Annotated in this window: 49 protein-coding genes and 6 pseudogenes (2 of these 55 only partly in view); 28 read left to right on the top strand and 27 right to left on the bottom strand. The window is 46.2% G+C overall.

What is annotated here, in order from left to right:
• The 14 genes from WMW72_RS13360 to WMW72_RS13295 form a co-directional block, all read left to right on the top strand.
• Nucleotides 1–758 carry the 3' portion of an NAD(P)/FAD-dependent oxidoreductase gene (locus tag WMW72_RS13360; RefSeq protein ID WP_341415974.1) on the top strand. The gene continues 148 nt to the left of window position 1, outside the view, so 758 of the gene's 906 nt are visible here — the last part of the coding sequence; its start codon lies off the left edge, out of view; it ends in the stop codon at nt 756–758.
• Nucleotides 759–860: 102 nt separating this feature from the next.
• Nucleotides 861–1,436 carry a TetR/AcrR family transcriptional regulator gene (locus tag WMW72_RS13355; protein WP_341415973.1) on the top strand — a complete coding sequence of 192 codons (576 nt, stop codon included), beginning with the start codon at nt 861–863 and terminating at the stop codon, nt 1,434–1,436.
• Nucleotides 1,437–1,785: 349 nt separating this feature from the next.
• Nucleotides 1,786–2,607, top strand: coding sequence for an enoyl-CoA hydratase/isomerase family protein (locus WMW72_RS13350; protein WP_341415972.1), 822 nt, complete (start codon nt 1,786–1,788; stop codon nt 2,605–2,607).
• Nucleotides 2,608–2,724: 117 nt separating this feature from the next.
• Nucleotides 2,725–3,537 (top strand): helix-turn-helix domain-containing protein, encoded by an 813-nt coding sequence (locus tag WMW72_RS13345; protein WP_341415971.1) that lies wholly within the window; start codon nt 2,725–2,727, stop codon nt 3,535–3,537.
• A gap of 162 nt (nt 3,538–3,699) precedes the next feature.
• Nucleotides 3,700–5,013, top strand: a complete 1,314-nt coding sequence (locus tag WMW72_RS13340; RefSeq protein ID WP_341415970.1) for an NtaA/DmoA family FMN-dependent monooxygenase — start codon at nt 3,700–3,702, stop codon at nt 5,011–5,013.
• A gap of 54 nt (nt 5,014–5,067) precedes the next feature.
• A complete protein-coding gene (locus WMW72_RS13335) occupies nt 5,068–6,099 on the top strand; it encodes an ABC transporter substrate-binding protein (RefSeq protein WP_341415969.1) in 1,032 nt (343 codons plus the stop codon).
• A 15-nt stretch (nt 6,100–6,114) separates the two neighbouring features.
• Nucleotides 6,115–7,119, top strand: coding sequence for a FecCD family ABC transporter permease (locus WMW72_RS13330; protein ID WP_341415968.1), 1,005 nt, complete (start codon nt 6,115–6,117; stop codon nt 7,117–7,119).
• Nucleotides 7,116–8,156 (top strand): FecCD family ABC transporter permease, encoded by a 1,041-nt coding sequence (locus WMW72_RS13325; RefSeq protein ID WP_341415967.1) that lies wholly within the window; start codon nt 7,116–7,118, stop codon nt 8,154–8,156. Before WMW72_RS13330 ends, WMW72_RS13325 begins: the two co-directional genes overlap by 4 nt.
• A 20-nt stretch (nt 8,157–8,176) precedes the next feature.
• Nucleotides 8,177–9,208, top strand: a complete 1,032-nt coding sequence (locus WMW72_RS13320; protein ID WP_341415966.1) for an NAD(P)/FAD-dependent oxidoreductase — start codon at nt 8,177–8,179, stop codon at nt 9,206–9,208.
• A gap of 117 nt (nt 9,209–9,325) precedes the next feature.
• Entirely contained in the window at nt 9,326–10,060 is a 735-nt protein-coding gene (locus WMW72_RS13315; protein WP_341415965.1) for a winged helix-turn-helix domain-containing protein, read from the top strand.
• 146 nt (nt 10,061–10,206) lie between these two features.
• The gene (locus tag WMW72_RS13310; protein WP_341415964.1) at nt 10,207–11,151 is read left to right on the top strand and encodes an NADP-dependent oxidoreductase; all 945 of its coding nucleotides are present in this window, start codon (nt 10,207–10,209) and stop codon (nt 11,149–11,151) included.
• Between the two features lie 141 nt (nt 11,152–11,292).
• The gene (locus tag WMW72_RS13305; protein WP_341415963.1) at nt 11,293–11,604 is read left to right on the top strand and encodes a hypothetical protein; all 312 of its coding nucleotides are present in this window, start codon (nt 11,293–11,295) and stop codon (nt 11,602–11,604) included.
• A gap of 158 nt (nt 11,605–11,762) precedes the next feature.
• The gene (locus tag WMW72_RS13300; protein ID WP_341415962.1) at nt 11,763–12,143 is read left to right on the top strand and encodes a MerR family transcriptional regulator; all 381 of its coding nucleotides are present in this window, start codon (nt 11,763–11,765) and stop codon (nt 12,141–12,143) included.
• 30 nt (nt 12,144–12,173) lie between these two features.
• The gene (locus tag WMW72_RS13295) at nt 12,174–12,935 is read left to right on the top strand and encodes an SDR family oxidoreductase (protein WP_341415961.1); all 762 of its coding nucleotides are present in this window, start codon (nt 12,174–12,176) and stop codon (nt 12,933–12,935) included.
• Nucleotides 12,936–13,099: 164 nt separating this feature from the next.
• Here WMW72_RS13295 and WMW72_RS13290 read toward each other — a convergent pair whose 3' ends face one another.
• Nucleotides 13,100–14,050 (bottom strand): AraC family transcriptional regulator, encoded by a 951-nt coding sequence (locus WMW72_RS13290; RefSeq protein ID WP_341415960.1) that lies wholly within the window; start codon nt 14,048–14,050, stop codon nt 13,100–13,102.
• Nucleotides 14,051–14,237: 187 nt separating this feature from the next.
• Here WMW72_RS13290 and WMW72_RS13285 point away from each other — a divergent pair, with 187 nt between their 5' ends.
• The 9 genes from WMW72_RS13285 (at nt 14,238) to WMW72_RS13245 (ending at nt 23,030) form a co-directional block, all read left to right on the top strand.
• Entirely contained in the window at nt 14,238–15,068 is an 831-nt protein-coding gene (locus WMW72_RS13285) for an SDR family NAD(P)-dependent oxidoreductase (protein ID WP_341415959.1), read from the top strand.
• 209 nt (nt 15,069–15,277) lie between these two features.
• Nucleotides 15,278–15,691 (top strand): NUDIX hydrolase, encoded by a 414-nt coding sequence (locus tag WMW72_RS13280; RefSeq protein ID WP_341415958.1) that lies wholly within the window; start codon nt 15,278–15,280, stop codon nt 15,689–15,691.
• 28 nt (nt 15,692–15,719) lie between these two features.
• Nucleotides 15,720–16,676 carry a LacI family DNA-binding transcriptional regulator gene (locus WMW72_RS13275; RefSeq protein ID WP_341415957.1) on the top strand — a complete coding sequence of 319 codons (957 nt, stop codon included), beginning with the start codon at nt 15,720–15,722 and terminating at the stop codon, nt 16,674–16,676.
• 526 nt (nt 16,677–17,202) lie between these two features.
• Nucleotides 17,203–18,060: a glycerophosphodiester phosphodiesterase gene (locus WMW72_RS13270; protein ID WP_341415956.1), complete on the top strand. Its 858-nt coding sequence runs from the start codon at nt 17,203–17,205 to the stop codon at nt 18,058–18,060.
• Between the two features lie 5 nt (nt 18,061–18,065).
• On the top strand, nt 18,066–18,812 hold the full coding sequence (locus WMW72_RS13265) for a glycerophosphodiester phosphodiesterase (protein ID WP_341415955.1): 747 nt from the start codon (nt 18,066–18,068) through the stop codon (nt 18,810–18,812).
• A 59-nt stretch (nt 18,813–18,871) separates the two neighbouring features.
• Nucleotides 18,872–19,966 (top strand): ABC transporter ATP-binding protein, encoded by a 1,095-nt coding sequence (locus WMW72_RS13260; protein ID WP_341415954.1) that lies wholly within the window; start codon nt 18,872–18,874, stop codon nt 19,964–19,966.
• Between the two features lie 35 nt (nt 19,967–20,001).
• Nucleotides 20,002–20,841, top strand: a complete 840-nt coding sequence (locus WMW72_RS13255; RefSeq protein WP_341415953.1) for a carbohydrate ABC transporter permease — start codon at nt 20,002–20,004, stop codon at nt 20,839–20,841.
• A gap of 106 nt (nt 20,842–20,947) precedes the next feature.
• Nucleotides 20,948–21,685 carry a carbohydrate ABC transporter permease gene (locus WMW72_RS13250; RefSeq protein WP_341415952.1) on the top strand — a complete coding sequence of 246 codons (738 nt, stop codon included), beginning with the start codon at nt 20,948–20,950 and terminating at the stop codon, nt 21,683–21,685.
• A gap of 19 nt (nt 21,686–21,704) precedes the next feature.
• The gene (locus WMW72_RS13245; protein ID WP_341415951.1) at nt 21,705–23,030 is read left to right on the top strand and encodes an extracellular solute-binding protein; all 1,326 of its coding nucleotides are present in this window, start codon (nt 21,705–21,707) and stop codon (nt 23,028–23,030) included.
• A gap of 302 nt (nt 23,031–23,332) precedes the next feature.
• On the opposite strand, the gene WMW72_RS13240 is transcribed toward WMW72_RS13245, so the two are convergent.
• Entirely contained in the window at nt 23,333–24,085 is a 753-nt protein-coding gene (locus tag WMW72_RS13240; protein WP_341415950.1) for an SDR family NAD(P)-dependent oxidoreductase, read from the bottom strand.
• A 166-nt stretch (nt 24,086–24,251) separates the two neighbouring features.
• On the bottom strand, nt 24,252–25,004 hold the full coding sequence (locus WMW72_RS13235; RefSeq protein ID WP_341415949.1) for an SDR family NAD(P)-dependent oxidoreductase: 753 nt from the start codon (nt 25,002–25,004) through the stop codon (nt 24,252–24,254).
• Between the two features lie 313 nt (nt 25,005–25,317).
• On the opposite strand from WMW72_RS13235, the gene WMW72_RS13230 reads away from it, so the two are divergent.
• Nucleotides 25,318–25,767 (top strand): MarR family winged helix-turn-helix transcriptional regulator, encoded by a 450-nt coding sequence (locus WMW72_RS13230; RefSeq protein ID WP_341415948.1) that lies wholly within the window; start codon nt 25,318–25,320, stop codon nt 25,765–25,767.
• A gap of 211 nt (nt 25,768–25,978) precedes the next feature.
• On the opposite strand, the gene WMW72_RS13225 is transcribed toward WMW72_RS13230, so the two are convergent.
• The 5 genes and pseudogenes from WMW72_RS13225 to WMW72_RS13205 form a co-directional block, all read right to left on the bottom strand.
• Complete coding sequence (locus WMW72_RS13225; RefSeq protein ID WP_341416027.1) at nt 25,979–26,206, bottom strand: helix-turn-helix transcriptional regulator; 228 nt, start codon at nt 26,204–26,206, stop codon at nt 25,979–25,981.
• A 180-nt stretch (nt 26,207–26,386) separates the two neighbouring features.
• Nucleotides 26,387–26,724, bottom strand: a pseudogene (locus WMW72_RS13220) (AraC family transcriptional regulator); the annotation flags it as partial.
• A gap of 869 nt (nt 26,725–27,593) precedes the next feature.
• The gene (locus WMW72_RS13215) at nt 27,594–28,049 is read right to left on the bottom strand and encodes a restriction endonuclease (RefSeq protein ID WP_341415947.1); all 456 of its coding nucleotides are present in this window, start codon (nt 28,047–28,049) and stop codon (nt 27,594–27,596) included.
• A pseudogene (locus WMW72_RS13210) lies at nt 28,046–28,840 on the bottom strand (MFS transporter); the annotation flags it as partial. The pseudogene WMW72_RS13210 and the gene WMW72_RS13215, both read right to left, overlap by 4 nt.
• A gap of 305 nt (nt 28,841–29,145) precedes the next feature.
• Nucleotides 29,146–29,736, bottom strand: a complete 591-nt coding sequence (locus tag WMW72_RS13205) for a TetR/AcrR family transcriptional regulator (protein ID WP_341415946.1) — start codon at nt 29,734–29,736, stop codon at nt 29,146–29,148.
• Between the two features lie 189 nt (nt 29,737–29,925).
• Between WMW72_RS13205 and WMW72_RS13200 the strand changes: the two are divergent.
• Nucleotides 29,926–30,118: pseudogene (locus WMW72_RS13200) on the top strand (nitroreductase family protein); the annotation flags it as partial.
• Between the two features lie 39 nt (nt 30,119–30,157).
• A complete protein-coding gene (locus tag WMW72_RS13195) occupies nt 30,158–31,330 on the top strand; it encodes an MFS transporter (protein WP_341415945.1) in 1,173 nt (390 codons plus the stop codon).
• A 659-nt stretch (nt 31,331–31,989) separates the two neighbouring features.
• Here the strand turns inward: WMW72_RS13195 and WMW72_RS13190 are convergent.
• The 6 genes from WMW72_RS13190 to WMW72_RS13165 all read right to left on the bottom strand — a co-directional run bounded on the left by WMW72_RS13190 (nt 31,990) and on the right by WMW72_RS13165 (nt 40,161).
• The gene (locus tag WMW72_RS13190) at nt 31,990–33,525 is read right to left on the bottom strand and encodes a response regulator transcription factor (protein WP_341415944.1); all 1,536 of its coding nucleotides are present in this window, start codon (nt 33,523–33,525) and stop codon (nt 31,990–31,992) included.
• Nucleotides 33,522–35,252 carry a cache domain-containing sensor histidine kinase gene (locus WMW72_RS13185; RefSeq protein ID WP_341415943.1) on the bottom strand — a complete coding sequence of 577 codons (1,731 nt, stop codon included), beginning with the start codon at nt 35,250–35,252 and terminating at the stop codon, nt 33,522–33,524. Before WMW72_RS13185 ends, WMW72_RS13190 begins: the two co-directional genes overlap by 4 nt.
• 161 nt (nt 35,253–35,413) lie before the next feature.
• On the bottom strand, nt 35,414–36,529 hold the full coding sequence (locus WMW72_RS13180) for a glycoside hydrolase family 88/105 protein (protein WP_341415942.1): 1,116 nt from the start codon (nt 36,527–36,529) through the stop codon (nt 35,414–35,416).
• A 101-nt stretch (nt 36,530–36,630) separates the two neighbouring features.
• On the bottom strand, nt 36,631–38,271 hold the full coding sequence (locus WMW72_RS13175; protein ID WP_341415941.1) for an extracellular solute-binding protein: 1,641 nt from the start codon (nt 38,269–38,271) through the stop codon (nt 36,631–36,633).
• 41 nt (nt 38,272–38,312) lie between these two features.
• On the bottom strand, nt 38,313–39,185 hold the full coding sequence (locus tag WMW72_RS13170) for a carbohydrate ABC transporter permease (RefSeq protein ID WP_341415940.1): 873 nt from the start codon (nt 39,183–39,185) through the stop codon (nt 38,313–38,315).
• A 19-nt stretch (nt 39,186–39,204) separates the two neighbouring features.
• Nucleotides 39,205–40,161: an ABC transporter permease gene (locus WMW72_RS13165; RefSeq protein ID WP_341415939.1), complete on the bottom strand. Its 957-nt coding sequence runs from the start codon at nt 40,159–40,161 to the stop codon at nt 39,205–39,207.
• Nucleotides 40,162–40,544: 383 nt separating this feature from the next.
• Between WMW72_RS13165 and WMW72_RS13160 the strand changes: the two genes are divergently transcribed.
• Nucleotides 40,545–41,665 (top strand): IS3 family transposase gene (locus WMW72_RS13160; protein WP_341415938.1). Its coding sequence is split into 2 segments (ribosomal slippage): nt 40,545–40,791 and nt 40,791–41,665, totalling 1,122 coding nucleotides; the frame shifts between segments, so codons are not numbered across the junction.
• 251 nt (nt 41,666–41,916) lie between these two features.
• Here the strand turns inward: WMW72_RS13160 and WMW72_RS13155 are convergent.
• From WMW72_RS13155 to WMW72_RS13135, 5 genes and pseudogenes are all read right to left on the bottom strand, one after another.
• Nucleotides 41,917–42,918 carry a VanZ family protein gene (locus WMW72_RS13155; protein ID WP_341415937.1) on the bottom strand — a complete coding sequence of 334 codons (1,002 nt, stop codon included), beginning with the start codon at nt 42,916–42,918 and terminating at the stop codon, nt 41,917–41,919.
• Nucleotides 42,919–43,091: 173 nt separating this feature from the next.
• Nucleotides 43,092–43,220: a response regulator transcription factor gene (locus tag WMW72_RS13150; RefSeq protein WP_341415936.1), complete on the bottom strand. Its 129-nt coding sequence runs from the start codon at nt 43,218–43,220 to the stop codon at nt 43,092–43,094.
• A gap of 34 nt (nt 43,221–43,254) precedes the next feature.
• Nucleotides 43,255–43,401 (bottom strand): annotated as a pseudogene (locus tag WMW72_RS13145) (PrgI family mobile element protein); the annotation flags it as partial.
• A 14-nt stretch (nt 43,402–43,415) separates the two neighbouring features.
• Nucleotides 43,416–44,502, bottom strand: a pseudogene (locus tag WMW72_RS13140) (MFS transporter).
• Nucleotides 44,503–44,749: 247 nt separating this feature from the next.
• Nucleotides 44,750–45,322, bottom strand: coding sequence for a TetR/AcrR family transcriptional regulator (locus WMW72_RS13135; protein ID WP_341415935.1), 573 nt, complete (start codon nt 45,320–45,322; stop codon nt 44,750–44,752).
• A gap of 199 nt (nt 45,323–45,521) precedes the next feature.
• Between WMW72_RS13135 and WMW72_RS13130 the strand changes: the two genes are divergently transcribed.
• Nucleotides 45,522–46,139, top strand: coding sequence for a TVP38/TMEM64 family protein (locus tag WMW72_RS13130; protein WP_341415934.1), 618 nt, complete (start codon nt 45,522–45,524; stop codon nt 46,137–46,139).
• A 225-nt stretch (nt 46,140–46,364) separates the two neighbouring features.
• On the opposite strand, the gene WMW72_RS13125 is transcribed toward WMW72_RS13130, so the two are convergent.
• The 8 genes and pseudogenes from WMW72_RS13125 to WMW72_RS13095 all read right to left on the bottom strand — a co-directional run.
• Nucleotides 46,365–48,176 (bottom strand): sensor histidine kinase, encoded by a 1,812-nt coding sequence (locus WMW72_RS13125; protein ID WP_341415933.1) that lies wholly within the window; start codon nt 48,174–48,176, stop codon nt 46,365–46,367.
• A 15-nt stretch (nt 48,177–48,191) separates the two neighbouring features.
• The gene (locus tag WMW72_RS13120) at nt 48,192–49,628 is read right to left on the bottom strand and encodes a response regulator transcription factor (protein ID WP_341415932.1); all 1,437 of its coding nucleotides are present in this window, start codon (nt 49,626–49,628) and stop codon (nt 48,192–48,194) included.
• A 155-nt stretch (nt 49,629–49,783) separates the two neighbouring features.
• On the bottom strand, nt 49,784–51,706 hold the full coding sequence (locus tag WMW72_RS13115) for a family 43 glycosylhydrolase (protein WP_341415930.1): 1,923 nt from the start codon (nt 51,704–51,706) through the stop codon (nt 49,784–49,786).
• 215 nt (nt 51,707–51,921) lie between these two features.
• Nucleotides 51,922–52,029, bottom strand: a pseudogene (locus tag WMW72_RS35595) (RICIN domain-containing protein); the annotation flags it as partial.
• Nucleotides 52,030–52,069: 40 nt separating this feature from the next.
• Nucleotides 52,070–53,659, bottom strand: a complete 1,590-nt coding sequence (locus WMW72_RS13110) for an extracellular solute-binding protein (protein ID WP_341415929.1) — start codon at nt 53,657–53,659, stop codon at nt 52,070–52,072.
• A 103-nt stretch (nt 53,660–53,762) separates the two neighbouring features.
• Nucleotides 53,763–54,635 (bottom strand): carbohydrate ABC transporter permease, encoded by an 873-nt coding sequence (locus WMW72_RS13105; protein WP_341415928.1) that lies wholly within the window; start codon nt 54,633–54,635, stop codon nt 53,763–53,765.
• 14 nt (nt 54,636–54,649) lie between these two features.
• Entirely contained in the window at nt 54,650–55,600 is a 951-nt protein-coding gene (locus tag WMW72_RS13100; RefSeq protein WP_341415927.1) for an ABC transporter permease, read from the bottom strand.
• A gap of 313 nt (nt 55,601–55,913) precedes the next feature.
• Nucleotides 55,914–57,671, bottom strand: the 3' portion of a protein-coding gene (locus WMW72_RS13095; protein WP_341415926.1) for a family 20 glycosylhydrolase. 1,266 nt of this gene lie beyond the right edge of the window; 1,758 of the gene's 3,024 nt are visible here — the last part of the coding sequence; its start codon lies off the right edge, out of view; the stop codon is at nt 55,914–55,916.

The raw sequence follows: 57,671 nt of genomic DNA, 5'->3' as shown, positions 1-57,671 counted from the left end.
GGGACGGTATCACACCTAGCGAGTTCCGGCGCATCGCTAGTGAGCAGCTGAAATCGTATCCGTCGGTGGAGGAGCATGTGGTACGGGTTACGGACATTCGCAAGCTGGATGGCGGATTCGAGGTATTCATGGAAAGCGGCCATTCAATCCGCTCCCGCAAGCTCCTGATCGCGACCGGTCTGAAGGAAATTCTGCCGGATATTCCGGGAGTCAAGGAGATGTATGGAACCAGCTTGTTCCACTGCCCTTACTGTGATGGATGGGAGCTTCGCGATCAGCCGCTGATCTTGATGGGGGATGATTCCAAGGTGTATCACCTGGCCAAGCTGCTCTATCAATGGAGCCGGGATCTGGTCGTCTGCACACAAGGACAAGCTGTGCTGTCCGACGAGCAAAAACGGGTGTTGGCTGACCGGCATATTCAAGTAACGGAGCAAACGATCGCCGCGTTCCATGGCAGCGGGGGGCAGCTCCGCGAAGTGGAATTCACCGACGGTTCACGGATCGCCAGAACGGGTGGCTTCATCATGCCGGAGCGGGTGACACAGACGAGTTTCCGTGAATCGCTCGGCTATGAACCGACGGAGCTCGGAGGAATCCGAACCGATGAGACAGGCAAGAGTAGCGTACCTGGCTTGTTCGCCGCTGGAGAAGCAGCTCCCGGTGCTCCATCGCAGCTGATCGTGGCCGCGGCGCAAGGCAGTCTGGCGGCGGTAAGCATCAATGTGGAGCTGATGGAAGAAGACTTTGGGGTATAGGTAAGGATACAATCTCATTCTATTCGCGACCGATCGTTCAAAAAAGTTCTTGACCGGTCGGTCGAAATATGCTAAATTTGCTTGGAAAGGAGGTCGAGGGAGTTGGCTCGGTCAAAGGAATTCAACGAAGATGTCGTTTTGCTTAAAGCTATGCGGTTATTCTGGGAGCAGGGCTACGAGAAAACCTCCATGACGGAATTGGTCTCCCATATGGGCATTCATAAAGGGAGTATCTATGATACCTTTGGTGATAAGCAATCCTTATATACCCAGGCTTTGAGACGCTATAGCGAGATGTTAGAGCAATTGGCTAGGCACCGTCTGAATGATGCCCAATCATCCAAGGATGCCATCCGATTGTTATTTGAAATGGCAATCCAGCGGGTTGATGACAATCCCGAGGGTTGTTTCATGGTGAATACTGCTGTTGAAGTAGCTAAAATGGATCCCGAGGCGAAGAAGTGGGTTCATCTGAATTGGGCGCGTACCGAGCATGTCATACGCGAGCTTATCGTCCAAGGACAGCTGTCGGGTGAGTTTTCCAAGACGCTTGATGCCGAATCCCTGTCCTATTTTTTCAATAATGCGTTAGTAGGTCTTCGCGTTATGGTTAAGACGATATCGGACAAGGAAAAGTTAAATCAAATTATGGAGACGACTTTAGCTGTATTAGAGTGAGGCGTGAGGCTTGATGGAAAGGTGGGTCTCATTGCAGGCAGTTTCACTGGGAGAGCCCATCTACCATGAACTCTAATTCACCTGAGAATTTTTTTTCTCAATTCTTGAACGAACGTTCAAAAAAGAGGCATAGTCATGGAAGGTATAACGGAGAAGCTTACGAATCGAATCGGCGGATTGATAGTTATATACCCATTCTTGAACGATTGTTCAAGAATGTAAATCCGAATGTAATGGTTCATGAGCATCAGGGTAGCAGCGAATTTGTTCATACATGCATAGAAGTGATCTGCTTGCAAGTCTATCTCGATAAACGACATAAATCCATTGATGAAGAGGAGAATATTCGATGAGTACGCATCAACAATTTACCGTAAACCGCAAAACATCCGCTTACTGGCGTGTAACCTTCCATAACCCGCCGCTCAATCTTATTGACCCGGATTCGGTGTATGAGCTGCTAACGCTCATGGATCAAATCGAGGCGGATCCTGATCTGAAGGTCGTCGTGTTCGACAGTGCAGACCCCGATTATTTCATAGCGCATTACGACATGTCGCGCGCTGGAGAAAAGCAGAAGGGCCCTAGGGAGAGCGAACTGCCAGCATGGATTGACTTTACGACAAGGCTTGCCAAAACCCCGGTTGTCAGCATAGCGGAAATTCGCGGGAGGGCCCGGGGCATCGGCAGCGAGTTCCTGCTGGCCTGCGATATGCGGTTTGCCAGTCTGGAGAAGGCCGTCTTCGGCCAACCGGAAGTAGCCGTCGGCGTAGTGCCGGGCGGCGGGGCTAACGAGCTGCTGCCACGCTTGGTAGGCCGCGCGAGGGCTCTGGAGATCATCTTAAGCGCTGATGACTACGATGCCCAAACGGCTGAGCGCTATGGCTGGATCAATCGAGCGATTCCTGACGCAGAATTGGAAGGCATCGTGGAAGAGTTAGTGCGAAGAATATCGTCCTTCGATAAACAGACACTAAGCGACGCCAAGCGGCTTCTTACTCGTAGTGGAACGCCGGATGCGTCCGAGCTGCTCGAATCTCGTGCAGCCTTTATTTCTGGAGCTTCGTCGAAGAGTACTTTGGAGAAATTGCCGAAGGTATTCGCCCAAGGTCTGGGCAAGCGTACAGACTTCGAGCTGAGTCTAGGTCATTCTCTAGGAAATCTGGAGTAATCGTCGGCGCTGGTTTTCATCATAGATTACGATAAATACCCCTTGATGATTTATTTCAAGGGGTATTTTGTGATATTTTATTAGGATTAGCCAGATGAGAGGGGGAGAGATCGGATCATGGTCCATGTTGATCAATTGGCAGAGGCTATAGCCGGCTGCTCTTATGAGATCAAGGAAGTTTACCGTCTGGTCATTCAGCCGAAAAGTGTACTGCCTGAATTTCGAACAGAGAAGTACGGCTTTCTGTTCATGATTCAGGGAGGAGCCAGAATACGTGTGAACGGCGTTGTCTATGAATTGCAGCCGGGCTCCGTATTTCACGCGGCGCCTTTGATGCAAATGGATTCACGGGTTATAGGCGATTCCGAATTGGAGTACTACTCGGTGTTTTACAGCCCGAATAAGGAAAGCGACAAGGAGCATGTATATAACGCTCATTTCAAGCTCGAGCATGGTGCGCTTCCAAGAATCATGGATTTGCTGCTGATGCTTCATGAGCATGTCCGTACACCTGGAGGGATGGGGAAGCTTCGTGTCAAGGAATTGTTTCTGAGCATTATGCATCAAGTCTTAGTGAGCCATATGCATCACAGCCGCGACATTTCACCAAGTAAAAAGGTCATCGATGATGCGATTGCCTATATCAAAAAACATTACATGGACACGCTGACGCTCGATGAGCTGGCGGAGCTGCATGCGATGCATCCGAAGCAATTTTCATATTTCTTCCACAAGTACACGGGATTCCGCCCGATTGACTATGTCATCCATTATCGGATGGAAAGAGCTAGAGAGCTGCTGCAGACGGGGAATTTTCCTATCCGCGATATTGCGGCCAGTGTCGGCTACCCGAATCCCTTATATTTCAGCAGGCTGTTCAAAAAGAAATTCGGGATTAGCCCTTCTTCCTATCCAGAGAAGGATGAATAACGCTTCATAGTTATCACTTTCTGAGACTGAACGTAGATAATTGTTCATGTCGCATTTGCTATTTGTGTATTTTCATTTGATAGTGTCCTTGCTACACTATACCGAGATAATGATAATCATTATTAATTGGTACCTGTATTTCGACAAGGAAGGTGGATGTAAATGGCTGCAAAGCGGCAATTATGCATCGGGTTTTCGTTATCGACAACCTGGATGAAGGGGCCAGGCTGGCGGCATCCGGACAGCGAGGTGGAGAAAATGGCTTCGATTGATTTTTATATCGAGTTGGCCAAGCGAGCGGAAAAGGCCAAGCTCGATTTTCTATTTCGAGCCGATTATCTGTATGTCAACCCGCAAATGATCGGGAACGCGGCGAGCTATGGCAGTCCGGATCCTACGCTGATGTTTGCTGCGATAGCGCGGGAGACCGAACGAATCGGGCTCGTCACGACAGTGTCTACGAGCTTCAACCCGCCTTATGTGGTCGCGAGACAGCTTCAGTCCCTGCACTGGCTTAGTCGTGGACGCGTCGGCTGGAATATTGTGACCTCGATCGAAGGGGCAGAAAACTTCGGAGATTCGCCCATGCCGTCTCCAGAGGAGAGATATGCCAAGGCACGAGAGTTCACGGAGGTGGTTCTTAAGCTGTGGGATAGCTTCCCCCATGAAGCGGTTCGTGTTGATCGAGAATCGGGTGTCTTCATCGATATGAATCAAGTGAAGGCGATCGATCACTCGGGCAAGTTTTTCAGTGTGAGAGGTCCGCTAACCCTACCCGGACTCCAAGCAGGCAGCATACCGCTATTTCAAGCAGGAGCTTCGGATACGGGGCGAAATTTCGCTTCTTCGCTGGCTGATGCGATTTTTGCCGCCATACCGGATTTGGAATCGGGGGTAGAGCTGCGTAAGGACTTGAGAAGACGCGCACAGGAGCAGGGGCGAAGCGGGGACGATCTTAGAGTTCTGCCCGGTCTACATTTCTTCCTGGGCGATACGCGCGAGGAAGCTTATGAGTTGTACAAAGCTGCGCATGCCCATATGAGCTTTGAACGCAGGAATGCAGCTCTGATTCATGTTATGGGCCTTGATCTAAGCGGATTTGCAGGGGAGGCCCGTGTGACGGCGGACATGCTGCCAGACCCGGATCTGCCTGTTCGCAGCCGCACGCATGCGGAGCTATTACGCCAGTACATTGCCAAGCATGAACCTACCGTAGAAGAAGTATTGTCCCGGCCGGAAGTGCTTGGATCGGCTCATTGGGTATCGATCGGCACGGCCGAGGATGTACTCGCTGATATTATGCAGCATGTAGAAGCAGGCGCTATAGATGGATTTATTGCTCTGCCTGGCGGTTCGGAGGCTTCGATGCAGTTATTCTTTGATGAATTGATGCCGCGGCTGGTGGAGCAGGGCTTGTTCAGAAGCGAATATACGGGCACAACGCTCAAGGAGCACCTAGGTATAACTAGACAATGATAATGATTATCGTTATCATAAAAATGTGGAGATGTGGAAGGAGTAAAACGAATCATGAAGAAACGCTGGATGTTCTTGGGGTCTATGGTCCTGTTCTTGCTTCTGATGACGGCTTGCGGAGGAAATAAGCAGCAGGCACCTGTATCCAATGGTGCAAGCAACAGCGGACAATCCGCATCTCAGTTAGAGAAAAAAGGAGCGAACGACGCTAAGGAGGAGAAAAAGGACCAGGCAGCAAGCGAGACTAGAACGATTGAATATTTGGGTCAAAGCTACACGGTTCCTAAGCATGTAGAAAAAATTGTGATCACCGGTGCAATGGAAGCGATGGAGGATGCGGCTTCACTGGATGTACATCCCATAGGGGCGATCTCGATAGGCGGCAAGTTCCCTGAAATCTTTGCCTCGATAACGGTAAAATCGGAATCGATCGGTGAGAAGATTCAGCCGAACTTGGAGAAAATTTTGCAATTGAAGCCGGATGTTATTTTGGGATCGACCAAATTCAAGAAGGATGTACATGAGAAGCTGCAAAAAATTGCACCTACGATCTTGGTTTCCCATATTTCCACCGATTGGGAAGCGAACTTGCAGCTTATGGGCAAGCTTTCCGGCAAGGAAGCCAAGGCGGAGCAGATCATTGCCAAGTATAAGGCAGACAGCCAAGCTGCCAAATCCACGCTGCAAGAAAAGCTGAAGGGGAAGACGGTTGCGGCCATTCGAATTCGCAGCACACAAACCTACGTCTATCCGAAGGATGTGTACTTTAATCCTGTGCTGTACGATGAAATCGGTCTGGATGTACCTGAAGCGGTAAAGAAGGCCAGGACCCAAGAGGTGATTTCAGTCGAGCAGCTGGCGGAAATGAACCCGGACTATTTGTTTATCCAATTTTCGACGAGTGAAAATAGCGAGACTCAGAGTGCCTACGAAGAGTTGAAAAAGAATGCAATCTTCCAGAATATTGCGGCCGTCAAGAATGGGCATCTGTTTATGAATGTCGTAGATCCATTGCTAGAGGGCGGACCAGCCTTCAGCCGGGCGATATTCCTCGAAACGATCATGAAGCAGCTGAAGCAGAACTAGAATGGAGCGGGAGCAATGTGCTCATGGTTATTCAAAACATGCATCCGGACCGGCTTCATTCTCGTGTTATTTGCTATCACCATTGCCATTTCGGTCTCATTAGGTTCGAAAGCGATCAATTATACGACCGTATGGGATTCCTTGTTTCATTATGATGCTCAAAATATGCAGCATTTGATTATTCATAAGTCAAGATTGCCGCGCGTACTGGGTGCCCTGCTGATCGGGGGCTTCCTGGCGGTCTCAGGCGCTCTCATGCAGGGGATGACAAGAAATTATCTAGCCTCCCCCTCCATTATGGGGATTTCCGACGGCTCAGCGTTTGCGATTACACTGTGTATGATTCAATTGCCGGGTGCATCTTCGACGACGTTGATTGTCTTTTCTTTAATAGGCTCGGCACTCGGCGCTTTATTGGTTTTCTCGATTGCCAGGCTACTGCCTAATGGCATGTCACCTCTTACCTTGGCCATTCTAGGGACGATCATCGGAACGTTCCTGAGTGGCATCTCGCAAGCTCTGGCTACCTACTATCAGGTTTCACAAAACATTAGCTTCTGGTATAACGCCAGACTGCATCAAATGGACCCGACGATGATCAAATGGACGATTCCGTTCGCCATTGTCGGGCTGGTGCTGGCAGCTGTGGTGTCCCGTTCGATCACAGCGTCATCACTTGGGGAAGAGGTTGCCCAAGGACTAGGGATCAACGTGGTACTGATGAAGGTCTTGACGATGCTCAGTGTCGTGATTCTGACGGGGATATCGGTAGCGATGGCAGGCAAAATTGCCTTTATTGGGCTGGTCATTCCCCATATAACAAGATTTCTTGTCGGGCAGGACTACCGAAAAATTATTTTGTATGCAGCCATTATCGGTGCGTTGTTCCTCGCCTGGTCAGATGTCATCAGCCGGCAGTTAAATCATCCGTTCGAAACCCCGGTTGGCGTGGTCACAGCGCTTGTTGGTGTACCTTACTTCCTGTATCTAATCAGGACGAGGGGAGGAAGAAGCGCATGAGCCGATTCCAGCACCAGACCCGCTTCTGGATTGTGCTGATGACAGCGGTGATCTTGTCGATTGCGGTGATGTATATCAGTGTTACGAATGGAACCTTCGATATATCGGCGCTGGATGTGCTGAAGACGCTGTTCCGTATTCATACTGGCGGGGACTATGATTTAGTCGTATTTGATTTCCGGCTTCCGCGTATTGTCATTGGAGCGCTGGTCGGCCTTGCTCTCGGGATTGCCGGAGCAGTCCTGCAGGGAATGACGCGCAATCAGCTGGCAGATCCGGGAATTCTCGGTATTCATGCCGCGGCAGGCATGAGCATTGTACTCTATATGTTTGTTGTTCAAGGTACGTTGAAGGGGGCTGGCTGGCTGACCGTGATGTCGATGCCGGTTTTCGGCTGGATTGGCGGGACGGCAGCCGCAATACTGCTTCTGCTGTTCGCCCGTCATCGAGGCGTGATCGATCCTCAGCGATTGATTTTGGTAGGGATAGCCTTTGCCTCCGGCTTTGGAGCCGTTACCTTGTATGTGTCGCTTAAAATGGACCCGAAGGATTTTGAGATGGCGACCGTATGGCTTGCCGGCAGTATCTATAGCTCGAACTGGGTGCAGGTGTTGGCGGTGCTTCCTTGGCTGGTGCTGCTAGTCCCCATCCTCTGGTGGAAATCCTACAGATTGGATCTTCTGCAGCTGGATGAGACGACCGTTGCCGGCATTGGTTTGCGGAAAGACAGGGAGCGAATGATCTTTCTCTTAGGCTGCGTGGGGCTTGTCAGCGCGTGTGTAGCCGTATCAGGAAGCATTGGCTTCGTTGGGCTGATTGCCCCTCATCTTACCCGAAGATTGGTGGGCATTCCACATAGATATGTAATCCCTGTCAGCGGCGCTGTAGGCATGCTGATGGTTCTTGCTGCTGATTTTATCGGCAGGACGATCTTTGCTCCTGCTGAATTGCCTGTAGGGATCGTCATCTCGATTATCGGTGTGCCTTATTTTATATTCCTATTGACGAGAAAAAGAAGGCCGCAAGGAGCTAAGTAAAGCCTAGAGGAGGAATTTGGATGTTGGATGTAACGATTATTGGCGGAGGACCTGCGGGATTGTTTGCCTCGTTTTACAGCGGATTACGGGAGATGAAGACCAAGATCATCGAGTTTCAGCCTCATCTCGGCGGGAAGGTTCATGTCTATCCAGAGAAAATGATATGGGATATAGGGGGTCTAACACCTGTACCCGGTTCGCAGCTAATCGAGCAGCTGGTTGCACAAGGCATGACGTTTCAACCTGAGGTTGTACTGGGGGAGAAGGTTACCTCTATCGTGAAGAGCCGCGAAGGCCACTTTATCCTGCACACGGCGTCCAACCAGCAGCATCTTTCCAAAACCGTCATCTTGGCAGTCGGCGGAGGTATCCTGAAGCCGATCAAGCTGGAAATCGAAGGTGCAGAGCGGTTTGAAGTGACGAATCTGCACTACACGGTCAAGTCGCTGGCGCGCTTTAAAGGAAAAACCGTGCTGATTTCGGGCGGCGGAAATGCGGCAATCGATTGGGCGAATGAATTGGAGCCGCTGGCTAAGCAGGTGTACTTGACCTATCGGAAGGATACGCTGAAAGGACATGAGGCTGAAATATCCCGCTTGGAGAACAGCACGGTGAAGTGCTTGCTTAACACGACGATCGAGAAGCTGGTAGCAGCTTCCAATCATGAAAAGATCGAGACCGTCCTCCTGAAGGATCATGAAGGGGAAATGATGGAGCTGGCCGTAGATGAAGTCATTATTAATCACGGCTATGAGCGGGACAAGGAACTGCTCCATAACAGCGAAGTGAAGATAGAGATGAAGGATTACTGGATTGCAGGCTCTGTCATGAGTGAAACCTCCGTTCCGGGCCTTTATGCAGCAGGTGATATTTTGCACCATGAAGGCAAGCTGCACCTGATCGCCGGCGCGTTCCAGGATGCCGCCAATGCCGTGAACAAGGCGAAGCAATACATTTCCCCGGAAGCGAACGCCTATGGCATGGTATCCTCGCATAATGAGCTGTTTACGCAGAAAAATCGGGAGCTGATGAAGGATCTTTATGGGAAATGAGTGAAGCTGTACGCTAATGCTCTAGTGGCTGATAGTAGTAAGAACCTTGGACGGTTGCCCCAGCTTATCTTTGCTGCTTTAATAGGATGATAGGATTCGGAAGAGGGGGCAGGCCGCGTGCAAGGGTTTCGTGACATCAAGCAGCTCATAGACGATGCAGAGGGCTTGAAGGAAGGAGTAGGCTGTGAATCGCCAAGACGTATTGTTTTCATTAGCCCGTTCCCGGCCAGGATTCGACCGCTGGTGATGGAGCTCATGGTTCGTTGTTACGATCTATGTGTATTTCATCATGAGAACGACCCGCTTCTGGCCACGATTCCAAGCGATCTGCTCGTAATTGACCGGTCCGAGACGGCATCGTCTCAGCCGTTGAAGATATCGTCCAACTTCAATTCCGTGCTGCTCCTGGTCGGGGACGAGGAGCAGGCGTTGCCGAGCGGCAGTGATCAGGTCCAGGCTGCACTGGTATGGCCGTGTCCTATACCGGAAGTACTGGAGAAGATCGGTCAGATGGTGGGCCAGCATGCAGCTCTGCTTGAGCCGGATGCCAACCAAGTGCGTTATCAAGATATTACGCTGGACTTGAAGCGGTTCTCCGTTCACAAATCCGGAGTGAGAATCGAGCTGACCAAGAACGAATTTAATCTGCTCCAGATCTTGATTGCCGCTAAGGGAGCCGTGTTGACCCGGGATGAAATCATCAATGAGCTGTGTGGCGTCGATTACTTTGGCGGCAGCAATTTCATCGATGTACATATTAAAAGCCTCCGGCATAAGCTGGAGGTCGACCGTAAAAGGCCAAAGCTGATTTTGACTGTCCGTGGTATAGGCTACCGACTATCCGATGAATAACTTTCATTGACCTCCATGATCCGTGCATGGGGGTTTTATTTTGCCTTGATGCAACTTCATTTTAACTTCATGTTAGAGGATCGATGACAGGCTACAATGGGGTTCAGATTAGCCAATAACATGAAGTGGTGGGGGAGAGACAAGTGATGAGTAAGATGAAAGCTTTATTAGTCGATGTCGAAAAAACGGGATTAGATAGAATTTATTTGGGCGATGTGGAGAGGCCAGTGGTTCGAAAAGGCGAGGTGCTCGTCCAAGTTAAAGCAGTGCCCTTAAGCTCCTGGGAAGAAGACATCGCGTTAAATGATAATCAAGAAGCATTGGCAGAGGAAATCAACAAACATAACGTGAACCTGGGACTAGAATTCAGTGGGATCGTGGAATCCGATGGTGCAAGGTTCAGAAAGGGCGACCGAGTCATAGGCAGCATTCATTTCCTCCAGGACGAGAAGACGTTGTCGGAATACATCTCGGTACATGAAGATTACCTGGCGCTGCTGCCAGCCAGCCTGTCATTTGCAGAAGGTGCCGCTCTGCCGGTCAGTACTGAAACAGCTTACATTGGCTTCATTCAATTGGCCGGTGTATCGAGGAATAAAGAAGTATTAATCATCGGAGCGAATGGAGGGATAGGTGTCTACGCCATCCAATTCGCCAAAGCACACGGCGCCGTGATCACGGCCATCGGGGGAAAAGATTCGCTGGATAAACTCAAGGCGCTAGGAGCTGATGAAGCCTATGACTACCGGGAAGTAGCTGCTAGCGACTTGAGCCGGAAATTTGATATCCTATTCGACTTGAGCAGGACCATGAAGTTTGAGGACGCTCAGCAGTTGCTTCATAAGGACGGTATCTTCGTGAATGCCAACCCTCAGCTCGTTGAGCTTACGCCAGAAACAGCCACGGAGAACAATCCGTATTTATTCGTAGCTCACGGGAAGAGTGAAAATCTTGAAGAGATCTTGCGATACGTCGACGCGAGGCAAATTGTTCCGGTTGTCGAAGCCGTGTATCCGATACAGCAGTTCAAACTAGCCTTCAAGCAGCTGCTCGAAGGAACGCGTCTCGGGAAGATCATCATCGAATTTTAATGGGGAAAAATAGGGGAGGCAAGGCCGTGGGAAAGCATCCGCGGCTCTTTAAGATAACATAATAAAAATTATGTAATCAATTAGAAAGATTGATCCGGGTTGCATGGTGAAGTAGAATGGAAGATTGAAGGAGGTATGGTCATGAGTTCACGTTATCGGATTACTAGAGCGTTTCAAGAAAAGGACGGCTCCGCACAGGTGCTGACTTTGGAGGAATGCAAGCAATATTTTAGCAGCAAACCGGATTTCATCTATTCCTCCGTGTTTACGGTGAAGGGCGAAACGACGATGTCCATCGAAGGGGATTTTTTCATGTGGAGCGGCGGTGGCGATAAGCCGATTCCATTCCGGCATTATCAGGGGGATCTCTACGTATCAGGTACGGATCCGGTCGTCATCCCGAAGATGCTGGAGGTGGCCAGCGAGCTGAGTGCGGATGTGGCGGAAGGGTAGCATCTACAATCAAGTGCTAACAAGGAAAACAAAAGTCACGTCAATCGTGGCTTTTTTATTTTCCCCTCGACAGACTAAAATATTTTTGTTGACTTAAACCATGGTTTAAGTCGTATCCTATTCCTGTCGACATGAAATATAAATTTGGAGGCCTCCAGATGAAGGTTTATTCAATAAGCGAAGCTGCAGCCAAACTCCATATTCCAGAATCAACGATACGCTATTATGAAAAAAAGGGACTATTACCGCAAGTTGAGCGTGACGAAGCTGGAAGGCGGTTATTTTCAGAAGACCTCATCACGTTCCTTGGAATCATTATTTATCTTAAAAACACGCATATGCCAATAAGTAGAATCAAACAATACGTGGATTTGGTAGTAGAGGGAGAAAGCACGATTGAATTGCGGCTTGAAATGATGAAACAACACAAGCAAGCTGTATTAGCTGAGATTGCGCTCATGCATGAAGCCTTAAAAGGAATTGACGTAAAAATTACACGTTATACAACATATACTCAGGAAAGAAAAGCAGCAAAATAAGATGAAAAACAATAGAAAAGAGGAACTAGCATGAAACTTTTCGGTAACACCATTCTGATTACTGGTGGCGGGTCTGGAATCGGATTAGCTTTTGCAGAACGCTTTGTTAAAGCCGGCAATACAGTCATTATTACAGGACGACGTGAACATGTACTCCAAGAAGCGAAAGAAAAATACCCCAGCCTTATTAGGCGTGTAAGTGATTTGGATATGGAGTCCGAGCGCGTAGCCTTGTTTGATTGGGTAACAGCGAACTATCCAGAAGTGAATGTATTAGTTAACAACGCAGGCATACAGCAAGGCTTTAGTGTGTTAAAAGGGGATGCGAAGAACAATTGGAGTTATTACAGTAAAGAGATCACAACCAACCTTGAAGCGCCTTTCCATCTCTCTATGATGTTCGCTCCGTATTTTGCAACCAAAGAAGAGGCGACCATCGTCAACGTAACATCTGGTTTAGCTTTTACACCCTATGTGGTTGTACCCATCTATTCAGCCACAAAAGCTGCGCTTCATTCTTTTACAATGAGTTTAAGATACCAGCTTTCGGATACATCTGTAGAAGTAATTGAGGTTGCCCCTCCGGCAGTGAATACAGACTTAGGTGGAGCGGGAGGACATACGCAGGGTGAACCATTAGATGCCTTCACGGATGGCATTTTTAAAGGACTAGAAGAGGGTAAAACAGAAATTGGATATGGTACTTCGATAAGCCGCTTGCGCATGTCGCGAGATGAAATTGACGAGTACACAGAAAAGTTGTATGAGGCCACGAAAAGTATGATCGAATAACTAGCCTTACGAAAAAGATGCTGCTGTTGTGTAAAATCAATGACAGGCCTATTAAAAAAGTAAAACTCGCCGTAGTCTTGGCGAGTTTTCTTTATATAGTTACCTGCACGCTCCTCATTCAATTAACCGTCGTGAGCTTAGGAATGAAGCCCATACGTTTACTGCTATAATAGGATGTCAGCGGCAGCAGATTCATGTAAACTTGCCTTGGCATGAACCCCGATCGTCCGAATGTCCTTAAGCGGCGGTAGGCCGAAGTGCCGCTTATATTCGCGGTTGAACTGTGTCAGACTTTCGTATCCGACCTCGAAGGCGGTTGAAGTGACATCCATATCGTCCGTAAGCAAAATTCTGCGCGCTTCCTGAAGCCGAAGCTGTTTCTGATACTGGATCGGGCTCAGCGAAGTGACAGCTTTGAATTTATGATGCAAGGTAGAAGGGCTCATGCCGCCTACTTGAGCAATCTCCTCTACAGTAAGGGTACGTGTATAGTTTGTTTTGACATAATGGATAGCCTTGCTGATGCCTGCCGCATCATGATGCAGCAGCATGTTGTTATAGAAACGTGCGCCGCCCTCGTCGGTCAGCAGGCGGTAAATCAGCTCACGCTTGATACCTGGTGCGAGAAAATCCGCCGCGTCACGGTCAGTAGTCAATTGCAGCAGCCGCTCAAGCACATGCAGCACTTCAACCCCTGTCTTGCCAATAAACGCCCCATCTGTTAACTGATTTTCGCCAAAAGCTTTGAGCTTGGCATCCAGAGCGACGGATGCAATCTCGTCCGTTGTAAAGGCAATACGGATTGCTAGGTATGGCGCTTCCTGCGTTGCTTGGGATACTTGGCCCTTGATCGGCATATCGAGGTTGGATGCGATATAATCTCCAGCTCCATAATCGTAGGTATGATTGCGGACGATCAGTGTTTTACTACCTTCAAGGACTACACATATCGCAGGCTTGAACAAGCCGGATTGAATCGTGGTCGGCCGATCCGCCTTCAGCAGCGAAAGAAACGAAATCCCTGTCTCGCAGATACCGCTGGAGAAGGAATATGTATTACACAGGGATAGCAACCGCTGTAAGACGGCTGAAAGCTCCTCGGTATGATGGGACATGATGATCTTCCTCTCTATAGGGCGGCGCAACACAGCAGCCTTCCGGCTTAGGTATCTGTATCGGAGTTTTAGGCAAAAATCAGGCAACATCCGACTATTTCCTCCATTATAATCTCCATATAATGAAAGACACAAGGTCATCGGATAGAGGCCTTCCAAATAGCATAAACTCAAGGGAGAGGATTATATGTCGAAGGTATGGTTAATTACGGGAAGCGGGAGCGGGCTAGGCCGACATATTACGGAAGCTGCACTTGCCAAGGGAGAACATGTAGTCGCAACAGCCCGCAACATTGAGCAGCTGGATGATCTGGTTAAGCAATATGGCGATCTGATCCGTGTCGCTTCGCTCGATGTGACCGTAGAGGAAGCAGCTCAGGAGGCGATTCAACTCGCGCTGGATGCCTTTGGACGGCTGGATGTCCTAGTAAACAATGCAGGCTATGGCGATATCCGTCCCTTCGAAGAAACAAGCTCTGAGGATTTCAAGAGGCTGATGGATACCTGCTTTTACGGAGTGGTTTATTTGACACGTGCGGCACTACCCATTATGCGCAAGCAGCGTAGCGGGCATATCCTTAATATTTCATCGGTGGGTGGACGTTTAGCAACTCCGGGAAGTGCGGCTTACCATGCAGCAAAATGGGCGGTAGGTGGCTTCACAGAGGCACTCGCTATGGAGACGGCTCATTTCGGTGTAAAAATCAGTGCGCTAGAGCCTGGAGGCATGCGAACAAACTGGGTAAGTCGTGCGATCCATACACGTCCTCAATTGCTTCCAGACTACGAAGCATCGGTAGGCGCGCTGCTCAACATGATGGATGGCCTGCAGGGTAATGAGAAGGGAGATCCGGTAAAGGTCGCAGAGGTCGTCCTTCAGTTGGCTTATGCGGACGAGCTGCCTGCACATTTGCCACTTGGCAAAGATGCGTTACAGGGGGTTGAGCTAGCTGATAAACAGCGTGCTGCCGATGCCGAACGCTGGCATGCAGTCAGTATCTCAACAGAATATGAGTGATATAAACCGGGTTGACGAGAAGAACATCGTCGACCTCGCAACATCGAATCCAGCTAGCCCCTAGCGGTTCAAACTTACCCTCAATTATCTTCCAGAATTTACTGGACTAACAGATAAATTGGGGGTATATTTGTTGGTTATGTCAAGTTCGCAGACCAAGTGCTAGATGAAATCAGAGCAAGCCAATCAAGAAAGGAACCATTCTATACATGGATAATTTCCCGAAGCAAATAGTAGTCGCTGCCGCGGTTGTTTTGAACCATAAGAATGAAATTTTATTGATCCATGGACCAAAGAGAGGATGGGAAATTCCTGCGGGACGTGTAGAAAAGGGGGAATCCATCTCTTCAGCAGCTGTAAGGGAAACCAAAGAAGAGACGGGTATAGATATTGAGATTATGCGTTTTTGTGGGATCTTTCAGCATGTTAGGGAATCCGTTTGTAGTACCTTGTTTTTGGGGAGACCTACTGGCGGAGTATTTAAAACGTCCACTGAAAGTCATGAGATTGGTTATTTCTCCATCGAAGAGGCATTGAACAAAATAACATGGAAGGGCTTTAAAGAGCAAATTGAATATTGTATAAACCGGCAAGAGCCATTTTTCATAGAATTTAATAACTAGAGTTTATCCTCAACAGGAGAAGATGACAGTGGCAAATATTGATGAAATTGCAAAGCTTGCTGGAGTATCCGTTTCTACCGTTTCCAGGGTGCTGAATCACCATCCTTATGTATCTGAATCCAAAAGGGCAGCTGTACAGCGAGTGATTGATGAAATGGACTACACGCCAAATCGGTCAGCTGTCGATTTAATTCGAAAGGAAACAAGAAGTATCGGCGTGATCCTGCCTTTCAACAATAATCAAGCCTTTGATCAACTCCTTCATGGTGTACTAAGTCGATCGGTTGAGCTTGATTATAGCGTGATGGTTTTGCCGACTAGGTACGATGCAGAAAAAGAATTAAAGTACTTAAATATGCTGAAAAATAAACGACTGGATGGCATCATTATTACCTCCCGTTCGAACACGTGGGATGCCATTGTCCCCTATACAAAGTACGGAACGATAGTTACGTGCGAGTTAACGGATCGTCCTGAAATCGGCTGCGCCTACGTAGATCGATATGCCTCTTATGTAGACACGTTTCAATTGTTGAAGGATAAGGGTCACTCGTTAGTTGCTTTTACCATCGCTAGAGGAGAAGAGAGCAACAGTACACAACTGACGATAAAGGCCTATCAGCAAGTCTTTGGTGATATCCCAGAAGAATACCTGGTTAGGGATTGTTACAGTATGGATGACGGGTTACGGGCAGCACAAGAACTGCTTCATTTAAAGGTTAGACCGACTGCTGTTTATGCGAACGGCGATGAGGTTGCGGCGGGTATTTACCAATATGCGAGGAGCCTACAGTTGCGAATACCAGAAGATCTGGCACTCATTGGCCAGGAAAATCAACCTGTTGGCATGGGGTTACATTTATCTACAGTTGATCATCAATTAGCGAAAGTCGGTGAAAAAGCCTTTGATCTCGTCATTAAGAACTCAAGGGGAAAGGTAGAGATTCCTTATCACATCCTTGTACGGCAATCGATAAACGATTGATCAATCGAGCTCTCTGCGTAGCTTAACACATCGTAGCTGGCCATGTGCTTCAATAAAGGTTTGCATAATGCCCCTTAAAGAGCCCACATCAGGGCTTTTTTGTGCTGCTACCTTGTAAAGATCGCTACTTTCCCGCGAACCTGCTCATGTAGTTAATCCTCCTTATCCGAAATGAGGGGAAAGTTCTGTCAAGATAGAAGTCCCTGCCTCGTATCATCCCCTATATTTTAGAATGACATCTTCGAGCTTTCAACAAACAGAAACGATAAATTTGTTGGAATTCCAACAAAAAAGGACCCTGTGTTGAGTTTTTTGTACCGATCAATCATACACTTCGGTTTTCACAAAATATTTACGTACAATTGATATTCAGAAAATAATTTGCCTCTAATGTTTTAAGGGCATCAGCGCACACCTAGAGCAGACGAAGGAGAATGCCTATAAACTACCGTTTTCGACCATTAATATCCAGAATTTTCTGAAAATTAACATTATTTAATCGAATCTACTGAAAAGGAAGCTGAGTATGGAGCAGTTAACAATTTGGGCACATCGTGGGGCAAGCGCATATGCTCCTGAAAATACGATGGAGGCTTTTAAGCTTGCGGTAGAGCAGCATGCCGACGGGCTGGATATTACGATTCATCGAACAAAAGATGGAGAAATTGTCGTCATCCATGATGATACCATTGACAGAACCTCCAACGGTAAAGGGAAGGTCTCCAATTTTACACTCGCCGAGCTTAAGGGGTTCAACTTCAATGCCGGCTTTGAAGACAAGTATTCTCAAGCCGAAATTCCAACGCTCCGACAAGTGCTTGAATTCGTCAAGACACATCAACTAGAGCTGAACATTGAGGAAAATGTCATTTTCTCGGACATCGACCTAGCAGCGACTAGCCTGGAGGCTGCCAAGCTGGTGGAGGAGTACGGCCTCTCCGAGCAAGTCAGCTTTTCCTCCTTCAACCATCATTCCATGGCACAACTAAAGCAGTCATTCCCGGGGATACGAACAGGCATTCTGTACCTGGAAGGCTTGTATAACGGCGAAGCCTATGCAAAAACCATGGGTGCCGCAGCCCTTCATGCTTTCTACGTTAGTGTGACGCCTGAAATGGTAAAGCAAGCGCACAGCGCAGGCATACATGTTCACGCATGGACAGTCAACGAGGCTGCATCCATTAACTCCATGATCCATGCAGGGGTGGATGTCATCATTACGGATTGTCCGGACATGTGCTTCGAGCTTAGAAGCATGGATGTAGAGGCGCGCCATGCACTGGATGAACAGCAGTTCAGAGCCAAATACGGCGAAAACAGATCCTACTCTTTTATGCAGAGCTTATATACAAAAATGGCGGACAACCAGAGCCAGAAAGGATAACAAGGATGGAAAAGGCTAAAATACTTGGACATCGAGGCGCAAGCGGTTATGCCCCGGAGAATACAATGGAAGCTTTCAGACTTGCCATCCAGCAGCAAGCCGATGGATTCGAAATCGATATTCATATTACGAAGGACGGGGAGATCGTAGTTATTCATGATGATACGATTGACCGAACCTCCAACGGCTCAGGAAACGTTCCGGATTTCACCCTTGCTGAACTGAAGCAGTTTAACTACAATGCCGGATTCGAACATATGTTCCCTGTGGCCGAAATTCCAACGCTCAAGCAAGTACTGGAGCTTGTGAAGACACATAACTTGTACCTTAACATCGAGATTAAGGACATTATGACCAATACGGGCAAATATGACGGCCTGAACCTCGCAGCCGCGCGGCTGGTCGAGGAATACGAGCTGGTAGACCAGGTCATCTTCTCTTCCTTCAACCACAATTCAATGGCTGAGCTGAAGGAATCTTATCCGGAAATTAAAACAGCGCTGCTGCACTTCTCCAAGCTGTATAAAGGCGAGGCCTATGCAAAATCGGCTAAAGCCGATGCCCTTCATCCGCTGTTCTCTGTCGTGGACAAGAGCATTGTGGAGCAGGCGCATCAAGCCGGCATCCAAGTCAATGCCTGGACCGTTAACCAAGAGGCCGATATCGAGCGCATGATCGAGGCTGGTGTAGATGCCATAATAACGGACTACCCAGATGTAGGCTACCGGATCAGAGAATCTAGGCAGTCTTAACCAGTGACCTATAGTGCAGCATTGCGTGAGATGATTAAGGCTAGACGGAGGTCGCGGATATGAGCAGCATAGTACTGCAGAATGTAGAAAAAAAGTACGGGGATAAATACATCATCGAGAACCTCAATCTGACCATTGAGAGCGGCAGCTTCACGGTGCTTGTAGGACCGTCCGGCTGTGGCAAATCTACCACGCTCCGCATGATCGCGGGACTGGAGGAGAACACAGGTGGCTCGATTTTCATCGGGGGTCAAGATATGAGCAAGGTGGAGCCCGGCAGGCGAAATCTGGCCATGGTATTCCAGAATTACGCCTTGTATCCGACGATGACGGTGGAGCAGAACATCGAGTACGGTCTCAAAAATAATAAGGTACCCAAGGACGAGCGGAAGCGATTGATCACAGACATTGCCGAAACGGTTGGACTAACCAAGCATTTGCACAAGAAGCCTGAATTTCTCTCAGGCGGGGAACGGCAGCGGCTGGCGCTCGCCAGAGCAATGGTCAAAAAGCCCGCCATCTTCCTGATGGATGAGCCATTATCCAATCTGGATGCCAAGCTGAGACAGCAAATGCGCGAAGAGCTCATTGAGCTTCATAAAAAGCTTGGAGCGACCATCGTATACGTTACGCATGATCAGGTCGAGGCGATGAGTATGGGGACCAAAATTGTACTGATGAACGGCGGAAAAATCATGCAGGAGGATACGCCCCATCACATGTACCGGCAGCCTGAAAATATTTTTTCCAGCAAATTTATAGGTACTCCTGCCATGAATATTCTGGAGCTGCAGCACTGCCAAAGCGCACTCAGGCAGCTCGCTCCCAAGGAAGCGAAATACGTCGGCTTCAGGCCGGAGAAGGTGAAATTCAGCCTGGATGCCGTTGAGCCTAGCGCAAGCAGCTCTGTCCTTACTTTTGAAGGTATGCTGACTACACGCGAGGTTTTAGGCGCTGAAACTATTTACAAGGCTCAGCTTGATCAGAGCCGGAGCATTGTCATTAAATGCTTTGATAGCGTGGTGCGCGAGTTGAACCAGGCCACTCTGTATGTCGAGCCTGCCCATCTAACCTTCTTCGATGCCAATGAGCAGCGAATTCATCAAGCGGACGTTACTTCGTCAAACTCCGCATTAATGAGTGTAAGACCATGAGCAGCAAAGGAACCTTGAGGCGGATGTTGCCTTACATGATGGTTGCACCGGCCGTTCTTATTTTGGTCACCTTTTATATATATCCGATCGGCTACAACATCTATCTGAGCTTCTTCTCCTGGAATATGCGGGGGCCGATGAAGTTTGTCGGATTGAAGAACTATACCGAGCTGTTTACAAGCCGTGATTTTGGTCAAACGTTAATGAACACGATCTGGTACACGGTCATGGATGTCAGTCTGGTCATGGTGCTCGCTCTGCTGCTCGCATTATTTTTACGAAAAAACACCGTGGTGAACCGGTTTATCCAGACGATCAGCTTTACACCGAACATTATTTCGCTCGTTTCTGTATCGCTCATCTGGATGTGGCTGATGAATTCGGACAAAGGATTATTTAACTACATCCTGTCGCTCTTCGGGGTAGATCCCGTGGGCTGGCTAACCGATAAGCGTATGGCCTTACTCTCGATTGTTCTGGTATCGGTCTGGAAGTCCGTTGGCTTCAACGTGCTGATTATTTTGTCCGCACTCGGTTCCATCCCGCCTTATCTCTATGAGGCAGCGGCACTGGATCGTGCTTCAAAAAGCTCAGTATTTTTTCAAATTACGCTGAAGATGATTTCTCCTACGTTGTTCTTTCTGGTTCTTATGAATATCATCAGCTCCTTCCAGGCCTTTGAAACGATCAGCGTCATGACAAACGGTGGACCGTCCAATGCAACGAATACGCTTATCTACAGCATTTATAAGCAAAGCTCCGAATATTACCGCGTCGGGTATGCATCGGCGATTGCCGTTGTGTTGATGGCTATGGTAGGTCTGATCACACTAGTCTACTTTAAAGTGCTTAACAAGCGTGTTCATTATCGTTAAAGGGGGAGAAACACCTATGAATCTCTGACTCAAGACCCCTAAAATCATTATCCGGTTGTTGTTGTCTGCAGGGCTCATCCTTATATTTCTGGCGCCATTTTACTGGATGCTGCTGAGCGCCTTCAAAACCTTGGATGAAGTCATTGCGATGCCTCCGAAATTTTGGGTAGATAAGCTGCAGTGGATCAATTTCAAGCACGCTTTTACAAGAATCAACTTTATGCATTATACGAAAAACTCCATCATCATTACCTTTGGCACGATGATTGGACAGCTTCTCGTTGTCGTTCCTGCAGCATTTGCATTTGCACGGTACCAATTCCGTGGGAAGAACGTATTGTTCAGCCTGGTTCTCTTTACGATGATGATTCCGGGGCAGCTCATATTTCTTCCGATCTTCGTCATGTTTGCCGAGACGGGGCTGCTTAATACGTATATTTCCCTGATCGTTCCATTCATCGCAAGCGGACTGGCTATTTTTATGCTGAGACAGACGTTTATGCAAGTACCGGACTCCATTCTGGAGGCCGCCCGTCTGGACAACGCCAGCGAATTCAAAATTATCCGTACAATCATGCTGCCGCTGGCCATTCCTACCTTGTCAACACTTGCGCTGCTTACCTTCATCGGGACATGGAACAGTTACTTCTTCCCGCTTGCGTGGACTACGACCGATGCAGTACGGACGCTCCCGCTTGGCGTAAAAAAGCTACAGGATGCGGAAGGGTTAAACCCCCATATCGTAATGGCCGGCAACATGATGCTGATTCTGCCGATTTTGATTATGTTTAGCCTTGCTAGAAAGCACATCATTCGGGCATTCACTTACTCAGGCGTAAAATGAGAATAACTGGAGGGAAATTATGACAACCACATTGCATGCCATGAAAAAGAAGTTTATCCCGATCACAACAGCTATCATGGCCACGACTGTGCTGTTGGCCGGCTGTGGTCAATCCGGTTCTAACCAGCAAGCTGTGAAGTATACAAAAGGAGATAAGGTTGTTGAGCTCCATTTCTGGACGTCTGCTATGGAGCAGGTCAATAAAGACCTGGTCGATCAGTTCAATAAGACGAAGGGTGCTGAGCTGAACATTCATGTCAATGCCGAATATCAGGGCGACTATTGGGAATTGCAGAAGAAGATCAATGCCGCCGCTATTGCCAAAACGCTCCCTAACGTCTTCATCGACGAGGTGGCAATGACCAAGGGCTTTGCGGACAACAACACAATTGTGGATCTGGAGCCTTTCATCCAAGCGAGCGAATTCAGCAAGAATGACTTTAAAATCGGCGATCTAGGCAACCTCTATGTCGGTGACGATATGTACGCCTTCCCTCATATGCGCAGCCTGCCTGTCATGTATATCAATAAGACATTGGCAAAAAAAGCAGGCTTGAGCGAGAAAGGGCCGACGACATTTGCCGAGCTGGAAGGCTATTTGAAAGCAGCCTATGAGGCTACCGGAAAAACGCCGATGTACTTATACAATAACGATATGTGGGTGATGGAGGCGCTTCTGTACTCCTACTCCAATACCACGGTGCTGAATGACGATGAAACTGCGACCAACATCAACAGCAAAGGTGCTGTCGATCTGATCACCTACCTCAATGATCTGATTGCCAAAGGGCTGCTCAAGGTGCTGAGCGCAACACAGCAAAATGAGTTCATTGGCGCTGTTTCAAGCCCTGACACGCTCCTTACCTTCTCAAGCATTGGCGGCTACAAAATCTTTTTGGGCCTCGCAGCCAAGAGCAAGGTCGACCTCGGCTTAGCTATGATTCCGGCCGGAGAGAAGGGCACACGTGCCGTGTCTGTCGGAGGATCTAATATTTACATGGCGAATACTGGCAGTGATGTTGAAAAAGCTGCAGCGTTCGAGTTTATGAAATGGATCACAGATACCGAGCAAGCAGCTTACGCTTCCGTTAACACAGGCTATTTGCCGACAAGACTTACTTCATTGGACACAGATCTGATGAAAAAGACGATCGCCGCGCTGCCTGACTACCAGATTGCCATAGACGAGCTTAAGTTCAGTAAAATGCGTGCAAGAACCGGTGTTTATCACGAGGTCGAAAACCAGCTCGTTACCCGTCTTAGCGACATCTGGATGGACAAGCTGGACATTCAGAAAAGTCTAGATGCCTTGAAGAAGGATGTCGATGCTATCTTGACGAGATAAGCAGCTGTTCTCGGCGAAATAGCACCTCGGAACAGGGTGGGGGAGCGGAACTGCATAATCAGGGCTGTAATAAACAAGCTCCTGCAGGAATTCGTTTTCCTGTCAGGAGCTTGTTTTCAATCTATCCTTTCCATGGCCACTTGCTGCTTTCATCATTTTGCATTATTTTTATATATCGTGACACATTATTAAAGAAGGAGTGGAGTTCAATACTTGCTGGAGCTGTTGCCTCGTCGAAAAGCTGATATATAGCACGGACAGCGACTACATTCCAGAAGGATTCATGGCTTAGGCTTTACCAACTACCAAGGAATCGTTCCAAATGTTGCGCTCATGAACGTACCTGTCGGGCCGTCTGGGCCGAGCAGCGCAACGCGCACGATCTCGGAGGCACCCTCCTCGACAGTCTGCGTGCCCTCTAGGTTGAGAGCCGTCTTGGTGAAGCCCGGGGAAACTGCGTTGACCTTGATTCCCGTCGACTCCAGCTCGATCGCCATGGCGAGCGTCATAGCGTTGAGAGCCGTCTTGGATGCCGGATAGGTGGGGCGGAAGAAAGAGCGGTAGGCATAGGCCGGGTCCGAGTTATTCGTCAGCGAGCCAACGCCACCTGATACGTTGACGATGCTTGCTTGCGGTGCCTCGCGCAGGAGTGGCAGCATCGCTTGGTATACGGCAAGGACGCCGAACACGTTCGTTTCCCACACTGCCCGCACTTCATCTAGGGACACGTTACTCGCAAGGTTTAATTTAGCGTACTCTTGGACAGACATAGAACCCTGTCTTGTATTTGAGATAGCTGCGTTTTGGACGAGTACGTCCAGGCGTCCAAGCTCCTTGCGGATGCGCTCTGCTGCAGCGGTGATTGAAGCCTGATCTGTCACGTCCAACTGGAGCGCGATGGCGCCAGGCCCAATCTCTTTAGCTGCAGCCTCGCCCCGCTCGAAATTACGCGATCCGACCAGCACAGTGAGGCCGTTTGCGACAAGATCCTTTGCGACCTGAAGACCAATTCCTTGATTTGCCCCGGTAACCAAGGCGACACGTTTATTATGCATGATAATACCGTCCTTTCTTGCATCCATGTGCAACCTTTGTCATATATCTGACACGCCAATAGGTTGACATATCAACTCGTTGGCGTGTCATCACCTTCACCCTGGTGCTCAAACGTCTACAGCACACCATCTGCTCACGCTCGTGAGAAAGGCATAGCTTTACCGATTACCAAGGAATCGTTCCAAATGTTGCGCTCGTGAACGTACCTGTCGGGCCATCCGGACCGAGCAGCGCAACGCGCACGATCTCGGAAGCGCCATCCTCGACAGTCTGCGTGCCCTCAAGGTTAAGAGCCGTCTTGGTGAAGCCCGGGGAGACCGCATTGACCTTGATTCCCGTCGACTCCAGCTCGATCGCCATGGCGAGCGTCATAGCGTTGAGAGCCGTCTTGGAAGCCGGGTAGCCGGGGCGGAAGAACGAGCGGTAGGCATAGGCCGGATCCGAGTTACTCGTCAGGGAGCCAACGCCACTTGATACGTTGACGATACTTGCTTGCGGTGCCTCGCGCAGGAGTGGCAGCACTGCCTGGTAAACGGCAAGGACACCGAACACGTTGGTTTCCCACACTGCCCGCACTTCATCCAGGGATACGTTACTCGCAAGGGTCAAGTTAGCGTACTCCTGGACGGACATGGAGCCCTGTCTTGTATTTGAGATAGCTGCGTTTTGGACGAGTACGTCGAGGCGTCCAAGCTCCTTGCGTATGCGCTCTGCTGCAGCGGTGATTGAAGCCTGATCTGTCACGTCCAGCTGGAGCGCTATGGCGCCAGGCCCAATCTCCTTAGCTGCAGCCTCGCCCCGCTCGAAGTTGCGCGATCCGACCAGCACAGTGAGGCCGTTTGCGACAAGATCCTTTGCGACCTGAAGACCGATTCCTTGATTTGCCCCGGTAACCAAGGCGACACGTTTATTATGCATGATAAAACCGTCCTTTCTTGCATCCATGTGCAACCTTTGTTGTATATCTGAAATGTCAAGTAGGTTGACGCGTCAACCTTTGACGAATTCACTGTAACATATCGAAGTTGACGCGTCAACCTATTGGTAAGTTTACTTACTATAACGCATTGAAGTTGACACATCAACAAGAATGTAATATAATTTCCCACTAGCCTTGCGTTAATTTTCTCTGAATCATCATCATCCACCGAGAAGGATTCCATACTTAGGCAAAAATCCCCTATTTTCTTTCCTATGTAACAACGAAACTAAATGAAAAGGAAATGTGAATATGGATAAGAACTGGTTAAATGAAGAGGAAATGCAATTATGGTATGTGTGGAAATGCACGTATAAGAATATTTTCGGCCGTGTAGTAAAAGAAATGTCCGAGACAGGACTATCAGAAGAGGGCGATTTTGGAATATTAATGAGGTTAGTTGATCTAGGGAATGGTGAGCTTCGCCAACAGGAATTAGTCGAATCGATGGAGTGGACGAAGAGTCGATTGTCTCATCATCTAACGCGGATGGAACAGCGCGGGCTTGTACTGAGGAAACCATTAGACACAGGGAATGGTGTTCAAGTTATCATTACTTCCGCTGGAAAATCAGCCGTGGATGCTTCTCGTCCCATATACGCTAATGCAGTTCGCAAACATTTTCTTGATCAATTAACAGAACAGGACATGGAGTTAATTACTAAGTTGGCGCAAAGAATAGATAAAATGCCTGCAGATTGATCCGTACTTAAATATGATCCATTAGATATAAAAAAACAGATAATGCTTCGTAGTATCCCCTTTAAGTAGACACTCAAAAAAGCCCTCATGCTATCATGAAGGCTGGAGAGATCACTTGGAGGGGATATTTTTTGGCAAAAAAAGGGGTAAACATCCAATACATACACCAAAGATGGGAAGTAAAGGAGATAGGCTCCATTATTTTAATAAGTTAATGCTTTAAGATATCATTTGTTGGAGAAAATCCGAACAATCGAGTATATTCCCGGCTGAATTGTGACGGACTTTCATAGCCGACACGGAAAGCAGTATCTGCCACATTCGTAGACTCCGTTATTAAAAGGCGGCGTCCTTCTTGCAATCGTATCTGCTTCTGATACTGTACGGGAGTCATAGCGGTGACTTGCTTAAAGTAGCGGTATAACGATGAAGCACTCATATTGGCGTGATGGGCAAGCTCGTCTATACGCAGTGGTTTATTAAAGTCCTTTTTAATCCGTTCCACTACTTCTGCGATCATCGCATAATGGCTCCCGGAGGTAGCAATTTGCTTAAAGACATCTCCTTCTTTTTCACTTAATAGCCTGTAAATGATTTCTTTTATCGTTAACGGCGATACTGCCGCTATGTCCTTTGGTGTTTCTAGTAGTCTTAATAGCCTGACCATGGCGTCGAGAAGAGGGAGGCTCAATGTCCCAACAACAGCCCTTTGGGGGAACTATTCGTCTTATTCGGCATAAGTTGATTTTCCTTCATGACTTGAAAGATTTCACCTGCGTTAAGATCAAGACGGATAGATAAAAAGGGTGACTCTGGAGAAGGTTTAATTGCCTGTCCGGTAATCGGCACATCCAAAGAAACAGCTAAATAATCCGAAACACCGTATTTATAGCTCTCATTTCCAAGCATAATCACTTTTTCACCCTGCACGACGGTACATAACGAGGGTTTCTGAATTCTACATATCGGAACAAGGGCATGAGCGTCACGGATGAGATGGAGAGAGGGGATGTTCGTGGGAAAATCACCATCCCGTTTCGGCTGAGCTGTTTTTACCGCTTCAGGTGGATCTGACTAACCCGGATTCCATCAACCAATCTGTTAAGGATGCGCATGAGCACTTTTAAACGAATTACATGAAGAGCTTGAACAAAACAAGAGCATTAGTGTGAAAACGGATATTGACTGAACGTGGATAGGTTTGACAAGTGACATAAAAATTCTCTTAAAGAGCCGCTGATCAGAATAATGATCAGCGGCAAAGCTGTGAGGACAAGAACTTGTACGGATTGTTACACATCATTACGATAAAAACTCCTTGTGAAAGGAAAAAGAAAGTAGCTTGTGGCTGTTCTAATATTATTAACTAAAATCCTAAATTGGACGAAATAAACGTTGAATCAGCGTACTGCGCGCTTTTCTCTATATACTTCTTCACAAAACCCGTATTTTATACATATGTCTATAAAGCGGGATAAGCCCTTGTTATTACTGGATTCGCATGGATTGTGTCACAATCATACGTTTTATTTTTGCCGATATTTTTATCACAGCCTTTTCATTCTACTTTTCATTCAGAAAAAAGCATAAAAAAACCAGCTGGCCTAAATTGAGGCGCGCTGATTTTTCGATCACACCGGCTAACGGGATCATCTTGCCGAGATTCACTACACCTTTACTTCCAAACTTAGTAAGCAAACGGAATCCAACTTTTTGATTTATCTTTGCGGGCTTACTACAATTTTTGTTACTTAACACCTCCTTCTTCATCGAAGAATTTGATGTCTCCAGACTTTACATCTTTTAAAATAGCCTTAGCAAAAAACTCAGCTTCTGAGGTGATCAGTTACCGTTGTTATTTCGTCTCCCATTTCATTTATTAAAACAACTTTATCCGTTTGCCCGTAAATCTGAGTTTTATCTATTTCTTCAACTGATCCATTATTCTCGGACCACTCCTTGTTAATTAGAACATTGGTTCTCTTAATGTGATTTGAATAAGCAATAATATCAAAACCGATCTTTCTAACACGTCCTTTCCAGTCTTCTTCTGTAGGCTCTCTCATTTCTTGTAATGAGATCCCATAGTAATCAGCATAACTTTTAGCACCGCTTTGGTAACCTTTTTTTGTAACAAAAATCCCTTTAATATTCCCAATATCATAAACAACCCCAAAGAAGTCTCTGATTCTTCCTATCTGAATATCATTAGTGTAATTTTTGCATTCTATTGCAATTCTGTGTTTTTGGCCAACCATTTCAAATTCCCAATAAGCCATCATGCCTTTCTCCTAGACCAAAGAACAGCCGGTATAAGAAGCAAGGCTAGGAATCCTCCGGCCAATGAGAGTGTCGAATAGCTGGAATGTGCCACTACCATTCCGGACAATGCACCTCCGGATGCCCCGGCTAGCGCGATCAGTACGTCCACCGTTCCTTGTGTTTTGGCGCGAGTTGCTGGCGTCGTGGCATCGACAATTGCTGCTGTCCCGCTGATAAGGCCGAAATTCCACCCTAGACCAAGCAGCACGAGTACAAGAACCAGTAGTACCATGGAGTCACCCGGTGCGAATGCTGCGAGTAATCCCGCCAAGAGCAAGGTCACGCCGGACGCATAGGACATCGGTTTCCGGCCGTATTTATCGACGAGAATACCGATCAATAGAGAAGGCAGATACATAGCAGCAACATGAATCCCGATCACCATACCAACCTGACCAAGTCCATGACCATGATGTTTCATGTGAACCGGTGTCATGGTCATAATGCCAATCATCACAATCTAGGTTAACACCATCACCGACGCGCCGACGATGATCCCCCGTCTATTTACACTTGCTTCCGGAGTATGAGATTGCATTTTGCTACTCTGACTATGTGCGTCTGCAATTGCTTTGGCCACGAGTAATGGATCTGGCCGCAGGAAGATGAGCAATACGAATCCTGCCACTAGATATACAGAAGCCGCCAACATGAACGGTCCGGATAAAGCAGGAGTACCCAGTGAAGTCGCTATTCCACCTGTAAAATTTACGAGATTCGGGCCGGCAACCGCGCCAAAAGTCGTGCTGATGAACACCAATTTAACTCAATAAAAAAAGTCGTGGGATACCCCAACGACTCTTTTTGAACGGTGCTTCCGGGTTTACGGGGTAGTACCAGCGTAGCTGACACGACCCGTAAATGTATGGATTAAATTGGGAATTTATTAATAACCTCGTTATACTCATTTTGAGCATCGGTAATTGCCAGCTTTGAGTATACTTCCAAAGATTTTCTGCTTTCATGTCCGGAATAAGGTTGAATAAGTGCGTCATCGATGCCCTGCTTTTTTTAGCCAGGTTAATAGAAAGTGACGCAGAGCAATAGCGACAGGACCTATCCCAGCAGTTCTTTGGCTCCGTTCATCACTAAGGGCAAAGACTGTTTAACGAATGATTCCGCACTTATTAAACGCCCCTCTTTGTTCCAAACGTAAGCCGCCCCATACATCCCCCAACTTAACATGATAGAAGCTGTATATATTAAGAATTGCGCGTTTGGAGTCGATAGCATCTTGTCTTTGTCTATAAAGGAAAGAAGTATCGTTTGAATTTTTTCCTTTATTTGAATTTCGAATACAGGTACAAGCGATGTATTTCTTCTTTTGCACATAGTGCTTAGACCCTTGTGAAATTCGCATAACCCCAGAAAAATATTCTGAATTGTTTCTTCATTTAAGACTTCGTGACCGCTTATTCTACGATTTATGATTGTCATAAATGATTCCATTAGTCTGGCCTCAAGGATTTCGTATTTATCTACAAAGTGCGCATAAAAAGTCGCTCTGTTAACAGTAGCCCGCTCTGCAATATCCCTAACGGTTATCGATTCAAAATCTTTTTCTTGAATTAATGAAGCAAAAGCGTCTTGAAGGAGTCGCCGTGTACGCATCACACGAGGATCAGCTTCATTCTTTTTAATTGTCATGGTTAAGATCTCCCCAGTAAAACGACATTATAGAAATGGTGTTGTCTAAACAACGGTTTATGGTTATTGATGATTGCGTACCATTCGGTTGTTATTATAACATACAAATGCAACAAATGTTGTTCAAACAACTTATGTTGTATTGAAACAAAATGCTGAATGACGTTTTTCCAAAAGGAGGAGAGAACCATGTCGGTTTCACAATCGTCGCAAACGAGGGAGCACCAACTTTTTTTGATATTATTCGAGAACGCCGATCCGTTCGTAGCTATGATCCCGAGATTAAGATTTTGCGGGAGGAATTGACCGAAATATTGCGGCAAGCCCCGCGCTGGCTCCATCAGCTGCTAACATGCAGCCGTGGCGGTTTCTCGTTATCGACAAAAATATAGTTATTTAAAACATATCAGGAGAGTGAATTATGAAGAGCACATGGAAAATTTACGTTCTAGTCTTGATCAGCTTTTTAGTTGGAACATCCAATTACATCATTTCCGGGATATTAGACCGAATCGCAGAGACGTTGGGAACAAGCGTTGCGACAGCAGGCCAGCTCATTACGGTTTATTCCCTGGCCTATGCGGTCGGCACGCCTATTTTGATGGCGCTGACGGCCAAAATGGACCGGCGTAAGCTCCTACTCTATTCGCTGGGCCTCTTTATTGCCGCAAATCTGCTGACATTTATATTGTCCGGCTTCGGTTTCTTCATTGCCGCGAGAATCATTACGGCGTTAGGTGCCGGGGTGGTCACAGTTAACGCGCTCAGCATCGCCGCCAAAATCGCTCCGCCAGGTAAGCAGGCAAGCGCCATCGCCAACGTCACCATGGGCATTACCGCATCGCTCATCATCGGCGTCCCGCTCGGCAGAATGGTAGCCTCGGCTTTTGGCTGGAAAGCGGTATTTCTGTCCATCGCAATTGTCGGGGGCTTGGCCATGCTTGTCATTGCTGCGGTTTTACCACGTATGCAGGGCGACAAGCCTGTCCCTTTGATCAAACAATTTGCTTTGTTAAAAAAACCTCAGGTTTTGGTTGCTTTAGCGATTACTTTTTTCTGGTTGGGAGGATATTCCCTTGCCTATACTTACTTATCCCCTTTTCTGCTAAAGGTGACTCATTTAAATGAATCATTGATTAGCGCAGCTCTGTTTGTGTTCGGCGTTGCCAGTTTGATTGGCTCGAAAGTCGGCGGCTACAGCGCAGATAAACGGGGCATCATATTCACGCTCGTTTCAGGGATGGTGCTTCACGTCATTTCGTTGATTTTGCTATCCTTAGTTGGACAGTCGGTCATTTCCGTATTCGCCGTTCTGATTCTTTGGTCTTTTGCCGCATGGACATCAGCTCCCGCGCAGCAATTTAACCTGGTTTCGCTTGTTCCTGAATCCTCGGGCGTCATGCTGAGCTTGAACAGTTCCATGATGCAGCTTGCCATGGCTGTCGGCGCAGGAATCGGCGGGCTGATCGTTAACCGTGTTTCTTTGGCATCCATTACCTGGTTCGGGGTACTCGGCGTACTCATCGCCATCATTGCCGTGTTTGTATTGTCCAGCATGGCATCGCGGCATTCGGTGGTTCAATCGGCGGATTAAGGGTATGCTAACCATCGAATATTTATTGATTAAGGACTCTACTGAGGAAAGTTTAATCTAACAGGCTGCAATTTTAACATTTATTACTTATAAAATGAACTCTCCAGACATGGAGAGTTCTTAACGCAATAACAGAACTCTCACCAATTCTAGTAATTTGATGATGATAATATTCGGTGAGAGGTATGAATGGTTTCTTCTCATCATCAAATACGATGAGTCTGTACTTACTAACTGTCCCCTCTGGACAGTATTGATGAAAATAGCTCCCCATATTTCCCCCTTAACAACCGTTCAAACGCAATAAAAAAAGGCCACTCCCGATAACAAAAACGGGACGCGCCAATATCATGTGACACATTATATGAAACTCCTTGTCAATATCAAGTTTCAAAACAAGGTAATATAATTCTATCAATTCTTGGTCCTTCAGAAGCGTCAAAGCTGCTAGTACGCATTAAACACCTACTTTAAGAAAAAGCAGCTTGGCGGCCAGGATAGATAGATACACGGCAGCCGCCGTTTTGACAAAACGGATTCCCACAATTCACTCCCCATGATTCGGCTGCGATGCTTGTCTGCCAGTGGATGAAGTTCCTTCAGAAATTCATATTAAACCGGTTTGGAAATGGTGTAAATGAACACTTTTCCTGGAAGAGTCACTGGCCGGCCATCTGTTTGCGGTATTCTTTGGGGGAGACTCCCGCTATTTTGTTGAACATATGCGTGAAATAATTGGAGTCGTTGAAGCCGGTGGCCTCGGAAATTTCGAATATTTTCATATCTGTGCTTTTCAGCAGAAGCTTCGCTTTCTGTACGCGCAGGTTCTGGATATAGCCGGTTACACTTTCCCCGGTTTCCTTTTTAAACAGATTGCTGAAGTAGCTGGGGTTGAGATGGACATGGGACGCCACCTCGGCCAAGCCGCATACCCCCATGTATGATTCTTCAATAAACCGGATGGCCTGCTTGACCGGGTTATCATTCTTGCTGGCAAGCCAGTTATTGTGGGACTGCAGGAATTCATGGATGTATCCCTGCAGCCATACCGCAATATCCTCCGGCGTCACACATCTGTAGACAGAATCCCACTCTATGGGGCGCACGGGCATTTGCCATTCGGGAAACCGGACCTGCACCAGCCGGAGAATGGCAGCAGCCAGCAGCAGCGCCTCGATCTTGCCGGTTTGCGGAGGCAAATGGCTGATCCGGATGGCTCGCTCCTGCAGCTCCCGGCTCAGGCGGCTGTTATCCTCCGACATAAGCCAGGTTATAATTTCCTTCTCCTTCTCGTAAAGCGCCGTCTGGTTGAGCAGTGATTCATTGGCAGAACCGTGGTCCCTGTCCCCTTCCCGGCAATACCGTCTGTAGCCCTGGCGCAATTCCTCCGTGCTGGCGCATAGCCCTTGTCCGCTGCATTTAAGAGCCAGCCCCAGATAATGATGGACCGAATCGGTGAGTATCTGCAGCCATGAGGGGGATGTATCCGGCCGGGAAGCACTCCGGTCCACCAATAAAGCCCAAACCGATGCGTTCAAGGGAAACAGGCGAAAGCCGCCGGGAAACCATTTATTCAAGTGTTCCTCGGAAATATTGGCGAAAGCAAACTGCAAAAGCGGCACATCCTGGGCGGAATAATGCTTCTCCGGGGGGAAATAGGTAGGAAAACGGAAAAAATGCAGCTCGCATTGCTTCATCCGCTTCAGCAAAGCCTCCACCTCTTCGCCGCTGCAGGGCATGCCCATAATAGCCGAACGCAGCTCGCTGTCTTCATGCTGGCGCTTCCAGCCCTCCACCAAGAGCTGGGACTGGCTTTCTTCAATCAGCTGCACATAAATCCGGTCGAGTACGCTTAATATATCCGTTTCTACACAAGGCTTCGTGATAAAGTCCAGGACCCCGAACTTGACGGCGGACTGGGCATACGAAAAATCCTTGAATCCGGTTACAATCACAATCTTCGTCAGCCAGCCGCGGCTTCTGATTTCTTCTGCTAGCTGCAGACCATCAATATGGGGCATCCGGATATCGGTCAGCAAGAGATCCGGGACACATTTCTCCATCATTAACAAGGCGTCCCGGCCATTGGCCGCTTCCCCCGTCACCTCCCACTCGGCGGACCGCTTCCCCGCCAGCTTCAGCAGCCCCCTGCGGAAGTTGGGCTGATCTTCTGCAATAAACAGCTTGCTCCTCATCCGTTCCCCTCCTCATGACTCCCCAGTGTCCCGAATTTAATAGGAAGCGTCATGTGAACAACCGTTCCTTTCCCTTTACTGCTAGTAATTTCTACTCCATATGCGGGCCCGTATACCAGTTGAATGCGCCGCAGCACACTTTTGTAGCCGATTCCCGTCTTATTGCCGTCCGGCAGTACAGCCTCCGCCTCTGTCAAGGTTCTCAGGGTTTCTTTATCCATGCCACATCCGTTGTCAGCCACCTCGATATGCAGCGCCTCATTTAACACGAACGCTTTAATCCGCAGCACCCGGTCTTTCTCCATATCACGGAAAGCGTGTACAAAAACATTTTCCACCACCGGCAGCAAGAGGGATCGCATCATCCGTAGATTCAGCAGGGACTCCTCAGCTTGAATAATGGTTTCAATCTCGCCGGTGAATAGCTCTGTCTGGATCTTGATGTAATTGCGGATCTGATGCAGCTCTTCGCCAAGAGTCGTATCCGTCTGGACAGATTTAAGGGAATACTTCAACATCTCCGAGATGGCGTTGATCAGAAGTGCCACCTCCTCCTGGTCGTTGCTGTACAGCTTCCAATACAGCTCATTGAACAGGTTGTGTAGATAATGGGGGTTCAGCTGTGCCTGGATGGCCTTCAGCTCCGATTCCCTTTGGCTGATCTGGGCCAAATATACCTTGTTGATCAGCTCGCTCACTTGCTCCGCCATGCTGTTGAAGCTGTCTCCGATGTAGCCCAGCTCATCACCGGAATCCACTCTGACACGGACCGTGAAATCGCCGGAACGCACCGTACGCAGTCCCTGCATCAGATGGGCCAGAGGAGTCAGGAGCGTCCGGGTGGAAATCGTAATAAGTAGTGCGCTGAGCAGGATCACGCCGATTCCGGCGAATGCCAATACCTGGATGATGTCTTTATTTTTCCTCTGTATCTCCTGCAAGGAAGCTCCTCCGTATAGGGTAAAGCCTGCCGGAATCAGCTCATGGCGGACAAACAGATAGGTGATGCCATTCATTTTGACATAACGGGGATAATTTGCCTCTGTCAATTGCAAGAGTTGCTCCATTTCGCTCTGGTCGGTATTGGAGTAGAGCATACCGCCCATAGGCTCCAGCAGAAGCACCTTGCCGCTCCCATTCTCCGTAAGATCCCGCAGCACCTTGGATACCAGGCTTTCCTCCATCACCATCACCATGGTGCCGTACGGGATCAGCTTCTCATTGAGCATCCGTCTGGCAGCAACCAGAACCGTTCTGCGACCGTCCGGATCAATGGTGCTGGCAGCTTTGGCCCGGCCCCAGACCATATTCCCCCGATGGGGCTTAAGCTTTTCCATCATCCTGGTCAAGTCATCCGTTCCGGGCTCTCCTGACGCACCGGTTTTGGAGAGAACCGTCATTTCCCCGTTCTCATTGTACAGGAAAACGGAACGGATGGACGGTGCATCCACCAGCAGCATATTCAACTGCTCTTCCACATACTTGCGGTTCTTGAATTGGGTGTAGGAATCGCTTACGGGAACGCTGTTCTCCCTGAGGAACAGTTCGATGTACGGATTCAGGATAATGGATTGGGATACCCGGTTAATTTCCTGGAAGGACATCTCCAGTCTGGCCAAAGCCTGTTCGTTGGCGATGGAGAACTGCTTGCTGATTTCATCCTCCATTAACTGGATATTTGACCGGTAAACCATCCAGCCTGCCAAGGCAAAGGCAAGTGTTACCATACACGAGAGCAGCACGATCAGTTTGATCTTGAAGCTGCCCTTTATTTTTCCGGCTATATACCCCGGCCAGCTCGTCAGATGCAGTCGGCTCCCCCCTTGAATTTCTTACTGTATTTTAAAACGCTTCCTTCCAAGCAAACAAGGTTTTCATTTTACCTGTATTATTTTAAAGCTTCATACAGAGCAATAAGAGCAAGGGACTGTCCGTATGCCATCGGCATAATGGTAATGTTTTTATAATGGTCTTTATCCATGCCCATACCGGTTCCGGCCGACACATTCAGCACGGTTCCGTCCCCGCTGATATTTTGACAAACCGCCCGGATGGCCTTGTCTGCAACAGCCTGATAGGAGGTATCCAGTATACCGGCTTTTATGCCTTTGAGGATACCCGCGGCAATTGCGGCCGATCCGGATACCTCTTCATAGCTGGCCCGGTCTTGCAGGACTGTGTGCCAGAGACCGGAAGCGGCCTGGAGCGGAACCAGAGCATCGACCTGAGCCTTATACGTATCAACCAGAAATTGACGGACGCCCGGGTTAATCGTATCCTGGCAAGTTTCTAGGTAATCGACGAGGCCGTAGGTGAACCAGGAATTGCCGCGGCACCAGAAGATGCTGCCGAAATTATCATTGCGCTCGAAACTCCAGCCGTGGAAGAACAGTCCGATATGTTTGTCGAACAAGTACTTGATATGAAGCAGAATCTGGTGTACTGCTTCTTGCTCCCACTCCGGTCGGTTGAACTTGCGCCCGGCTTGGTTCAGAAACAGAACCGCCATAAAAAGCGTATCAATCCATAACTGCCCATTGTGCAAGTGGATTCCATCCCGGTTGCCAATAGCAGTGACTGTATGCTGGAAGCCGCCTTCTTTGGTTTTGGGCAGCTCATGAACGAGCCAGTCCGCGTGATTCCGGCATAACTGTTCCAACTGGTTGGAAGGCTCAAGCTGATCCAGGAGCAGAACCAGGGCCAGATAAGGAGCGGTCGTATTAATATTTTTTGACGGCAGACCGACCTCCAAATTACGAGAATACCAGTTCTGAAGAAACTCCATATAGCGAGTATCGCTGTAATACTTCTGCAGCTTGTACAGACTATAAAGACCGACGCCCTGGGGCCAGTCCCATTCTTCAATTCCGAAATCCCGTTGGACAATCCCTTTTCTTGTATCGGCCTGGACCACAGTTTTATCCTTTTCATAGTCGCTGCCGCCCAGATTCATAAGCTTGTCCACTACCAATCCGATTTTTTGAAGCAGCATTTCATTTGTCATGATTTATATACTCCTTCTCATATAAAATGTTCCTAAAGCAAACTTGGCCCGGCCTTTGCCGAACCAAGTCCGTATTTATCCTATTCCAGGCCCTTCGGCCCTTACTTGTGTTGGGAGCGGACCAACTCCAGGATATCCTTACCCAGGAAGGCTCTGTCCTTATTTTCTTTATACCAGGTATTCATGAATTCCTCAATCTGTTTGCCGCCGCCTCTCTCCCAGGCAGCTTTGGCATCTGCAACGGCCTGCTCAGGGGTATATTGGGCCCCGCCGATAATGCCTTTGGTATAGATGTCCTTCATTTCCTTGTCGACATTGGTATTGATCACTACCAACTCGCTCGACAGAGTAGGCATATGCTCATAGTGACTCAGCGCGGGATACTGGGCCTCTGGATTAAGCAGAAACTCGTCGGCTTTCTTCAGCATGTCCAGACCGGCCTTCTGGTCAGGATCACTCACGTCGAACGCAGTGGTGGAAATCAGAAGCGGATTCTCGGGGGTCGAGTAGAACATGGAGTAGTCCATGGCCCAATCCAGTTCTTTGGCATTCTTCGCAGCATCAATGACCTTGGGAAAACCGTCCGCACCTTTTTTCCAATGCTCCCCCTCAATTCCTTTTTTCAGAATCAGACTGGTCTCCGGCTTGATGATGAAGTTAATATATTCCATAGCGGCCTTGGGGTTTTTGGCCGCGGCATTGATCACCGTGGTCATTTGAACCGGATTGACCACATGATGAACGAATTGCCCCATGGGAGACTTGGGCTGCGCCATCGGCGCAATCTCCGCCTCCGGAACAACCTTGCGGAGCGTTTTGAGGTCCGTTACCGTACTCTCAAACCAGTTGCTGACAACAGGAGGAAGATAAACGCCTATTTTTCCGTTCAGATAATCCTGCTTGGCTTTGGCTCCATTCTTGTCCGCCAGGTAATCCTTATCGATAAGCCCTTCCTCAAATAACCTTTTCTTGAATTTAAGAGACTCAAGCATATTATCCCAAGTCCTGATAATTTTGTCATCATTGGAGATTTTCCAGCCGTACGAGCCGAACATGGAATCCACCATGCCGTCCGAGGTGTAGCTCATATTGGTGCCATAAGTATCCTTCTTCCCGTTGCCGTCAGGGTCCTGCTCAACGAATGCTTTCAGAACGACAAACAATTCGTCGGTGGTCTTCGGAACCTCCAGCTTCAGCTTTTTCAGCCAATCCATCCGGATAAAGGCTACACTCTGAAGATGAGGCTCATTAATTTTGCCGATTTCGTAAAGCTTGCCGTCCGGCTTGGTGCCTATTTTGCGAAGCTGGGGGTACTTTTCCAGCAGCTTCTGGTATTCAGGCGCATATTTCAAGTAATCGTCCAGGGGCATCAATTGCTTCTGCTGGTATAGGGAATTACGGAACCCCGTATCATAATCATTGACAATATCCGGCGCACTGCCCGATGCGAACAACACATTCAGCTTCTTGACTGCCTCCGCCCGGGCCACCGGCACATACATAGCCGTAACGGGAGAATGCTCATTGATCCACTTGGTCCAACGGTTGTCCTCAACCGTTCCCTCCGCTGCGGGAATATTGCCTCTGTCATAGTTGGAAACGGTAATTGTGGCTTTTCTTTCGGCTTGCCCCGTTGTCCCCTCTTCCTTTTGACTGCAACCAGCTGCCCCTGCTGCCATAACCGCCGACAATCCCAGTGCCAACGTGATTTTCGTTCTTGGTGCGGATGTTGGTCCAAACATGCGGAATCCCCCTCAATCTATGATTAATTTCGTTATTGCCGCTAACCCTTGATAGAACCAAGCATAATGCCTTTGACAAAATACTTCTGCAGGAACGGGTATACCACCAGCATGGGCACAACCATAACCATAACCCCAACCGCTTTCAGCTTTTCGGATACCATTTCCTGCTGTTGCATCATATCCATGGCCGACACATTGAAGTTCCCCTGAATTTGCAGCATCCCCTGAACGATAACAGTAAGATTCTGCAAATTCGTCTTATTGATGTAAAGAATAACGCTCATGAACATGTTCCAGTAGCCCACCCCGTAGAATAACGTCAGCGTAGCCAGCATGGGAAGAGACAAGGGCAATATGATGCGCGTGAGCAGCTGGACCTCGCCGCAGCCGTCAATCTGGGCGGAATCCACCACTTCTCCCGGGATGCTCTCAAAATAGCTTTTCATAATCAGCATATTATAGGTGCTGATCAGCCCGCTAAACCAGAGGGACCAGTAAGTATTGGTCAAATGCAGGCTATTCATGACCAGATAAGTAGGGATTATGCCTCCGCTGAAGAGCATGGTGAACAATGCGGCCGTTGTAATCGGCTTGCGCGCGTAGAGGTAACGGCGGGATAAGGGGTAGGCCGTCAGCACCGTGGCCAGCATGCTCAAGGCCGTTCCGCATAAGGTAATGATCACGCTGTTGTTAAAGGCGCGCAAAGCCGGCGTATTCTCAAAAAAGTATCTGTAGACGGTAAAATCTAGCCCCACCGGCCAGAACCAGACCTGACCCAGGTCAACCGCATGCCCCGAGCTTACGGACAGCGCAATCAGATGCAGGAAAGGCAGGATGCAGGTGAGCGAAATGATGATCAATATCACTTGAATAAAGCTTACAAAAATTTTTCCGCCTGTGGATTCCCTCACGAGGATTTCTCTCCTTTCTTCAGAATAATCCCTGATCGAATTTACGGGCCAATGCATTGGCCGACAGCACAAGCACCAGGCCGACAAAAGATTCAAACAAGCCCATGGCTGTGGACAGGCCATACTGGGCCTGCTGCAGCCCCACTTTGTACACGTAGGTGCTGATGACCTCCGCTTTCTGCAGGACAGTGGGATTCTGCAAATTGTAAACCTGGTCAAACCCTACTTCCATCAGACGGCCCATTCCAAGAATCAGCAGCAGGATAATCGTAGGACGGATGCCCGGCAAGGTGATATGCCAAATCTGCCTCAGCTTGCCTGCGCCGTCCATCCCCGCGGATTCGTACAGGCTGGGGTCAATGCCCGAGAGAGCGGCGAGATAGATAATAGCGCCGAAGCCCATCTCCTTCCACATGCCGGAGCCGATAAAGATGGCGATCCATGAGTTTGCGCGGTACAGGAAAGGCACCGGCTCCATCCCCCAATGGCCCAGCAGCTTGTTGATGGTGCCGCCGTCGATGGAGAACAGGGTCAGGATAATGCCTGCAACGATAACCCAGGACAAAAAATGAGGCAGATAAATAATGGTTTGAATCCAGCGCTGCAGCCAGCTCTTCCGGACCTCATTCAAAGCAATGGCGATAATAATCGGCGCAGGGAACCCGAAGACCAGGTTCAAAACGCTCAGGGTAAGGGTATTCCAGATGATTTGCAGCGTGACGTTGGACTGGAATAAAATCTCGAAGTATTTCCACCCTACCCACGGACTTGACCATATGCCATCGTGAAAATTGTAGTTCTTGAAAGCGATCACAAGACCGCCCATAGGCAAATAGCGGAATATCAGATAATAAAGCACTCCCGGTATAAGCATGACAAATAGCGGAATATTTTGCCGAAACCGCTTTGTCTGGTAAAAAGCCTCTTTGGCTGCCGGTGCTCTATCCGTTCCTGCGGCGGCAGGCGTTGGTTTCATGGCTCCCCCTTCTTTCCTGATGAATGTTTTGTTGGATGACACTTATAATGTACCGCGGTTGGCCCATGCCGGGCCTTAAAAATCTTTAGGTCTTTCTGTACAATTTTTGTTTTTCCTTCCAACCGGTAGGGGCCTCAAGAAAATGGGTAACACCCTCATTCGGAATCCCGCGCCCTGCCAAATCTGCCACTTGGGGAGTTCTAAAGCCAGCCGCCCACGCGGGAAGCAAAAAACCAAGGAGCTGGGCGGATGTTCCCGCTTGGCTCCTTGGTTTTTTACCTGTGATCCACTCAACCGCTTTAGTGGATCGTCTACACTTAGTTGGACAATAAAAATAAGGGCTTGTAGAATAAACCTATCATCCTAAGGAGCGGATCTCTACAATGCCAAAACAACAACGACGTACCTTTACAGCACAATTCAAAAAACAAATGGTGGAACTCTATGAAAACGGTAAATCTAGAGCAGCAATTGTGGAGGAATATGACCTCACCGCCTCCGCTTTAGACCGCTGGATCAAACAAGCCACGACCACAGGATCCTTCAAGGAGAAGGACAATCGCTCGTCAGAAGAAAATGAGCTGCTTGCTTTACGAAGAGAAAACCAACGTTTGAAAATGGAGGTGGATATGTTAAAGCAAGCCGCGCTGATCATGGGACGAAAGTAGCTATCATCCAGAATAATCGTGATAAATACTCGGTATCAGCAATGTGTGACGTCCTGCAAATTGAAAGAAGTACATTTTACTATGAAGCGAAAGAACAAAAGAATGAAGAAGATATCAACGAAGCGATTGCGGACATTTTCCATAAGAATCGAAAAGTTTACGGTACACGCAAGATCAAAGTCAAGCTCCAGGAACGTGGTTTCGTCGTCTCCAGGCGTCGAATTGGTCGGATCATGAAAGAGCATGGGCTTGTTTCCACGTACACCGTATCCCAATATAACCCACTTAAGGCCGCATGTAATGAAGCATCTACAGCCCATACACTGAATCGCGAATTCGATCAAACGGAGGCTAGACGATTCGTTGTCAGTGATCTGACGTATGTAAAAGTTCAGAACCGGTGGCATTACATTTGTGTACTTATCGACCTATTCAATCGAGAAATCATTGGCCATAGCGCAGGTCCTCATAAGGATGCTGCGTTGGTTTCCCGTGCCTTTGCAACGGTTCAAGGTGATTTATCTCAGATTCAATGGTTCCATACCGATCGTGGCAGCGAATTTAAAAATCAAACGATGGATGCGCTTTTGGAGACATTTAAAATTGGCCGATCCCTGAGCATGAAAGGCTGTCCCTACGACAATGCTGTTGCGGAAGCGACCTACAAGATTATGAAAACGGAGTTCGTGAACCAGATGAACTTCCAGAGTCTTCGTCACCTGGAACTGGAATTATACGATTATGTTAACTGGTTTAACCAGCATCGGATTCATGGGACACTTGAATACATGACGCCTATTCAGTATCGCCATGCAGCCCTTAAAAAAGCTGTCTGATTTACTGTTGACAATCCACAATACAAGAAACATTTTGGTCAGTTGCTGCAAATTCAAGCTCATGCTCTTCCGAATCCAATCATTGCATAACAGCTCGTTTGCCCGGTTACTTGGCAGCCAACAAGAACACAACCCATTGACCATCAAAGCCGCTCTTGTTATTAGACACACGCCCCCTCCGCGCAACGTTCTCAAACTCCCCATCACTTCTCATTGTAATCAGCGCCGTAATACTCACAAGCTTTTTACCATTAGAATACCGATCTTAATTTTTCCTTCATACTATTTATAATCTTTTGTCCCGTGTTTACTTCTGTAAGTGTAATGTCCCACATCACGGCATTTGTAGTCGGATTGGGGTCATCATTCATTAATTTAATGGTAAGTTCATTTGCTCCGTTTAAAGGAATTTGAAAAGTAAGCTGATTCAATCCACTTTCAGCTGATAAACCCAATGAATAAATTTCTGTGCCATCTGCAATAAAAACGATGTCACTTCTTCCATTGCTACCCGTGTTTATTACATCATCTGTTATAGCGGCATTGCCTGCCATTCTAGTATATTTCCCGTTTAAAAGATACGTAAACTCGTTAGCTCTTGTATTTTTTCTACTGTATACATTAATCTGAGGCTCAACCTTTTTTCCGACTGAAGTAAAACTTAATAGGGTTTCATCCCACAGTACAGACCCATCTTTTAATGCAAGTTCATTCAGGGCTAAGACTTCACCGCCGCCCTTTTCTAAATAATTATTGATACCACCAACCATAGCAATAACTCCAGTCGAAAGTACAATGGCTGTTAAGAGGATTCGACAGATCCCTTTATATTTATCTCGATCACGGTGCACTAACCGCTGTGCCCAAAATCCTACCGCCGCCCCCAATGTATTAATGATGATATCGTCAATATCAAAGGATCCCAAACGAGAAAGCATTTGTAAGACTTCAAGGATCGTAATCGACAGCATAAATAAGGTTATAAATCGAATGAAATGACAACGAAACAGAAGCGGAATGATAATCCCAAAAGGTATAAATGCTACAAAGTTGCCCAACTCAAAAAACCAAAGTTGAAAGTTCCTCCCCATTGGAAGGTGTAAAGGAATCCCTTCAGGTATTAGACTATATCGCATACTAGAATCTTGAAGAAAAGAAGCTCTGTTGAAACCTATATACAAAAAATAGAAGATCAAAACGGTATATAAGGCTAACAGGAATACGGTGATTTTTCGTAACTTTCCTTGATACATAATTACATCCTTTCTTTTCTGCAAGACGACAAATGTAAGTCCTATTAATATATACGATACCATTGTAGAGAACAAAAATTAAATATTTGTTAACTCTCTCTCAATTTTCCGTAATGATTGCTTCCCCCTTGAGCAATACTGTCACATCTCATTTTTTCATTTTCGTGCCATTCTTACGCAATCGCAGTTTTGGCTTCCCCGCCGTCCGTGAAAGAAATGACATTCCAGCCTTCCTGCCGCATGTATGAGCAAATAAGCTGATTTAAACTAACTTCGTCCTCTACAAGATAAATGGTGTACATGATGATCTCCCCTTGATTTGGGTTCGTTAACAATTTAGCAGAAATATCTTGGAATTATCGGAAATTGTGTGAGCGTTTCTAGCCTAAAATGACTGCGCATCCCGAAATACAGTCCAATCGCCGCAACAACCACCAGAACAGAAAAAAAGAACTGTCGCAAGGACAGTCCAAAGAATAAGTTTTCCGTATAGTCTACTAGTCAATCTTAAGTACACGTGATGCTTTATTCTTTCCCATTACTATAGAAATCACTGCAAATACAGTAGCAAGTATGACGACTAAACCACCCACCCAGCCAATCGACGATAAGGTTAGCCGTTCTACTACCACTCCGCCCAAAGCTGCACCCAGAGCAACGCCAAGGTGGAAGGCAGATGAGTTCAAGCTCAGTATAATATCGGTTGATTTAGGAGCCATAGTTACCAGATAGAACTGTTGGGCAGGAGCAGTTGTCCAAGCTCCAAGCATCCAGAGTGCAAGAATAAACATGGCACCTACAAATGTAACCGCAGCGAACGGGAGGAAGAACAAGGCCATAGCATGAATCAATAAACTGACAATCAGTGTAGGGGCTATTCCCCATTTATCAGCGCCGTAGCCTCCAACACGTGCTCCAACAACAGCCATTAAACCCATGCCAAGCAAGACGAGACTAATGGTATTGCTATTGAGGCCAGCATTTTCGCGTAGTAACGGCGCAATGTATGTGGAAACAACGGAGTAACCGGTAATAAAGAACAAGGAAGCTAATAAGCCGTTGATTACTTTGAAATCTTTGAGAATAGCCAATTGCTTGGATAAAGGAATCGTTTCTTGTCCAAACATTTTAGGTATTGCTTTTACAATGGCAATAATAGGAATGATGGTGATCATTCCAAGAATTGCGAAGATCCAGCGCCACCCCATATTCACCGATTAAGGTTCCCAGGGGAAGGCCGACAACGAGCGCGAGACTCGTGCCCATCAAGATCGTGCCAATCGCATTTCCTCTTTTCTCCGGAGGAGCAATTTGTGCTGCAATCCCCAAAGCCACTACCGCGAATACCCCCGCGCTCACACCCAATACAGCACGGGATATCATCAATATAGTAAAGTTAGGGCTCAGGACAGCGATGACATTACCGATCATGAAGATAAGAAGTGCTATGAACAGCAGCTTTTTCCGATCTATTTTTGAAGTGAGTGCGATCAGAACGGGTGTTCCTACCGCGTAGGCTATAGAATACATGCCAACCAATTGTCCAGCCAAGCCAATAGAGACATTTATATCCGTGGCAACCATATCCAGAATACCTGTAATAATTGATTCAGCTGTACCGACCACCGTTGCGCCTAATGCAAGCAAGTAAATAATCCATTTGTAGTTCTTCATGAAAGAATTGATCTCCTTTGTTTGTCGAATCTATTGTTTTGATTGGTTGAAATCATACAAAAATGAAAATCACCTCCTTAATTTATCGAACGATCGATCAGAATACTTTAAAAAATATATCGAACGATCGATCAATTTGAATCAAAAAAAGAGCTGATTATACTTTAATAGCATCCCAGCTCATTTGAATCATTTTCTCAATGTTTATTGAACTGAACTCATACGCCCCATTTAAATACTCTTTTCCCATTTCGACAAAAGGTAAACAGGAGTAAGTAACCAATAGATTCGTTTCCAAATTCTTAAAAAGACCTTCTTTAATTCCCCTTTCAAACAAAGGGTACATCGGCTTAAACACACCACCGTTTTGATCCTTACAGTTTTTGCGTATAAAGGGTGAGGCGATAAACTGTTCCATTAACAAAAAGCTGTCCTTATGATTTAAGATATAATTTGAATAGTTTCGTAGAATACGCTCAAACCCCACTTTTACGGGTGTACTCTCTGTTACACCATGAAACATGAGCTGGTGCATTTGATCCTTGAGCAGAAAATACAATTTGATCAGCATATCCTCTTTGCTTTCAAAATAAAAATAAATGATCGAAGAAGAGATATTCGCCCTTTTAGCAATTTTTGAGATGGATATTTCAGAAAGGCCACTTTCATTAAGAAGTTCGATCGTAGCCTGATAAATAAGGTTCACTTTGCTTTCGGATTTAGTTTTCATACTCAAAATATAATCGAACGATCGATCAATGTCAACAGACAGTTTGACTATTGCATGGCATTGACACCGTATGAAGCAGGATATGGGTCATCAGAGAATGTGAGGTCCATGCACACCAATGAAGAAGTTTGTGTGTTACACTAAGTACGATCAACACAGCCAGAAGTAATGACTCAGACCAAGGGAGACACCCTACCCAATGAAGAAATGGTACACCATCGGCATGTATCTCGTACTTATACTGCTTGTCTATGTATGCAAGGATGAAATTTTGCATTGGATGCAGCATGGGGATGCGCCCGTTCTGCTTATTTTTGCGGCTGCACTCGGTTTTGTTATCGTACCGGTCATCCCCTACAAAATAGTTATCGGCATGCTCGGGTTTATGTACGGTCCTTTGCTGGGCGCTTTGATCAGTTGGACTGCTACTTCCGTCGCGTCTGTCCTTGTTTTTTGGCTGGCACGCTACTTGTTTCAAAAGCAGGGCCGTGCTTACTTATCCAAATACGAGAAGCTGGAAAAGCTCCAAGCCGCGATTGAAAAAAATCCGTTCCTGACCATTTTATTGGCTCGACTGATCCCGGTTATCCCTCAGGCTATCGTTAATGTCATTCCTGCTATTACCTCCATTCCGGTCGTTACATTCGCCGTTGCGTCCGCATTGGGCAAAATTCCTGCTATGTTCCTGTTTGCATTCATCGGAAGCAATCTGCTTGCTAGCACCAGCAAGCTTGTTTTGTCCGTCGCTGTGTATGTCCTTTTTTTGGGGTTGGTCTACGTTGTCTACCGCGTTTGGCTCAAGAAGAGATGGCTTTAAGCAGCATGGAATAGGATAGTCGTTTCACTGACCCGCGGATATATCTACGCAATAAAAGCAAAGAGACAGCTTTATGCTGTCTCTAAAGTGATAGGAATAGATATAAGCGTCAAATCCAGCACATCTGTCTACGGCGGATCGTCTGCTTGCCATTCCGTATATCTTGTGTATGAACCGCCTGTTCATTTATCAAACGGTTCTTCATACACAAGCAGCCCAAGCTCATCATGAAGATCCAATAAATGGAATCTTAACCGTCACGGTCGTTCCAACACCAAGTTCACTCTCTATCTCTACCCCGTAATCCTCTCCAAACAGTAGCTTGATCCTATTATTAATATTGGAAAGCCCTATATTTCTCCCTTCTAAACTGTTCTTCACTCTCTCCGAATATTCCATATGCAGGTTCGTTTTTATGCGTTCCAGCTCATCTGGACCTATCCCTTTCCCCGTATCTACTACTTGAAAACATAGTTCTCCATTCTCGTCCATATGACCGCTTACACAAAGCTGTCCTCCTGCGTCCATACTCTCGAGTCCATGATAGACAGAATTTTCTACAATAGGCTGCAAGATCATTTTAGGTGTTTTCATCCCTAATAGCTTGTCATCAACCTTAACTTCCAACGAGAACTTGTTTTCATATCGAATGGAAATAATATTGAGATAGGCCTTAATACATTGCATTTCTTCGCTTATTAAAACAAGTTCGCTTTTTTCAATACTATATCGAAAAATCTTTGACATACTTGAAGTGATCTGCGCTATTTCCTTACTGCCGTATTCTAGACCGATACTACTAATGCAATTTAACGTATTATAAAGGAAATGCGGGTTGATTTGACTTTGTAAGGCCGAAAACTCCGCCTGTTTTTTGCTCAATTCCGCCTCATATAATCTTGCCTGGGTATTCACAATATTACTCGTCATCTCTTCCATGGTGTCAATCATGTTATTAATCTCATAGGCCAGAACGCCAACTTCATTGGTTGAACGTACCTTTACCCGAAAGCCTCTGTCGCGATTCCCAATTTTTTTCATATCTGAGACAAGTCCTATCACAGGCCGAGTCAGATTGTTTAAGAAAAAGTACCCCAGAATCATCATACTTACAATGATACCGATTCCTGCAATAATGCTAATATTCTTAATCGCATTCATGTCCGTTGTCAGTTCATGCACCGGGATCATACTTACGATCCGCCACTCGTCCGCCTGCCTCAAGCCTTTGGCCTGTACGATGACTTCTTCCCCATTGATTTTGGTTTTTACCCCATTCGTTAAGCTTTGACTATCAATCGAAAGAATTTCTTTGAATAAATTGCTATGAAATTTTGTGTGATTTGAAGCAATGACCTCATTTCGGCTGTTAAGGATATACAAAGCTGAGTTAGGCGTCAATTCTGTGTTTTCTACAAGATCTTGTATCTTTTCCATATTCACCATGACCGAAAGATAGCCTGTCTGTTTAGAAAATTGAACCCCGCCAATCGCCTCAATAATGGGTGCTATATAAAAGAAATATTCATTTCCTGTTTTTTCGTCCTTTAATAAGTTTGTAAATTGCCTTTTACCAACGGTCTCACTCTCATTTTTATAGGAATCAATAAAATGAATATACTGATTTGAATACGTAATATCACCGTTGGCTGTAGCCAAACTGGAAATTCTTCTTCCTTGATTATCCGTAATCACAATGCCATTCAAATAAGAATTAAAAAACCTCATATATTCAATGAGGTCAATGACATAAGTGCCAATTTCAAAGCCCCTTTTATAGTCATCATCTGCAATAGTAAATTCCTGTACCCATTTATTATCAACTGCTATGTTTGTACTGACTTTAATATCATTGAATACGGAATCGATCTTTTGGCGAGTTTGTTCGATGATCGTATTCCCATAATTGACAGCTCTCTTTTGGGTTAAATTATAAAAGCTATAGAACGAATAGAATTCCATGATGGTGAATATAAAAACCGAAAATAAAAATATCAGTAAGATCTGATGCTTAAGCTTGAGTCTACTAATCTTCATAGTTCCCCATCCCAGTCAACTTTTTCTGAATTTCGTAGGCGTTATCCCACATTGCTTCTTAAATACTTTATTGAAATAATAGTAGTCCAAATAACCGACTTGGGTTGCAATTTCTTCAATGGACAATTCTGTACTTTTCAATAGCTCACAAGCTTTTTTGATTCTCAAATCGGTTACATATGCCGAAAAGGTTTTGCCCAAAACTTTTTTGAACAGTTGGCAGCAGTACACTTGGTTGATCAGAAATTTGACAGATAGATCCTTCAGATATAACTCGTCCTGATAATGATTGTCGATATATTTCACCATCTGGGTAAAATAAGCATTCTTGTCGCTTTCATGCATGGACTGGCCGTTTAGTTGCTTTAAGTATATGAAGATGTCATGTAAAAAGCTGCATAAGGACTCAAAGTTTTCAAATCGCTCTTTCAGTTCCGAGTAATTGAGGAAATCAAGCTCCATGTCCTTCAACTCTTCGTAATAGGTGCCAACTAAGCTGCTGACCACTTGATTCCATAAATAAACGACTTCTCCCATACCTAAATGATGATAGGAGAAGAAATCCTTCATTTTCTGAATGATATCATCCATGTCTTCAAACTTTTTCTCTTTCATGCTAGAAGTAATGCCGTCTATAAACGGATTAACCAAGCTAAGCTTGGACTCATATTCAAATATCCCTTTTTCTTCATTCAAAAATGTTTGTGAAGCTGCAAGATCGGATTCCTTGATTAGCTTGGCTATCTGATCGTAATTCGTAGAAATGGAGCTAATTCCTATTGATTTTATATTCGAACCTGAGCATATTGCAGCATCCAACTGAACCTCCAACTCTGATTTCTTATCACTTTTTAGTATGTAAAGGGTCTTTTTTGAACCAAATTCAACTTCTAAGATATGCCCTATATCGCCAAACTTAATGGCTCGACCATCCGTTGTCTCACTGTCGGCATACACGATAACGACACGCACATAATCGTCCGATGTACGATCAAAAAATAGCGTCAAGCTTTTTAAATCACTTTTATCAGGTGCGGTAAGCGCCTCTAAAATAAGGTTATTTCTAATGCTTTGCTTCTTAGAGAAATGCAAGGCCAGCTTTTCCATTAAGGGATCTGCCAACTCCATATCTAAGGGCTTGAGACAATAATCCAGTGCACCATATCTCATAGCCTCTTGCGCATAAGCAAACTCAGCGAAACCGCTTACAACAATGAAGTCAACATCCAATCCCTTGTCTTTTGTCATCTTCATAAGGTCAAGGCCGGAAATTTCAGGCATTCTAATATCGGTAAAGACTAGATCAGGAGATTCCTCGGATATGAACTCCATGGCCTTATGAGCACTTGTAAATTGACCTATGACTTCGAACCCGTATGGATGCCAGTTAAAGGCATTCCGTATTCCTTTTATCGCCCAAGGTTCATCATCTACGATAATTACACTATACATAAGTACCTCCATGATCCTTGATCCATTCCATTTTTCTTGTAAATAATAGTACTCTAAATTTTGATTAATAACATGTATTTTTATAAAATAATTTTGTAATTATTTATATTTTTATAAGGAAAAAACCTAGGCCAGGGCCTAGGTGTAAAGCTTAATCAGTTTGGTACTAGCTTAATATAATCAAGTAACAGATTATATCCTGAGCTTGAACCATTTTTACCTGCAACATTAAACTTGAAGGATTTATTGCCTGCCGAGCTGAAGGTTATATTGGCCACATCCAGTTCCGCATAGCTTAAGGCATTTGCATATAAATCCTGAACCGGACCGTGATTGATACCGTTTACCGACAACTGGAATTGTCCCCTGTTGGGTCCCTTTTTCACACCGACCTTTACACTATAGCTGCGTGCCTCAGGCACATTCACTGTGTAGGTCACATAGTCATTGACTGCATTGGCTTCCAACGTAGTTCCAAATCCACTGCTCAGACTGAGGTCCCGACCGGTTCCATTTCCGAACATAGTGTGTTTGACGCCCGAGGTTCCGCTTACCACTAAATTTTCGGTTTCATATCGACTGTTTTGGACTGAAACATTATCGAATTTGGCAGCTGAATCATAGGTCCTAACTCCGACACTACCCGAAGTATAGGTTGAATCCGTCACATTAATCTTAGGTGTAGTCATATCACTAACATAAACCTTGATGGATTCACCTTGTGCAACAATTTTAACATGATACTTGGTATTTGACGTTAAGCTCATAGGAGCAGTGGCCAGCGATGTCCAGTTGTTGTTGGCCTTCCCAATCAGAACCCTCTGATTAGGAACATCAAGTCCAGCATAGTAGCCTTGGTAAGCATCAGCACCTGTTCCAGGATTGGATACCCTGAATACCACACCCGCATTGCCGGTTGAACCTGGTGTCACATCAGCTTCATAGATCAAATCTGTGTAATTGGTGTCCAGAAGAGCCTTGGCCCCTGGATTTGATGCTACATGATACTGACCGCCCGATACGGTCCATGTACCGCCATATTTGGTCCATCCTGCATCATCACCGTCTTCAAAGTTATCTTCCACTGCCATTTTGACGGGTATAATCGTATGATCTGCATTAAACTCAAATTTATCATATGCCAGTACGCGTGGTGAACTATTCAGATAACGCTTATGGTAAAAAATATACCAATCATTTGTTGTCGGTGATTGAATAATACCATTATGACCAGGTCCATCTGACATGGTAGTATCCGTATGCAGCATCATACCTTTCGGTACAAAGGGTCCGGTTATAGAGCTGGAGGTTGCATACATGACCTTATAAGATGAATCTGCCCATATACCGGCCGAATAAGTCATATAGTAGATTCCGTTCCTCTTGAACACTTTAGGCGCTTCAAAAAAATCATTATCGCCGGTTTTAGTGGGCGTAACCTTCTTATAGACGCTTCCGTCAGGCCATGTTCCCAGAGACTTCATGTCGGCGTTAAGCTTGACAACATTACACTCGCCCCAGCTGCCATAATACATATAAGCCTGACCGTCATCATCAATAAAAACATCCTGATCCATGGGGCCAGCGCCATTTCTTACAACATTGATAAGGGGTGCGCCAATCGCATCGGTATACGGACCTTCTGGATGATCAGCTACTGCCACGCCTATTCCGCCTAATTGTCCATCGCCATTGATTGCGTTTGCAGCAAAATAGAGGTAGTATTTCCCATCGCGATAAGCCCCGCTTGGCGCCCACAGTGAATGCTGTAACCATGATATATTGGCGGAACTTATTACATTGGGGTGTTTTGTCCAGTTGATCATATCTGTCGAAGAAAATAAGTCTACAGATTTTACGCCAGTGCCCGGGGGCTCGCCAGCTTGAGTCGAACGAGTCGGATACACCCAATAGGTCCCATTATAATTCTGTACATCAGGATCTGCATAAGAGCCACTCACGAATTGTGGACCCGCGTGAGTCGGAGCCGCATCAGCTAGTCCCGGCATAGTTACAAACAAGCAAGTTACAATTGAAGCGCAAAACATGGCCCAATTAGATTTTTTGATGTTTAGCATGAGTCAACCTCCTTCTTTGAATGACCATTTACTCTCCTTGTTCACTTGAACTCCGGTGCCTGCTCAGCATGCTTAAAGATAAACTTAAAGCTTCCCTCCCCCCTGTGGAACAAACCTTACCAGCTGATTGTCGGCTCCTTTGTAGTCCTACAGATTTGTACGAATTCCCGTTCTTGTGGCAGCGCTGTCAAAATCGATTACATGCGAAGCGGATCTTAGGTACCCGTTACATATTGACCACCTCCTACAGGCTTTATGCGCCACTGCTGACTAGCTGCTTCGGTGTAATCATTTTGCTGTACCTTTGCTCCGCTTGCTGTACTTTCGCTTGCAACGGCTTATGATTTGTAATTGCTCGTCCAATTACTTCTTATTCGCTTGCATCGCCTTGTAGATTTTCACATTTTCATCCGTAACGGCCTTCCCGCCTGCTGCCAGGTATTCTGCGACTAACTTATCATACAAAGCATCAAATTCTGAAGGCTTGCAGACAATCAGTTTATCCGTCATTTGTTTGTTCATATCCCCAAGTGTTTTGCCAAACTTAATATTGGACTCATTTGGCGTATCAAAGAAGTACGTGGTGTACGTATCCGTCGTATTGATTTTGTATGATTTTTCTGCAACATCTTCAAGTCCAGGAGCCGATGCAGCTAAAGCCTTAATATTTTTCTGAGGGTCGCCAAGCTCCACACCATTTACAACCAGGGTATAATCAAGATTTAGATAACTCGGTTGCATATTGTCCCCTGTTTGATTAATAATCTGCGGAATCCCATTCACCATCTTGTGGTTAACTCCTTCTTGACCATATTGAAGGAAGAATAAATGTTTCGGGTCCGACATCCAGTTTAAGTATTTAATAGCCAGCTCTGCATTTTTACTCGTCTTCGGAATAATCACATTGACGCCATTTTCGTTATAAGCGATTTTCTTGTATTTACCTTCATAATTTTGAAAAACATCAATGGGAACAAAGTTTGCGGCAGGGACATTTGCTTTTAATGGCTGACTAATACTTTGTCTTAACGGATAATCCCAGTTTGCGCTGAAAAATCCGATTTTTCCGTTTGTCAGATCAGCATCCGCTTGCTTGGCTGTTTTGTCTAAAGCGAAATCAGGGCTAATTAATTTTTCATTGTAGAGCTTGTTCAGAAACTTCAGCGCATCCTTGTTTCCAGGCCTTAACCAGCTGAATGGAGCTGTAACAAACTCTTCCTCCGACTGTTGCCCCCAGAAAGATTCGCCTAAATTTCCATAGTTATAATTCATACCCGTTGCAGCTAATCCCCAAGGGATAACGCCACTCACGCCTCCCGGATTTTTATCTCGGAATGCAACTAAAGTATTATATAATTCATCCCTCGTCGTAGGAACAGGCATCCCTAATTTATCGAGCCAATCCTTTCTAATAAACATACCGTTCCAAGCCAGTGAAGTTCTTTTAGCAGGAATCGCCATCTGTTTTCCATCAAATAGTCCATAAGAAAGGACGGTCTTACCCAAATAATTCGTTAACTCTTTGCCATGCTTAGCCAATAAATCATTCAATTGAAGAATACCATTCACTTTAGCGTATCTGGATACGGTTGCGCTGTCATAAGTAAATGAGATATCCGGGGCCTCGCCTGCCGCCATCAATACATTGAGCTTATCAATTTCTTGGGATCGAGGTACCGCAACAAATTTCACAATGGCATTGTTCTGTTTACCAAAATTATCGTTGATATACCTAGTCCACGTATTATTGTTCAGATCCGGCTGTCCCTGTATGCCTCTGTCAAAAACTTCAACCGTTAGTGTAACCGGAGGACCTGAAGGTGCTGCAGCTGGCGTTGAATCTGCTGGTGATGCTGGTGGGCTTACTTGATTACTCTCGCTTGCACATCCTGCCAAAGCCCCTATTAATAGTGTCGAAACCGGTAGTAAAGCCATCATTTTCTTCATTTTCATGTTTATGACATCTCCCTTATCATTTTCAACAAACAAAAATCGAAGACATTCATATCTATCCTACCTAATGGGTCCAATAACCACCACCCTTCCAACTGCCCCATTATCCCTTAATGGCCCCCGTCATGACGCCATCCACAAAATATTTTTGAAGCTTCGGATAAACAACTAAGATTGGAACGGTTGCAAACATAACACTTGCAGCCTTCAATGACTCAGGAACAATGTAAGCCCCAACACTGCCTTCACCTTGCTGGGCATCTAGCTGTTGGTTCGCCGTGATGATTTGGTACAGCTTTAATTGCATCGGATACAGATTCTTATCTGTGATATAAAACAGCGCATCCTGAAAACCGTTCCATCTGTCCACCGCGTAAAAGAGGCTTAACGTTGCTATAGAAGGCAAAGATAACGGAAGAACAATTCGCATGAGGATCCCTAGATCATTACAACCATCAATCGAGGCCGATTCTTCCAAGCTTTCCGGAAGTGATGCGAAAAAGGTTTTTAGGATGATTAAATTGAAAACACTCATAGCGCCTGGCAAAATTAAGCTCCACATCGTATTCATCATATCCAGATTTTTGACCAGCATATAGCTAGGTATTAAACCTCCACTAAAATACATAGTGAATACCAGAACGGTTAAAATAAAATTTCTTCCCTTTAACCTTTGCTTTGTAAGCGGATACGCTGCGCAAATCGTTAAAAACATACAAACGAGCGTATAGACAATGGTCAGCACAATCGTGTACCCAAGTGTATAAATCATTTCAACATCGCTTAGAATCGTTTTGTAGGTTTCAAGTGTAAAGTCTACCGGCCAAAGTGCGACCTTCTGAGAGATAATGGCATCATTCGAGCTAAAAGAAAGCGCGATCATATATAAGAATGGAACTAAGCATGTAATGGATACAGCGGTTATGATCAAAATTATACTTATATCAGCTAAATTGATTCTTTTTTTTATACTCAACAAACTCACGCTCCCTACCAAATTCCCTGCTCACCAATTCGCTTGGCAATGTAATTGGCTGCCACTAAAAAGATTAACCCTACAACCGATTGAAACAGTCCAACGGCTGTTGCCTGCGAAAAATCGCCAGATCCAATGCCAATCCGATACACATAGGTACTGATGACATCGGAGTACTCACTTACCAGCGAATTGCCCATTACAAATGGCCGGTCAAATCCGATCGAGAGCATCCTGCCTATCTGTAAAATTAACAAAATGATAATCGTAGGCTTAATCCCAGGCAAAGTAATATGCCATATTTTACGAAGTCTGCTGCATCCATCGATATCTGCCGCCTCATATAATTCCTTATTAATACCAATAATGGAAGCCAAATAGATAATGGTCCCCCATCCAACGCTTTGCCATATCCCAATCGCTACATACATGATCAACCAGTTTGTTTTTTCAGAAAGAAACTCAATTTTACCAATCCCGATGCTGGATAAGACCGTATTCGCCATCCCGCCTGATGAAAATAGCAGATATACCATACCGCCAATAATGACCCAGGATAAGAAATGCGGTAAATATAGAATGGTTTGGGTCACTTTTTTAAATCGGGCATACCGGATTTCATTCAACAATATGGCCAGGATGATGGGTGCAGGGAACCCCGCTACCAAATCCAGAAGGTTCAACACAAGCGTATTGGTAAGCGCACGGTAAAAACTGCTTTGTTCGAAAATGAATTTGAAGACATCAAGCCCAACCCACTCACTGCCGCTAATTCCCTCAAAAATGTTATAATCCTGAAAGGCCATCAACACGCCATAGATGGGTGCATATCGAAAGATGAGGATATACGCCATTGGCAACAGTAAGAGTAGATATAAGAGTGAGTCTCTTTTTAAGCTGCGAATCATGTTGTTCTTTTTCTTTATTTGGATATTCTCTCTATAGTCTTCTAATACCGCTTTCATTTGTATCGTCCCTCTCCTGCTAAATTTAACAAAATGACCTCCTAACGAAATAATTTGAGCAAAATCTTACAAAGAGATCTCATGTAAAGGATTATACGCTCATGATTTTTTATTAAAATGTAATTTTATAAATTATTTTTGTAATAATTTTATATGTCAAACTTGGGAAATCCTTATCCAAGTTCTTGGCATAGTAAAACGGCCTTAGTCCGATGGAATTCCGGACTAAGGCCGCTTAACTGATTTTACTTTTCGTATGGTTTACTCAATAGTGTGCAGTTCATTAACTATTGGCTTGGAACAGACTTCACATTTATTCAGATGCGAGAATCTTGTTCGCTACAAATGCGAGGTCTTCAATGTCTACTTTGCCATGGCCGACAACGTCCGCGATCTTCGCTTCATTCCAGTTCGCGTCGCCTTCTTTGGCTCCGTAGTATTTGGCTACAAGCGCCAAATCTCCGATTGTGAATTTATTATCGCCGTTCAAATCTCCCGGTTGGGAAGTAACGACGGAGGCGATGAATGCTTGAAGTGCCGTATTCAATTCAGCTACCGCTTGCTCAACTTGCTGTTTCGTGGCTTCTGTATTAGCTGCAACTGCTTTCGCGCTATCAATTGCTGCTTGCAGCTTCGCCTTGGATCCCGCCGGATATTGACCGCTTGTTGTACCTTCGGTTGCCGCATCATGTTTGCTTTGAGCGCTTGAAATCAGATCGTTCAACGTCGACTTGTCTACAGGCGGTGCACCCACCAGACTGATCGTGCGAGAGGCATCGCCTACCTGCAGTTCTTTCCCCTGTCCGTTAGCAATAGAAGCCTTGCTTACAGAGACTGACGTATTCGTTGTCTGGGCTACCGACTTGACCTTAAATTTGAGTTTTACCAAATCACCTTGGGGAAGCACTCCCTTATTATCTCCCCCTACGCTGGCAGACAGAATGCGGATTTGTCCTGGCGCGGTATCCTTTTTAGCGATGACTTGGAATCCTTCTCTAGCCGATTCAACAGATTCGAGAATCAAATTCGCCGGATCATAGCTAAGCGTCAAATCTTGGGCATACACTTGCTGGTATTCATCTTGGGTAACTGCGCTTAATCCTATCGTTGCTTCGAAGCTTTGGCCGGAGTCCGCCGTCTGAGGAGCCTTCAGTACTGCTTTTGGCTCTGTTGGTGATTGTATCAAGGCCACAATCTCGCTTGCGCTGAGCGCTCTGTTGAATATATTGAATTCATCCAAGCTGCCTTTGATAAAGGAGTTTCTTGAATTTCCTGATGCTTCTGCTCCAACTAAATCCATGGGGCCATCGATTTTAACCGGGAGCGTTTCTTTGAGTACCCCATTTTCATAAAGAGCAGTTTCAGTGCTTGTGCCTACAAAAGTCAGGTGAGTCCATTGGTTGGATGGAATACTGTAATTGTAATTATAATCTTTACCACCGTAGATGGAAAAACCAACTTTACCTGTTCTCTTCTGGTTGATCTTAATGGATGAAGTGACGCCGCTCAGGAGTGCCTCATTTCGCGACGTACTTGGCTGACCGTTAACCCAAACGCCGACTGTCCAGTCTCCGGGTATATCTGCGGCGCCTAAATTGATATAGCTTGAGGTTCCATTTAAACTTACTGCAGATCCATACTTACCCGTGGTCCACGCTGATCCGCCAACTATAGTTCCGTTTTTATAACCAGACGTATCCGCTAAAGCGCTTCCATTTCCTTCATCCATCTTCCATTCTAAATGAAACGGGGAAGACGAAGGCGTCCATACAATAGGGTCGGCGTAAAATTTGATTCCTTTATTTTGCAATCTTGACGTTTGATTGACCAGTCTTCCTTTAAAATCATCCCAATTTCTATTGCTCTGAGGAGTCCAGCCGACTTCAGCATTCGCTATTAATCGTGGATAGACCATATAATCCATCTGATCTTGAGTCAGAATGGTTTCTGACCATAATGTACTTTCAACGCCATAAATATTGGCTCCTGATATACAATCCGTTGGGTTCCAATTATAAGCTTTGGCGGTATTGACATTTCCTCTCCAAGCTAGGCCAAGTGGCGTATTATT

Origin of the sequence: Paenibacillus filicis (assembly GCF_038070315.1) — a bacterium.
Lineage (GTDB): Bacteria > Bacillota > Bacilli > Paenibacillales > NBRC-103111 > Paenibacillus_G > Paenibacillus_G filicis.
The sequence above is the reverse complement of the archived record's forward strand: the minus strand, read 5'-3'. Positions and strand labels throughout refer to the sequence as shown.

Coding starts and splice junctions, on each gene's coding strand:
- WMW72_RS13350 (WP_341415972.1), top strand. CDS start 1,786: ATGAGTACGCATCAACAATTTACCGTAAACCGCAAAACATCCGCTTAC.
- WMW72_RS13345 (WP_341415971.1), top strand. CDS start 2,725: ATGGTCCATGTTGATCAATTGGCAGAGGCTATAGCCGGCTGCTCTTAT.
- WMW72_RS13340 (WP_341415970.1), top strand. CDS start 3,700: ATGGCTGCAAAGCGGCAATTATGCATCGGGTTTTCGTTATCGACAACC.
- WMW72_RS13335 (WP_341415969.1), top strand. CDS start 5,068: ATGAAGAAACGCTGGATGTTCTTGGGGTCTATGGTCCTGTTCTTGCTT.
- WMW72_RS13330 (WP_341415968.1), top strand. CDS start 6,115: ATGTGCTCATGGTTATTCAAAACATGCATCCGGACCGGCTTCATTCTC.
- WMW72_RS13325 (WP_341415967.1), top strand. CDS start 7,116: ATGAGCCGATTCCAGCACCAGACCCGCTTCTGGATTGTGCTGATGACA.
- WMW72_RS13320 (WP_341415966.1), top strand. CDS start 8,177: ATGTTGGATGTAACGATTATTGGCGGAGGACCTGCGGGATTGTTTGCC.
- WMW72_RS13310 (WP_341415964.1), top strand. CDS start 10,207: ATGAGTAAGATGAAAGCTTTATTAGTCGATGTCGAAAAAACGGGATTA.
- WMW72_RS13305 (WP_341415963.1), top strand. CDS start 11,293: ATGAGTTCACGTTATCGGATTACTAGAGCGTTTCAAGAAAAGGACGGC.
- WMW72_RS13300 (WP_341415962.1), top strand. CDS start 11,763: ATGAAGGTTTATTCAATAAGCGAAGCTGCAGCCAAACTCCATATTCCA.
- WMW72_RS13295 (WP_341415961.1), top strand. CDS start 12,174: ATGAAACTTTTCGGTAACACCATTCTGATTACTGGTGGCGGGTCTGGA.
- WMW72_RS13290 (WP_341415960.1), bottom strand. CDS start 14,050: ATGTCCCATCATACCGAGGAGCTTTCAGCCGTCTTACAGCGGTTGCTA.
- WMW72_RS13285 (WP_341415959.1), top strand. CDS start 14,238: ATGTCGAAGGTATGGTTAATTACGGGAAGCGGGAGCGGGCTAGGCCGA.
- WMW72_RS13280 (WP_341415958.1), top strand. CDS start 15,278: ATGGATAATTTCCCGAAGCAAATAGTAGTCGCTGCCGCGGTTGTTTTG.
- WMW72_RS13270 (WP_341415956.1), top strand. CDS start 17,203: ATGGAGCAGTTAACAATTTGGGCACATCGTGGGGCAAGCGCATATGCT.
- WMW72_RS13265 (WP_341415955.1), top strand. CDS start 18,066: ATGGAAAAGGCTAAAATACTTGGACATCGAGGCGCAAGCGGTTATGCC.
- WMW72_RS13260 (WP_341415954.1), top strand. CDS start 18,872: ATGAGCAGCATAGTACTGCAGAATGTAGAAAAAAAGTACGGGGATAAA.
- WMW72_RS13255 (WP_341415953.1), top strand. CDS start 20,002: ATGATGGTTGCACCGGCCGTTCTTATTTTGGTCACCTTTTATATATAT.
- WMW72_RS13250 (WP_341415952.1), top strand. CDS start 20,948: ATGCTGCTGAGCGCCTTCAAAACCTTGGATGAAGTCATTGCGATGCCT.
- WMW72_RS13245 (WP_341415951.1), top strand. CDS start 21,705: ATGACAACCACATTGCATGCCATGAAAAAGAAGTTTATCCCGATCACA.
- WMW72_RS13240 (WP_341415950.1), bottom strand. CDS start 24,085: ATGCATAATAAACGTGTCGCCTTGGTTACCGGGGCAAATCAAGGAATT.
- WMW72_RS13235 (WP_341415949.1), bottom strand. CDS start 25,004: ATGCATAATAAACGTGTCGCCTTGGTTACCGGGGCAAATCAAGGAATC.
- WMW72_RS13230 (WP_341415948.1), top strand. CDS start 25,318: ATGGATAAGAACTGGTTAAATGAAGAGGAAATGCAATTATGGTATGTG.
- WMW72_RS13225 (WP_341416027.1), bottom strand. CDS start 26,206: ATGAGTGCTTCATCGTTATACCGCTACTTTAAGCAAGTCACCGCTATG.
- WMW72_RS13215 (WP_341415947.1), bottom strand. CDS start 28,049: ATGATGGCTTATTGGGAATTTGAAATGGTTGGCCAAAAACACAGAATT.
- WMW72_RS13205 (WP_341415946.1), bottom strand. CDS start 29,736: ATGACAATTAAAAAGAATGAAGCTGATCCTCGTGTGATGCGTACACGG.
- WMW72_RS13195 (WP_341415945.1), top strand. CDS start 30,158: ATGAAGAGCACATGGAAAATTTACGTTCTAGTCTTGATCAGCTTTTTA.
- WMW72_RS13190 (WP_341415944.1), bottom strand. CDS start 33,525: ATGAGGAGCAAGCTGTTTATTGCAGAAGATCAGCCCAACTTCCGCAGG.
- WMW72_RS13185 (WP_341415943.1), bottom strand. CDS start 35,252: ATGGTAACACTTGCCTTTGCCTTGGCAGGCTGGATGGTTTACCGGTCA.
- WMW72_RS13180 (WP_341415942.1), bottom strand. CDS start 36,529: ATGACAAATGAAATGCTGCTTCAAAAAATCGGATTGGTAGTGGACAAG.
- WMW72_RS13175 (WP_341415941.1), bottom strand. CDS start 38,271: ATGTTTGGACCAACATCCGCACCAAGAACGAAAATCACGTTGGCACTG.
- WMW72_RS13165 (WP_341415939.1), bottom strand. CDS start 40,161: ATGAAACCAACGCCTGCCGCCGCAGGAACGGATAGAGCACCGGCAGCC.
- WMW72_RS13155 (WP_341415937.1), bottom strand. CDS start 42,918: ATGTATCAAGGAAAGTTACGAAAAATCACCGTATTCCTGTTAGCCTTA.
- WMW72_RS13150 (WP_341415936.1), bottom strand. CDS start 43,220: ATGTACACCATTTATCTTGTAGAGGACGAAGTTAGTTTAAATCAGCTT.
- WMW72_RS13135 (WP_341415935.1), bottom strand. CDS start 45,322: ATGAAAACTAAATCCGAAAGCAAAGTGAACCTTATTTATCAGGCTACG.
- WMW72_RS13130 (WP_341415934.1), top strand. CDS start 45,522: ATGAAGAAATGGTACACCATCGGCATGTATCTCGTACTTATACTGCTT.
- WMW72_RS13125 (WP_341415933.1), bottom strand. CDS start 48,176: ATGAAGATTAGTAGACTCAAGCTTAAGCATCAGATCTTACTGATATTT.
- WMW72_RS13120 (WP_341415932.1), bottom strand. CDS start 49,628: ATGTATAGTGTAATTATCGTAGATGATGAACCTTGGGCGATAAAAGGA.
- WMW72_RS13115 (WP_341415930.1), bottom strand. CDS start 51,706: ATGCTAAACATCAAAAAATCTAATTGGGCCATGTTTTGCGCTTCAATT.
- WMW72_RS13110 (WP_341415929.1), bottom strand. CDS start 53,659: ATGAAAATGAAGAAAATGATGGCTTTACTACCGGTTTCGACACTATTA.
- WMW72_RS13100 (WP_341415927.1), bottom strand. CDS start 55,600: ATGAAAGCGGTATTAGAAGACTATAGAGAGAATATCCAAATAAAGAAA.